A 57,671-nucleotide genomic window follows, 5' to 3' on the forward strand; every position below is an offset into this window, starting at 1 on the left:
GCCAGTACAGACATCGTGGCGATGATGATGACGATGACCGCCAGTACAGACATCGCGGCGATGATGATGACGATGACGGCCAGTACAGACATCGCGGCGATGATGATGACGATGACCGCCAGTACAGATATCGCGGCGACGATGATAACGATGACGAAGAGCGAGATTAATTTTGCAAGTTGGAGTTAAAAACAGGTTGTGTATACACAAACTAGGTAGACTGGAAATCGTAAAGATTAGACCAGTCTATGCACAATTCCACATCACTGCCAAAGATTATCCGCGCCCATGTATTCATTTCTGGCCGAGTCCACGGAGTAGGCTATCGCTATTCCACTGTCGATACAGCTAGGCAGTTGGGATTAACCGGTTGGGTGCGGAATCTCCCCGATAATCGAGTAGAGGCAGTCTTTGAAGGGGCGCGAGAGGTCGTAGATGATATGGTTCGCTGGTGTCATTCTGGGCCACCTGCTGCTGTAGTTAAAGATATTGTGGTTGAGTATGAAGAACCGGAAGGGTTGCGGGGATTTGAAGTGAAGCGGGTTGAGTAAATAGTTAGTCATAGACCGCTAGTTTACTGCCTGTGAAAAATTTTGATTACAATGCAGATGTCCACTAGGCGGCGTGCTGTCTATCCACGTAAATCCAGAAGATACTCAATGAGTAATCAATTAAAAGACTACAATCCCAGCGGCGTGGGTGAAATAAATGGCAACCTCTTAGGTTTGCCCTGCGATTATGAGTCTGCAAACTTGATTGTTTTTGGTGTGCCGTGGGAAGTCACTGTTTCTTATGGTGCTGGCACTGCTAATGGCCCACAGCGAATTCTAGATGCTTCGACTCAATTAGATTTGTTCGATTTCGATCACCCTGATGGTTGGAAGCAGGGAATTTTTATGGAAGAAATTCCCCAAGATATTTTAGAGAAAAACACATACTACCGCGCTTTAGCAGCAAAAATTATTGAGCGATTAGCCGAAGGTAAACAACTTTCAGATACACCAGATTTAACATCTGTCCTCACAGAAATTAATCAGGCTAGTCAACGGGTTAATCAATGGCTGTTTGAAAATTGTCAGGCAGCAATTGATAATGGAAAGCGAGTTGCAGTCATAGGTGGAGATCACAGTTCGCCTTTAGGTTATTTTCAAGCATTAGCAGCTAAATATCCAAACTATGGCATTTTGCACATTGATGCCCACGCAGATTTACGCGATGCTTATGAGGGATTTGAGTTTTCCCATGCGTCGATTATGTTTAATGCGATGAAAATACCGCAAATTACTAAGTTAGTGCAGGTAGGTTTGCGTGATATTAGTCATGATGAAGTACAAATGATTGACGAATCTGATAGTCGCATTATTGCTTATTACGATCCCGCTATTAAGCAAAAGCTTTACTCTGGCACAACTTGGATTGATTTATGCCGAGAAATTATTAGTCATTTACCTGAGTATGTTTATATTAGCTTTGATGTAGATGGCTTAGATCCAAAACTATGTCCGAGTACGGGTACTCCTGTTCCAGGTGGGTTGGAATTAGAGCAAACTTTTTGTCTGTTCCGAGAATTGGTCAATAGTGGAAGAAAAATTATTGGCTTTGATATCTGCGAAGTTGGTGATGCGGAGTGGGATGGTAATGTGGGAGCGCGGGTAGTTTACAAGCTGGCAAATTTGATGGATTTATCAAACAGAATTCAGGAGTCAGGAGTCAGAATGGGCTAAACCTTAGCTATCCGCTAACACAATTAATTCTGTACGACACTTCTCTACGTTCGCGTAGCATCTGTCTGCGATACGCTACGCGATCGCCAACGGCATGGCTTCTCTACGAGAGTCCGCGATAGCGCAGCAGTAGCCAGTATTAAAGCGTCGCGTGTGAACAAGAAGTTTTAAAACCCCCACTAAATTAACGTGAGTTCGACAAGCCCTTTTTTGACCTCTCCCCCAACCCCTCTTGGACACCCAGAGGGGAGCCAAAACTCTCCAAGAAATAAATTATCCAATCTTGTGGGGTGGGCATCTTGCCCGCCTTTGACTATGGGCGGGCAAGATGCCCACCCCACAATAAATAGTTGTATATTTTTTTATTTGGAAGTCCCTAATACCAATTCTATTAACGATCGCAACACATCCTTGAGTAAAGACGTGATGAATCGCGCCTGTACAAATGCTCTATTTGTCGCATTTTTTTTGATTGGTATAACGTCTCTGAAAAAGAAGATTTAGTGCTTTTCAATCAGTGGCGGGTCTGTAGCAAGATCCCACAGGGTATTCCCTACTGATTGTTCTGACTTGTGAATTATTCTTCAACCAGAATTTATATAAGGAACAAACAATCAGTACATTAGCGTCTGTCTCTATATCTCTCTGAAAACACAAATACTAAACTAATTCCAAGTGCTGAAGTTCTGGAATTATATACTTTATTGTCTACTTAGTGGCTGGATACTATTTTTAGTTATATTTTACTAGGAAAATCATGCTGAAAAACTACTTTAACACCAATCAAGGGCGAATTTTCACTGCTTTGATTTTGACTGGATTTTTGTCTGTTGCTAGCGGTTTAACACTTGTAAAAGGTGCTACGGGGGCTTCTCTTAATTTATCGCTAGAAACAAGCAATGAAGTTCTCAAAGACAATATTAAACCAAACCGTTTGCCACGTCCAGTAGCTAATGCGGTACTGCGCGATTTAGCCCGCAGGCAGGGAATTTTTACTAGACAACTGCAAATTATTGACTACAATCAACAGACTTGGCGCAATGGTTGCTTGGAACTGCCTCAAGCTGATGAATTCTGTACCCAAGCCTTAGTTCCTGGTTGGCGGGTTGTGGTATCTAATGGCAAACAAAACTGGGTTTATCATACCAATAATAATGGGCGATCGCTACGTTTAGCTTCGGCAAATACTCCCTCAGAAAATCTGCCAAATAAATTACCCACATCTGTAAAAAATGTGGTTTTACAAGCCGTATCCAAACGTTTGCAACAGCCAATTTCTCAGTTAACCATTATTGAGGCTCAACAGCAAACTTGGAGAGATAGCTGTTTAGAATTAGCTAATCCTGATGAATTCTGTACCCAAGCTTTGGTATCAGGCTGGCGGGTGGTTGTCGGCGGAGTCGGTCAAACCTTGGTTTATCATACTAATCAAACAGGTTCCGCACTCAGGCTGAATCAAAAGGCTAACGAAACTACACTGGGGCCTGTGCAAATTCCAGCTAGTGAGTTACCACCACCGTTAGATCGAGATATAGTATTTCGCCAAATCTCCAGTGGGGGTTTTGCTGGCAGAACCTATGAGACTGTTTTACTCAAAGATGGGCGACTGATTCGCGTGCGGATTGGTGATGCTAATGATTCTGAACGTAGTGTTCGCCGCGTTTCTGTGCAACAGGTACAACAATTTGTGCGATCGCTAGAACGTTCTCAGTTTAGTAAATTTCGGAATTTGAGTTACCCAGCCCCCAGTGGTGCTGCTGATTACATCACCTACACCCTCACCAGCCAAGAAGGTACGGTTCAGTACAACGATATTTCTCAAAATAACCTGCCAAAGAATTTACAGACAGCAGTCAAAGCCTGGAATCAAATTGTCGCCAGCGCACAATCATAAACTTCATTGATGGAATTGAAGAATAAGAGAGTGGCGGGAACCTAGCTACAGAGTCGCCACTCTCTTATAAAGTGATGGGTTTAAAATTTCATAGATACTGGCGATCGCGCTATCTTGAAAAATCAATTTTCAAGATAGCGAAACTAATGAAAGGTGTTTACGGCAATATTTGGTTGAAATACTTATTTAATTCGCCGTTTTGTAAAATACCACATAGGATTAAAATTAAACATGAAGTCTACTGTTAACAAGCAGCTACTCGAACAGCAATATTATATTAAATTGTCAATCCCCCAAAAGAAGTAACTTAAAAATATTAATCAAGCTTATTTAGTTTAAATTGGGTAAGCAAGTTTTTAGTAAGGACTAAAGTGCTTATTATAAAATCTCTTGCACTAGCTTAGACATTCGACTAGTACAGCACGACGGAAATCTAGCTACTATCTCAATTAACTAGATAAGTTGCTCTGAACAACTTATTAAAGGTAGGCAAATTTCCGCCACAGCGAACTAGTATTTTTTGCTCAAATATACTCGATTAAGGTGAAAAAATAGCACGCTTAATCAAGTAATATAAACTTAGTAAAAAAATATTTTGGAAAAACAGGCTTGTATATTAATCAAACATTAATTACATGGAACAAGTCATTACTTCAATGCCAGATGCTTTGTTAGTAACCAGTAATTCAGGAAAAATAAAAAAAGTAAATCATGCTGCTCAACAATTATTTGGTTTTCAGGAAGAAGAATTAATAAATCAACCAATATCATTAATTATTGATGAGGATCAATTTTTAATTAAAGCTATTTGTCAACATTTTTATTTAAAGCATAATGCCCAAAATATAGAAGTGGTTTGTCGAACCAAAACTAGAGAGAAACTATTGATTGCTTTTTCTTGCTCAGTGATTCCCAAAAAAACAGAAGGGCTAGAAGATATTGTCTATATTGGTCGGGATATTACTGCTTGGCAACGCCGAGAACAGCGTACAAGTGCCCAGTATTCTATTACTCGCATATTATCAGAATCACAAAGCATAAAACAGGGAATTCCCCAAATTTTGCAGTCGATTTGTCAAAACTTGGGATGGGATTTAGGCGAACTTTGGACACCAAGCCAATATATTGGCACTTCCCTACAAGGAGATAGTCTTAATGCAGTACTAAGGTGTGTAGAAATTTGGTCAAGTCGATTAGTTTCTGTCCGAGAGTTTAAAGCAATCACTTGGCAAACTACTTATATACCTGGTGTTGGCTTACCTGGTCGAATTTGGATCAGACGTTTACCTTTGTGGATTAAAGATATCACAGTAGATGGAGATCAAAGGCGATCGCTACCGGCTGCGGAGGCTGGATTGCACGCAGCTTTTGGCTTCCCCATTTTAGACGATAGTGAAATCTTAGGAGTGATGGTTTTCTTTAGTCGGGAGTTACTACCAAAAGATAAAGACCTATTGCAAATGATGGGTTCTATTGGTAGCCAAATTGCCCAATTTATCAAACGCAAACAAGCAGAAAATGCTCTTGTAGAAAGTGAAGAGCGATATCGAGATTTATTTGAAAATGCTAATGACTTGATTCAATGTGTCAATCCATTTGGTCGGTTTTTATATGTCAATCGTGCATGGCGAGAAACTTTGGGATATAGTGAAGCTGAAATTGCGAATATGAGTATTTTCGATATTATACATCCAGAGTTTAAACAAAGCTGTTTGCAAAGATTTTATCGCGTACTATCAGGAGAAAACCTTGGGCAAGTAACAGCTATATTCGTTACTAAAGACGGCCAAACAATCTTTTTAGAAGGTAATATTAATTGTAAATTTGTTGAAGGTCATCCAGTTGCGATTCGCGGCATTTTTCGCAATATAAGCCAGCGAGTAGCAGCAGAAGAAGCACTTCGTTATCAGCAGAAAGAAACCGAACGTTTATTGCTGAATATTTTGCCAGTCGCAATTTCTAGAGAAGTGAAAGAACAACCAGCTAAAATTGCCGAAGATTTTGCTGATGTCACAGTTTTATTTGCAGATATCATTGGCTTCACCGAAATTGCTACTTTTATGAGTGCAATTCAACTGCTGAACCTACTCAACCCAATTTTCTCAGTTTTCGATCGCCTCACCGAACGATATAGTTTAGAGAGAATCAGAACCATTAACGATGCTTATGTGGTGGTTGGTGGCTTACCTACACGCCGCCAAGATCGTGCTGAAGCGATCGCTTTGATGGCACTGGATATGCAAACTGCGATCGCTCTATTTAATACTGAGAATAACCAAAATTTCAGCATCCGTATCGGCATCGATAGCGGTTCGGTAGTCGGGGAAGTCATCGATCTGAATAAGTTTACTTATGAATATAAAGACACGGTAAACATCGCTCGCTCTATGGAATCGCAAGGTGTTGCTGGTAAAATCCAAGTTACAGAAAATACTTATAAGTGCTTGTGTGATGAATTTGTATTTGAAAAACGAGGCGAAATTGAAGTTAAAGGTAAAGGGAAGATGACAACTTATTTGTTGATTGGACGGAAGGGATGAGGGCATTGGGCATTGGGCATTGGGCATTGGGCATTGGGTATTGGGCATGGGGCATGGGGCATGGGGAAGAGACAAGGTAGACAAGAAAAAAGGAAAAGACTTGTTCAATAATTCCCCCTTGTCCCCTTGTCCCCTTGTCCCCTTGTCCCCTTGTCCTCTTGTCCCCTTGTCTCCCCTGCTCCCTGCCTATTCCCTTAATGAGTATTCGGAATCAGCCGTCCACAGGGATAAGTTGCTGTTGGCTGTGAAGCACTTTCAGCAACTGCTGCTGGAATCCGATCTGATGGTTGGGTTTTGGCTGCTAGATAATCTTTTTGCAGTTTATCTAAAATGGCTTCTCGCCTGTCGTATATACGCTTCAGGGGACGAGGCTGGCATTTGTTTAACACATACGCACTCACCAGTGGTAGAGCGATCGTGCTATCGGTATAACAAACGATTGTGTTAGGTAACTCATCCGGGTCAATTTTACCCCAGCTGACAGCTTCCGATGGGGTCGCCCCAGATAAACCGCCTGTATCTGGACGTGCATCGGTAAACTGCACAAAATAATCGTGTCCTCGTTCTTCCAACCCCAAAACTTCGTGAAGTTGCGGTTGAGTTTGTAGCAAAAAGTTTTTAGGACTACCGCCACCAAGAATTACAGCCGCACTTTTACCTCCTGATTCACGGGCATTATATGCGATCGCTGCTGTCTCATTCACGTCAATTGATGGATCGATTACCAACTGCGAACCTTCCAATGCTAAAGCCGCCACGTTCATCCCAATTGAGCTATCTCCAGGAGAAGACGTATAAATCGGTACACCGTATTCATAAGCTGTAGCTAGCAAGCAGGAATGCTGCACACCCAATTGCTTTTCTACTTCTCGGACATATTTACCTAGTAAATGGTGAAACTCAGCCGTTCCCATCCGCTTTTGAAACGCTTCTCCTTGGAGAATCTTGCGGATGAACGCATCAGTTTCTAGCAGCACATCGTAACCAAAAATAATGTCATAAATGCGGATCGTGCCTTCTTGACGAAGTTTCACATCATCCAAAAACGGATTACCAGCAAAGAGTTCAAAACCCAATCCGTAGTGCATATCGTGGTAAAGATTTGCACCAGTGCTAATCATCCAGTCAATAAAGCCGTTGCGAATTAAAGGTGCAAGCGCTGAAACCCCAAATCCTGCTGGCGTCATCGCACCGGAAAGGCTAACTCCCACCGTGACACCTTCCGTTAGGACATCGCGACTCAGTAGTTGGCAGATTTCCCGCAACCGCGCTGAGTTGTAAGCGGTGAAGTATCGATCGATCAAATCCACTACACTGATATCATTTGATATCGGTGTAGGTGCAATTTTTTGACCCAGCTGTTTAGACATTTTGGCACTCCCGAACAGTAAACACGCCGAATCTAATAGTATCTAGCTTTCACCCAAAGTGACAGCAATACTTTTTTACCACTAGCTTGAAAAAATAAGTGAGCAGTAGGAGAAGAAAACTTTTTCAACCCTTTTGGGATTTTCTTATGATTAGCTGTCTTGAAACCTTATAAGTATTTCACAGGCATATTAGTCACATTGCTGCAAAATCGCACCATAGCTTTACTAGCACTGGGTTGTAATCCAGTGTGTGCGATCGCTTTTTCGGTTTTGGAATAGTGATGCCTTAATGGACATTAGTTGCAAAAATTAACAATTAGTATTTTTTCTTTAATAACTATCTTAAATCTTTTAACTATCTGCTTAACTGTCTTAACTGTCTTTTAATTCTTCAATTTTTGATTTAACTATTTGTTTAACGGTCTTAACTGTCTTAAGTGTCTTCTAATTATTCAATTTTTAATTTAACTATTTGCTTACAGCTTCAATGTACGGCTTGCTTTTTATTTACAACTATGAAAAGTTATGAGAACACCACAATCTAGTAATTAAAATTTATTTGCCAACAACTCCAAATATTAGTCCTATAGTTCGTTACTTAGATTATGAGCATCTTAATAATATTATCGCCTTGAAACGAGCCACCACAAGCAAACCAAATGTGGGGATCTAGCTGGATGGTGATGATACTTGCGAACTGCAACAATGCTCAGATCGTCCACGAAATAAAGATAGCAAGAAGACTCCAGAGGAGGTTTAGCGCAGATCATGCAACCCTTTGAACTGCCAGAATTTTACACGCCTTGGCCCGCACGGCTGAACCCAAACCTGGAAGCGGCACGAGTCCATTCCAAAGCGTGGGCCTACGAGATGGGGATACTTGGCTCAGAAGAAGAAGCACAAAGCTCGGTTATTTGGGATGAACATACATTCGATGCCCACGACTACGCCTTGCTTTGCTCTTATACCCATCCAGATGCGCCGGGAGCGGAGCTTGACTTAGTAACCGACTGGTATGTTTGGGTATTCTTCTTCGACGATCACTTCCTAGAAATCTATAAGCGCACCCAAGACATGGCTGGGGCAAAGCAGTATCTTGACCGACTGCCAGCGTTTATGCCAGTGCATCCCACTGATACCCCTTCCGTTCCGACCAACCCAGTAGAGCGCGGCTTGGCTGATTTGTGGTCTCGCACCGCCTTTACTAAATCTGTGGACTGGCGACTTCGATTCTTTGAGAGTACCAAGAACCTCCTAGAAGAGTCTTTGTGGGAACTCGCCAATATCAACCAAGATCGAGTCGCCAACCCTATCGAATACGTCGAAATGCGCCGCAAAGTTGGTGGCGCTCCGTGGTCAGCGGATCTCGTCGAACACGCCGTGTTTATAGAGATTCCGGCCGAAATCGCCTCGACTCGGCCAATGCGTATCCTCAAAGATACGTTTGCCGATGGAGTGCATCTTCGCAACGACTTATTTTCCTACCAAAGAGAAGTGGAGGATGAAGGTGAGAACGCTAACTGCGTGCTGGTCTTGGAGCGCTTTTTAAATGTCAGTACTCAGGAGGCAGCTAACCTCACTAACAAACTGTTGACCTCGCGGTTATACCAGTTTGATAACACTGCTGTCACCGAGTTGCCCCCCCTGTTTGAGGAGTACGGACTAGATCCAGTGGCTCGTGTGAACGTTCTCCTTTACATCAAAGGACTCCAGGACTGGCAATCGGGCGGTCACGAGTGGCACATGCGATCGAGCCGTTACATGAATAAGGGAGGAGACAATTCTCCAACATCTACGATTCTGGGAGGCCCCACAGGTCTAGGCACATCGGCTGCGCGTATTCAATCGCTATACGCCGCCTTGGGTTTGGGAAGGTTCAAGAGCTTTACTCACATTCCATACCAGGCTGTGGGACCGGTGACACTGCCGAAGTTTTACATGCCCTTCACTACAAGCTTGAATCCCCATCTGAATGCTGCGCGGAAGCATTCCAAGGAATGGGCGCGCCAGATGGGGATGCTGGAATCACTACCTGGGATTCCTGATGCCGTCATCTGGGATGACCACAAGTTTGATGTTGCCGACGTAGCCCTTTGCGGTGCGTTGATCCATCCGAATGGATCTGGTCCTGAGCTGAATCTGAGCGCGTGCTGGCTTGTTTGGGGAACCTATGCCGACGATTACTTCCCGGCACTCTACGGAAACAACCGCAACATGGCTGGTGCGAAAGTGTTCAATGCCCGACTGTCAGCGTTTATGCCTCTGGATGACTCCACTCCAACCGAGATTCCGACCAATCCGGTCGAAGCCGGCTTGGCAGATATTTGGTCTCGCACCGCTGGCCCCATGTCCGTAAACGCGCGGACTCAGTTTCGCCGCGCAATCCAGGATATGACTGACAGCTGGGTGTGGGAACTCGCCAACCAGATCCAAAATCGGATTCCCGACCCGATAGATTATATTGAGATGCGTCGTAAGACCTTTGGCTCGGATCTGACCATGAGTCTGTCCCGACTAGCTCAGGGCAACGAGATCCCGCAGGAGATTTACCGCACCCGAACAATGCGATCGCTCGATAATTCCGCCGCCGACTTCGCCTGTTTTACCAACGATATCTTCTCCTATCAAAAAGAAATCGAATTCGAGGGTGAAATCCATAACTGTGTGCTGGTCGTTCAGAATTTCCTCAACTGCGGTAAACCACAGGCCGTTGAAGTTGTCAACAACCTGATGACTTCTAGGGCGCTACAGTTTCAACACATCGTCGCCACCGAACTGCCAGTTCTTTTCGATGATTTCGACCTGGATGCAAGTACCCGCAAAAAACTGCTCGGATACGTCAAGAAACTAGAGCAGTGGATGTGCGGCGTACTCAAATGGCATATAACGGTAGACCGCTATAAAGAATTTGAATTGCGTAGTACGTTAGCAGGGCGGCTACTTAGCGGGCCCAGAGGGCTGGGTACTTCAGCTAGGCGTATTGGCTCGTCGATCGGTCAGGGGAGTCTCAAGTCATTACTCGGTCAATGAAGTTAGGTTTTCTTGTCGGTGAGTTAATTCAAGGTCAGTATGCGATCGCGTGAGATCAATTTTTTTAGTAACTAAAAAGTGGAGGATTAAGTTGTGACGTATTCTAACGACCCCAATTTGAATGTAGAAGATCAGCAGCCCCATTTAACTTTAAGTACAGCAGCGGCGCGGAATTTGGCGACAACAGCCAAATCTGCACCGCAAACCCAGGAAATTACATCGCGGTGGTTATTGAAGTTATTGCCGTGGGTGCAGACAAAAGGTGGGGCCTATCGGGTTAACCGTCGGCTGAGTTATTCCGTGGGTGATGGACGGGTGACTTTCACCAACACTGGAGCTGCGGTGCAGGTGATTCCCCTGGAACTTACTGAGTTGCCGTTGCTGCGAGGGTTTAACAACCTTGATGTATTGATCGGGTTAGCAAACCAGTTTGTTCAGCAGGAGTACGCTCCAGATGATGTAATCGTTGAACTGGGCCAGCCTGCCGATCGTGTCATTCTAATTGCTCGTGGTAAAGTCAACAAGATTGGTGTTGGCAAGTATGGCGAGCAGATCGTGTTCGATGTGTTAGCTGACGGCGACCATTTCGGCGATGAAACTGTGGTGCAGTCGGAGGATACTTGGCAGTACACCCTCAAGGCGATTACCAGAACCATAGTTTTATCGCTGCCTCAAGCGGTGTTTGAGAGGGCGATCGCTCAGTCTGAGGCGTTGCGAACTCATGTTGAACAGTTCCGCGTTCGCCTGAGCCAGCCACAGACTCCCCAAGGTGAAGCCGCCATTGAACTGGCAGCCGATCATCCCCAAGAAGCTGAGTTGCCGGGAACCTTCGCCGATTACGAACTCAAACCTAGAGAATATGAGTTGAGCATTGCTCAAACGGTCTTGCGAGTAAGTACGCGGGTAGCCGATCTGTACAACGAACCGTACAACCAGACAGAAGAACAACTGCGGCTGACTATTGAGGCATTGCGGGAACGTCAAGAACACGAGCTGCTCAACAACCGCGAATTCGGGTTGCTGCACAACGCCGACCTCAAACAGCGTATCTACAGCAGTAGCGGCGCACCTACTCCCGATGACCTTGACGAGCTGTTAGCGACAGTATGGAAGGAGCCGGGATTCTTCCTAGCTCACCCCCGCACGATCGCTGCCTTCGGTCGTGAGGCCAACCGCCTGGGTCTCTATCCACAAAGCGTAGATGTGAATGGCGTTCAGGTCACATCTTGGCGCGGCGTACCCATCTTTCCTTCCAGCAAGATCCCCATCACCAATAACCGCACCAGTTCTATCCTTTTACTCCGCACTGGTGTAGAAAAACAAGGGGTAATCGGCTTACATCAAACTGGTATCCCCGATGAATACCAACCCAGCTTGTCTGTTCGATTTATGGGCATCAGCGAAAAGGCAATCATCTCCTACCTCGTCACCGCCTACTACTCCGCAGCCGTCCTCACTCCTGACGCACTTGGCATCCTCGAAGATGTTGAAATTGGGCGCTAAATACCAGCAGTGGTGAGTGTTGAGTGGTGAGTGCTGAGTGGTGAGTGCTGAGTGAGTAAAATTAGGGCTGACTAGACCTCTTGCATAAATCAAAAATAAGAAAGAACCCCACCCCGCCAAAGCTACGCTTTGTCTCCCCTCCCCGCTTGCGGGGAGGGGTTGGGGGTGGGGTGTTAGGGACTTTTGCAAGAGGTCTACTGTTGATACTCCGCAAGAAAGTAGGCGGTCTTTTAACTCAGCACTTGGAACTCAGCACTGAATGGCACTTTTATTAATAACTAAGAGGATGGGGTGATGACGGATTTTATTGAATCAAATTTAAATGTTGAGAGTGGACAACCTCAACTGAGTTTGAGTAAAGATGCTGCGCGTAATTTGTCCACGACCACCAAATCTGCACCACAGACGCAGGAAATTACCTCACGATGGTTGTTGAAGATGTTGCCGTGGGTGCAAACGAAGGGTGGGACTTATCGAGTTAACCGTCGGTTGACCTATACGGTGGGTGATGGACGGTTAAGTTTCTCTAACACCGGAGCCGAAGTGCAGGTGATTCCCCAGGAACTTGGTGAGTTGCCCTTGCTGCGAGGATTTGACGACACCGAGGTGCTGAGGGCGTTGGCAAGTCGGTTTGTTCAGCAGGAGTTCGCGCCTGGTGATATCATTGTCCAGTCAGGTCAGCCAGCCAATCAGCTTTTTTTGATCGCACATGGCAAGGTAAACAAGATTGGTATTGGCAAGTATGACGAGCAGCCTCTATTGGATATGCTAGCTGACGGTGATTATTTTGGCGATCTGTTGGAGTCAGAAAGCAATTGGAAGTTTACGGTCAAAGCTGTGACCCGATGCACCGTATTGGCGCTACCACAACAGGCATTTCGAGAACAGCTCAACCAGTCGCAGGCGTTGCAGGCTCAGGTTGAGCAGTTTCGGACTCGCGCAGAACTTCCACAAAACAAGTATGGGGAAGCTGCGATCGCGTTGTCAACTGGTCATAGTCAAGAGACGACGTTACCAGGAACATTTGTTGACTACGAACTCTCACCCCGCGAATATCAGTTAAGCATTGCTCAGACTGTGTTGCGAGTAAGTACTCGCGTTGCGGATCTGTACAATCAACCATACAACCAAACGGAAGAACAATTGCGGCTGACGATTGAGGCATTGCGGGAACGTCAAGAATACGAGTTGATCAACAACCGCGAATTTGGATTGTTGCACAACGCCGACCTCAAACAGCGCATCTACACCCGCAGCGGCCCCCCCACTCCCGATGACCTGGATGAACTGGTCACTCGTCGGCGGAAGCCGAGGTTCTTCTTGGCTCATCCCCGCACTATTGCAGCCTTCGGTCGCCAGTGCAACCGTCGAGGCATCTATCCAGACACCATAGACATGGATGGGAGCAAAATAATCACGTGGCGCAATGTACCGATTCTGCCCTGTAACAAGATCCCGATTACTAAGAATCAAACCAGTTCTATCCTTATACTCCGCACTGGTGAGAAAGATCAGGGCGTGATTGGCTTACATCAAACTGGTATCCCGGATGAATACCAACCTAGTTTGTCCGTCCGATTCATGGGCATCAGCGAAAAGGCCATTATCTCCTACCTTGTTACAGCCTACTACTCCGCAGCTGTTCTCATCCCCGACGCACTTGGCATCCTTGAAGATGTGGAAATCGGTTTGTAACTTTTTTGAGTGGAATATGAGTCAATTTTGGTAGTGTCAAAATAAGAGTTAATACGAAACTCATAACTCACCACTCAAGACTGATGCAAGATAGGCAAGAACAAATTTCGCAAGTGGTAGTGACTGCTGGACAGATGCGCGATATTGAAAAGCGGATCTTTGCAGCGGGAATGCCTGTAGTTGCTTTGATGGAAAAGGTAGCGGGATTAATTGCTCGTCGCATTCCAGAAATTCCTGCAAACACCCCTTTGTTAAGGGGATCTCGTGTGGGAATTCTTGTCGGCCCCGGTCATAATGGTGGCGATGCTTTAGTCGTAGCTCGTGAATTATACTTTCGCGGGTATGAGGTTTGGATTTATTCTCCTTTTTCTAAGCTTAAAGAATTAACTTCGCAGCACTTGCAATATGCCCAGAGTTTGGGCATTCCAATTTATCAAACAATTGAGCAATTGCCAGATTCGGATTTGTTGATTGATGGCTTGTTTGGATTTGGTTTAGAAAGAAACCTGACCGATCCCATCGCCTCTGCAATTAATCAGCTAAATGAATTATCTATACCGATTTATAGTATCGATTTACCTTCAGGTTTACACACCGACACAGGTGAAGTCTTGGGAACTGCCATTCGCGCCACTCACACATTTTGCTTAGGTTTATGGAAACTCGCTTTCTTCCAAGATCGGGCGTTGGAATATCTCGGTAAAGCTGAGTTAATCGATTTTGATATTCCTTTAGCTGATGTGGAAGCTGTTCTCAAAGATGCACCTAAAATTAAACGTATTACACGAGCAAAGGCACTTGCTACTTTACCTTTACTCCGTCCAGCAGTTACTCACAAATATAAGGAAGGACATTTACTGCTGATTTGCGGTTCGCAGCGCTATGCAGGTGGGGCGATTTTAACTGGTTTGGGTGCTAGGGCTAGTGGTGTCGGGATGCTTTCGATTGCCGTACCCGAATCCTTGAAATCTCTTTTGGTGTCACACTTGCCAGAAGCACTAATTGTCGGTTGTCCAGAGACGGAAAGTGGAGCCATCGCCCACCTACAATTACCACAAAACACCGATCTGAGTTCCTTTAATGCGATCGCTTGTGGCCCCGGTTTAACACGAGATGCTACGCCCATTGTCCAAGAAGCGATCGATAGCGATCGCCCTTTGCTTCTCGATGCCGATGGTTTAAATATCTTGGCACAAATGGGAGCGATCGCCACATTAAAAAAACGCCAAGCAGTAACCGTACTCACACCCCACACTGGCGAATTTGAACGATTGTTTCCTGATGTCGCCGATGCCAAACATGACAAAGTGAAAGCAGTACAGGAAGCTGCCGCCGAAAGTGGGGCGATAGTATTGTTAAAAGGGGCAAGAACTGCGATCGCCAACCCTCAAGGTGCTGTTTGGATTGTTCCTGAAAGCACACCCGCCTTAGCCCGTGGCGGTAGCGGCGACGTGTTAACTGGTCTACTGGGTGGATTGTTGGCGCAAACAGCAATGAAGCAGATTCCCATAGAAGATATTGTCGCAACTGCTGCATGGTGGCATTCCCAAGCAGGTATAATAGCTGCCCAAGAGCGTAGCGAATTGGGTGTAGATGCGTTTACATTGACACAATATTTGCTAAAAACTCTAACTTAGTCAAATTCCTCGTTCCCAGTCTCCGATTGGGAACGAGGAATTGGGATCAGGCATCGATCATCAAATACCAACGCTGTAGCGCCAACTGGTGAATTTCGCGCCAGGGAATATTATGTTTTCGGGCTAAGTCTGCACAATCTTCATATTCTGGCTGCACATTTGCAATAACTTTTTCTGGCGATTGCCCTTTCCATGCTACTTTGACACGCACTTTGCCATATTCCGTTTCCACTTGTTGAATTTCCCGTTGTAAAATGGCGCGTTGCTGAGTTGTGCGCCGAATGCCTAAAGTTGTAGTTTCGCGGAAGATGACAGCTTCACAACTGAGTAAATTTTCTGGATGACAAATCACAGTTAGCAAAATTCCCAGACGCGACTTTTTCATACCGATCGCTTGGGTAAAAACATCCAGCGCACCAGCAGCAAACAACGCCTCAAACGCATAGCCAATCGCTTGTGGATTCAAATCATCAATTTGGGTTTCTAATACCGAGATGGTTTCCAAATTTGAGCTAGTTTCTTCAGAATCACTGAAATTTGACTGCAAACTTGCGCTTTCACCCAACCAGAGGCGTAAAATATTGGGAATGGGTAAATTGATGGTTCCTGCTCCCAATCCTATCTGCTTGATAGCGATCGCAGGTGGTGAACCAAAATCTCTTGCCAAAGTAGTGGCGATCGCGGCTCCTGTTGGTGTTACTAATTCTCTGTCAATGCCATTACTATAAACTGGACAACCCCGCATTTCCCACAGCTTTAATACCGCTGGTACTGGTACTGCCATCTGACCATGTGCAGCCCGAACAGTGCCGCCACCAGTCGGAAACGCCGAGCAGTAAAGTAGGGGCAATCCTTCATCATTGCTCGCAATCCCCAACCAATCCAACCCCAGGCAAGTACCCACAATATCTACGATCGCATCTATAGCACCAACCTCATGAAAATGAACTTTTTCAGGTGAAATGCCATGCACCGCCCCTTCTGCCACCGCTAGCTGCCGAAATACCGCCAAACTCCAAGCTTCTGCCCGTGATGGCAACTGAGCTTTGAGAATCATCTGCTCTATTTCTGGCAAGTGGCGTGTGTGATGGTGACTGTGTTCGCCATCGTGGTGATGGTGGTGATGGCGATCGTGTACTAAATCCACATAGACTTTAGTTGCCGGTTGACCATTCCGTTGGACAAGTTCTGCCCTTAACTGATATTCCTGTTCAATACCCAACCCATTAAGTTTTTCAATTAAATACTCCACAGGAACACCCAAACTTACCAAAGCACCCAGGCACATATCACCAGAAATTCCTGTCGGACATTGAAGATAAGCGATTTTATTCATAGTCATTAGTTATTAGTCATTGGTCATTAGTCATTAGTCATTAGTCAAGAATAATTTTTTATTCTCCCCAATCCCCAGTCCCCAGTCCCCAATCCCCAATCCCCAATCCCCAATCCCCAATCCCCAGTCCCCAGTCCCCAATCCCCAATCCCCGTCCTATGGCAAAAATTTTCCCAGTTCATCCGGATAATCCTCAAATTCGCCGAATAGAGGAAATAAAGTCGGCGCTCTCTAGTGGCGCAGTCATGCTTTACCCTACTGATACAGTCTATGCGATCGGTTGTGATTTGAATGCTAAGTCGGCGGTAGAACGAGTGCGGCAAATTAAACAGCTAGCAAACGATAAACCATTGACATTTTTATGTCCCTCGCTTTCAAATGTGGCAACTTATGCCTTCGTAAGTGACACAGCTTATCGGATTATGAAACGCCTGATTCCAGGGCCATACACGTTTTTGCTCCCAGCTACGAAGTTAGTACCGCGATTGGTGCAAAGCCCCAAGCGGAAAACTACTGGAATTAGAGTACCAAACCATACTGTGTGTTTGGAGTTGCTGGCAGCCTTGGGCAATCCGATTATTTCAACTTCAGCACATCTGCCACCAGATGAAGCAGATAATGGCATGATTCGGATAGATCCTGAAACGATTCAGTCGCGGGTAGAGCTATTCGATCGTTTGGATAAGTTGGTAGACATAATTGTAGACACTGGCGAGGAACCTACATTTGAAGTATCTACCATCCTAGATATGACCGGAGACGAAGCAGCAATTATACGGAGGGGTTTAGGTTGGGAAGCAGCAGCAGCATGGGTATAAGAATTCCACTTCACAGGCGCACCTCTTTGTTTCGGAAATTGTGATAAAAATAACTCCAGTTTTCAAATTGTCATATTTAAAAGCGATGTTTAGGATGGGCTGTTCGGTGAGGCAGTGGATATAAGAGGATGGTGGCAAAACTTGCCACAGTAAGGTATTTGACAACTTTCAGAAAATGGCGGGTACTCGTGTGCCAGCGTTGAGATGGTGGCTTGTGAACAAAACCGACACATTGCCAGAACTGTAACTCTTTCGTATTTCCTATAGTTTTGATATATGAGCTTTAGATGTGAGCATTATATACGGCAAGTCTTGATGGATGAATGCCTAAAGATTCACAAGCCTTGGACGGTCTTGATTGCTGTGTCTGCGTTGTAATTACGGTGCAATACTACTGGAAAAGTCATGAAAGCTAACGTCGTCAATCTACCAAACTCTACACCCATTTTTGAGAACCACGTTTCAAATGAAGAATTTTCAGATAGCAGCAGCGATCGCTTGATTCAATTGCTGTCTGAGGAAATGCAAGCGCAAGTGAAAGCAACACCCAAGTGTGTAGAAGCTTTAGCAAAGCGCATAGCCGTAGAAGTAGAACGCATTTGCGATAAAAGCTCCCGCATTCAAACATCTGGGGAAATCAAGTCTTGGCAGATGACGTTGGGAAGGCATCGGATGCAAAAATGCTTACGTTACTACCAACTAGGTTCCAAACAAGGGCGGGTGGAATTACATAGCAATTTGGGTGCTATGGTTTACCGTCATGTAACTATATCTGGTTCGGAGTTGGGCTTTGATGCTCGTTACAGCCTGATTGAAGATTTTTTACAAGCATTTTATATCGAAGCAATCAAAGCTTTCCGTAGAGAAAATGAACTACCAGAGAATCACACGCCGCGTACTCAGCTGCAATTAGCTGAATACATGGCTTTTACAGAACAGTATGCCAAACGCCGGATCAATTTACCTGGTGGTGCAAATCAGCAATTGATTATCTTGCGGGCCCAAGGTTTTGCTCGTCGTCAGCCCCAAGAAACCACCGTGGATATTGAAATGGCGGTAGAGTCTGCTAAGGGTGAAGAAGCAGAATCTTACCAGCGTAACTCGGCGGTGCAGCAGCTGCGATCGCAAATGATTGCCCAAACTAATTTCGATCCATCTGAAGAATCAGAACGCGATCGCGTCATCACTGAATTGATGAAATACCTGGAGTCTCAAGGTCAATCTGATTGTATGAACTACCTCAGCTTGAAACTTCAAGACCTTTCAGCCCCAGAAATCGACCAAATTCTTGGTTTAACCAGCCGTCAGCGCGATTATCTCCAACAGCGCTTTAAATACCATGTAGAAAAGTTTGCCAAACAACACCATTGGCAATTAGTACATCAATGGTTAGGCGCGGGTTTAGAGCAAAAACTGGGTTTATCTTCCCAGCAGTGGGAAATCTTTGTAAATCAACTCACAGAACAGCAACAGCAAATATTAGAGTTAAAAACTGCACGGGAAAACGACATTGCGATCGCCAAAGCCATCAAATGCACCCCAAAACAGCTACAAAAGCGCTGGACTCAACTTTTAGAAATAGCATGGTCTATCCGCAACGGTCATACTGAAGCACAAACAGGTTGAAGCCAAAGTGAAATAACTAAAAACCATTATCAAAGCTTATGACTGGGACAAGGAGCGCGAATTTAGCTTATACACCAAGGACAAAATTTCATTAATTCGTAGCGAATTCTTTGCGTACCTCTGCGCTTCCCTCTGCACCCCTCTGCGTTTAAATTTCACCCCTCAATTCGCCGCAATCTTCCACAAATAACTCTTATCTGAATTTATCTAAATTACTAACTCCTTCCTCATCCAAATTATTAATACATTTGTATTTATTTAGTACAAAAATACCAATATTTTCCGATTTTTCACCCATTAATCCAACCTTGTTTACATCAAAATCAAAAATTCATATTAAGCAACTGAACCTTTTTTCGTACTTCTGTGAAATCCTATAATAAGCAGGACTTTTGGCAGAGGGATTGAAGATGGCTCTGACTCAAGGCGGACGGGCAAATAAGTCTGGGAATATTTTAGAAGCAAATGTAGAAGCAATCTTGCATGGGCATAATTATTTCCAAGTAGGGAACTATGTCCAAAAAGAATTTATACTAAATGCTACTTTATTGCCAAAGCGTTATGGCAAAGAAGTCTATATTGGAACTGGAATTTATCATACCTATCTGAAGGTTGATTTTTATGTTGTCGGCTCATCTGCAATGCCATCTGGTTTAATTTTTGAGTGCAAATGGCAAGAAAGCCCCGGTTCAGTTGATGAAAAGTTTCCTTACTTGAACATGAATATTCAGCACTATTACCCAGCACCAACTATCGTAATTTTAGGCGGTGAAGGTATGCGAGAAGGCGCAAGCCAATGGCTGAAAGCAAGAGTTAATGATAACCATAATTTATTAGCAGTTTATAGCTTAGATAGATTCATTGCTTGGGCAAATAAAAATCTTTAAAAGATGTAATTAATAGTTCGTTAATAACACCTCTCTTTTTTATGTTTGAGTTAATTGAACGTGCTGCTTTAATTTGGTAAGTTTCAAAATTGATATCAGTATAAATTTTTTGAATAAATTCACTATCAGAATTGCATACCATAACTTTGACACCACGACTTGCTAACTCTGCACAAGTATCTCTTAAAAGTTCTTGGTCTTTTTGACTAAAAGAATTTTGACTATAAGCAGTGAAATAGCTAGTATCACTGATAGGATGGTAGGGCGGATCAAAAAATACAAAGTCATCACTGCTAGTCGCATGATTTAGAACTTCTGTAAAATCTGCTTGTTTAATTTCTGCATGGAAAAGTGCTTCGGAAGCAGCTTTTAGTAAAACCTCAGCACAAATATTGGGATTGTCATATCTGCCTAATGGCACATTGAATTTTCCCTGTGAGTTGACTCGATAAAGACCATTAAAACAAGTCTTATTAAGATAAATTAGACGAGCCGCTTTTTCTATATCAGTACCACTAGAGTTGTTTCTGACACTATAATAATAATCTTTATTATGTTGGATTTTATGCTGTTTTAATAGAGAAATTAATTCTTCTACACGGTCTCTAACACAACAATAAGTGTTAATTAACTCGGCATTAATATCAGTTAAAATGGCTGCACTTGGTTGGAGATAGAAAAAAACAGCACCACCACCTAAAAATGGCTCATAGTAATTTTTATAACTCTTCGGAAAATAAGGAATATATTGCTGTATCAACCGACTTTTACCCCCTGCCCACTTCAAAAATGGACGCGGACTAGTCTCCTTCGAGGCTTGAATAACCATTTACTTACAATTTAACTGAAAATAATTATGACTAAATAAAGCCAATATAACCGACAAGCCAAATTTTAGATTAACTGGCTAATTTTCCAGCCGCATATATTACAATTGAGTAGATAAAGCATATCAAAACAAACGTAAGTATATAACAAGGCAGTTTAAATTCAGATGTTTGACGGATTTTGGGATAACGTTTTTCGCTACCCCCGGTACTTAATTACGATCGTCTTAGGCTTGTTTTTGAACACCTTTGCGCCATTAGTGCCATTGTTGAAACGCCCTATCACCTCGATCGCTATCTTGGGTTTATTTGTGAGCAGCCTAGTCTTCCTTACTTTCACCCTACGGGCAATGCTGGGCTTGAGTCCAATCTAGACTAGCGTTATATCGGGGCTGTGCCCCACAGACGGTTGCTTTTGGCGTTGCTCCCGCTAAGTACTGTCTATTCTGTATCTATTTTTGTCGTACAACCTCTGTGATGAGGCGAAATTTTTATGGCTACAAATCGTCGGGTTTCCCGCGTTGCTGAACTGATCAAACGGGAAGTTAGCCAAATGCTGCTTAACGGAATTAAGGATGACCGTGTTGGTACCGGAATGGTCAGTGTGACTGATGTTGATGTTTCCGGCGACCTGCAACACGCCAAAATCTACGTCAGCATCTATGGTACAGATGAAGCTAAGGTAGAAACAATGGCAGGCTTAAAGTCGGCTACAGGTTATGTCCGCAGCGAACTGGGGGCGCGAGTACGGCTACGTCGTACACCAGAGGTGATATTTCTCGAAGATCGCTCTATAGAACGCGGTAATAAAGTATTAGCACTACTAAATCAACTTAACCACGATCGCCCGCCAGAAAATCTGGAAGCAGTAGAAGACAGCACTGTTCAAAATGATGAAGAACTCTCCGAATAAGTAACTAAAACAACAATGTAACTTCAGAACAATTAATCTCAGCAAATCCGCCAAACAGTTTACAGACGTGACTAGATCGCGTCTGTTTTAATGTGAACATAACCTAATTCAGCAAGACACTTCTCTTGTTTTAGGCGAAACAAGGTTTAAACATTCTTCCTTGCTAAAACTCTCTTCCTTGATGGGTGGAATATTCACTAATTCTGAAATTCTGACTCCTGTTTATGTGTATCCTGATTACGAATTAGAGTATTACTCGACCCTGACCCTTTTACAGATGTTTTTCAAAAGAAAATGGGATGGTGTTAGTGCTGAAATTAACTAAGAAATTACAGGCTTACTTAAGAAATTGTTAACAAATGCTATGGTTAAAGGCTTCGTAGTATACTTCATCCGTTATATTTTGTAACACTTTATACCTAATTAACTGACAAATATTATTGTGTTGTTTACCTTAGATCAATACCCGCAGTTATAGATCCAGCTTTTAAGGTGATTATTTGATATGTAAGCGATGGCGATATAAACCCTTCCCACCCACCAAATCTTGCCTAAATACAGTAATGGCAAGACTTTCAGACTTGTGGCATCAAAGTCATACAGTTACATAAGCAGGTTAAGTTAACTACTTGGAATTTTTTTTGTAAAGCGGATTTTCGAGTAATGTCAGGATTCGTTGACTTTCTTAACATTTCTTGAGATAATTTCAGGAGATGTAGCGTCAAAATAAAAATAGTTCCGTATAGCAAACTACAAAATCTTAGCCACAAGTCTAATTTCTGTAATGTTTGTTCCTAATTTTTAACGGGAACACTATCGTAAGTGTTAATTTGTGAGTAAAAACCATGAGTGTGAATACGGTGCCTTCTATCAATTACTACTCTCTAGATGTGATTCAAGACGAAGCACGCCGACTGGTGCAAAAGGGAATGGTTAGCCGACAACAGCCAATATATAGCCTCTGCCAATACATTCCAGCGAGAGAGTGGGTTTGCGTTGAATGTGAATTAGAGAAATGTGACTTTTTGTTACGCGATCGCATTGGCGACCTAATTGGTCGCGAACAGTGGGACAACGACTAATCAATGTTTGATGTTGGGTTTGGGATTGGGAGTTTGTTTTTGATGTGTAGATTTCACCATCAACGATTCAACCCTCAATCTAGGGGAATAATCTCTAGTTTTTTGATGAGCATTACTCTATATAGAATCTTGCGTTATTGATTAATACAGAAGCATTTGAGTCTGAATTTATACAACTTTTCAAGTTAAAGAAGGCATCAAAACCATTTGTTCTGTACATTTGGTGTCACGGCTTGAGTTTAGTATGTAAATTCTGTGAAGTTCCTACATCGATCCGATAGAAGTGTAGGAACTTCACTTTTGACTCGCAATTTATGGCATCGCTTCCCTCAAGTAAGTGATAAGCTGCTTGCTGTTCAAAACCAAAATCCGTCTAGAAAAGTTTGCTAAGTCGGGCTAACCGACACCAGTTGCGACAACAAAGGGAACTTCGCCAGCAACTGGCTCAACTTTCACAAAATCCAAAATTTTTATAGTATTTTTTCTGAAAAAATCTCGAAAAGAACAGAAAAATTGGATGAACTATTATCCTACTTGCTCTAAATATTGATTAATGTCTTCAATGATGCGAGTAAGTTCAGCCTCAGTAGTCAAGCGAATGTTGACATTGCGGACAGTCAGCAAAACTTTGGCTGCAAAGGGTGTTGGCCAGATATTAGGATTACAAAAAACTTCTAAAAATACTTCACCCGTATAACGATATTCCAGGGGAGGCTGGGGAGTGACTCTACCACCGCCAGGAGTGGGTTTAGCGGCGATCGCTTTTAGGCGTTCCATCAGTTGATCCGTCGCTGTTTTTAATTCTCGTGCTGCTTGGGGTGAAAAACTGAAGGAGACTGAACCCTCAATCAAGTTCAATGTTAGAGGAATTGAAGACATATTTTTTTGATTAAAACTTCTTGATAAGTACTTATATTACCGGAATAAGGGGTTTGAATCCCACTCTGATAGTTTGCGGTGTCTTCTTCAAAGACCATTATTACCGTTGCGGGTAATTCGTTAGTCTGTCAAGACAAGTATTCTGTCCTGGGTAAATAAGTTTGTAGTAAGTTAGCGCGGTCTTCTCCCTTTGGGAGAGGCTAGCGCCAAGGGGGTTTCCCCCATGAGCGACTAACGAACCCGTTCGCGCATCGTCTTTGTTAGGATGAAGTGCTTACTACGTAACAGGCTTTCATTGGCTTGCAATCACAGTATTACCTGGTCGTTTTGTTACCGCCGAATTAGGCTGTGAAGCCACCATCAATGTTCAGACTCGCACCAGTAACGAAACCGGCTTCTGCACTGGCAAGATAGGAAACCATGTCGGCTACTTCTTCACTCCGACCATAGCGCTGGAGGGCAGTCATACTTCTCATAGTGTCGGCAAAGGAACCCTCCGCTGGGTTCATGTCGGTATCCACCGGGCCGGGTTGGATATTGTTTACTGTGATGCCACGAGGGCCGAGATCGCGGGCCAGACCGCGCGTAAAACTTGCGATCGCACCCTTGGTCAAAGCATAGACGGAACCACCAGCAAATGGCATGATGTCACTGTTGACGCTGCCAATCATAATAATCCGTCCGCCCTCGCCAATATGGCGGACAGCCTCTTGAGTTGCCACAAACACGCCCTTAATATTAACCGCGATGATTCGGTCAAAATCATCTAATGAGAACTCGTCGATAGTAGCCAAAGTGGCGATCCCCGCATTGTTCACGAGGATATCGAGACGACCAAAAGCTTTTACAGTCTCGGTGACAGCATTTTTCACCGCTTCAGCATTGGCACTGTCGGCGCGAATAGCCAAAGCTTGCCCACCTGCTGTTTCGATCGCTTGCACCACCTCATCGGCTTTTTGCGGCGAGCTAGTGTAGGTGAGGGCAACAGCTGCGCCATCCTGTGCAAGACGTTTAGCGATCGCTGCCCCCAAACCGCGTGAGCCACCTGTTACCAATGCCACCTTTCCAGTAAGTTTTTTGTTGCTCATAGTATTCTTTTGTCGTTAAACTTTTGTATCGTCTGGTATAGATATAAAGCATGGGGGTAAGCCTGTCAAGAAATTATTATACTGATGAGTATGAAACAGGAAAAAACCACTGCCGCCATAGGCCGACCCCGCGAGTTCGATACCGATGAAGCGCTCAATCGTGCAATGTATGTGTTCTGGCGCAAGGGTTATCTAGGCACATCCCTCTCGGATCTGACCGAGGCTATGGGCATTAATCGTCCTAGCCTTTACGCCGCCTTTGGGAACAAAGAATCTCTATTTCGCAAAGTGCTGGCTCGCTATGCCGACGGGCCATCAGCTTATCTTCGTGAGGCTCTCAAAGAGCCAACTGCGCGCCAGGTCGCCGAGCGGATGATGCACGGGGTCGTTGACTTGGGAACCAATCCGCACAATCCACCCGGATGTCTCTGGGTTCATGGCACGCTTTCATGCGGAGATCCAGCCGATCCGATTCGGCAGGAATTGTCTGCACGCCGAAAATCGAGTGAAGCTTCTGTGCGTAAGCGTTTCGAGCAGGCGATTTCGGAGGGGGACTTGTCGGCTGATTGCGATCCAGCGGCTCTCGCCCGCTTTGTCGTGACGGTCAATTGTGGAATATCAGTTCTGGCAGCAACCGGAGCTACCCGAACGGAACTCCTGCGGGTTGTGGAGACAGCGTTGCAAGCGTGGCCGCAGTAAAGATAGTGCCTATTTGGTATCACATGGGCAAACTGTCAGATTTCGCTCCTCAAATTTTGACAATTTTCTGAAAAAACTATGAGCTTCCTTATCTTTATCAAATAGTAAATAACACTCATTAAGCCGATCGGTTATTTAGAGGAAATACAGACTACTGATGGTTTTTATAATGCTCGCAAACCTTATAAGTAGCGATCGCTCATAAACAAAGAAAAAGAAAACTCATTTTTAGTCTAGAATCTTTGTCAAACATAACATCGTTTCAAATCGAGCAGATAGAAAAATGAGAGAGTATACAGATAAATAAACTAACAGACTTAAATAGATAATTGTTTATTTATTTTTAATCAAAGGTAAATTTTAGTTAATGTCTTAATGAGAAAATTTCCATCTAAGTACGATCGGGTTTACACTCAAACAAACTTATAACTCTCAAATAACCAATTCACTTTTAGATGAGGAACATGAGGCAGATAAGGCAAATAACAAATAAAAACCGACAAATGACTGCATTTTTGTGTTAATTCTTATAAGAAGCAACCAAATCTGCGACGATCGCAACTAGTTCTCCGGGATCGACTGGTTTAGGCACATGAGTTTGAAAACCCGCTTCCAAAGCACGGCTACGATACTCGCTATCACCATAAGCAGTTAAAGCGATCGCGGGAATTTTTCCATAAATATCAGGCTTTAGTGCTCGGATCTTGCGGATCAGGGTATAGCCATCTTCATCAGGCATTGCAATATCACAAATCAAGACATCTGGTTGCAACTCAGGTAATACTTTCAATGCTACCGCTGCCGATGCAACTGCCATAATGGTGGCTCCATCAGCTTCCAACACAGTAGTAATGTAAAAGCGGCTATCATCATCATCATCAACTACGAGGATGTTTAAGCCAGCAAGGGGAAGAGCAGGTTCCATAACATCTCCATTAATGTTGATCGAATGAAATGTATTTCCAATGAGCTGCTTATTTTTTCTCTATCACCATACCATTGGTAATTTTACTGCGATCGCGCCTATTTTCCTAGAATATAACTCAATTTGTCTAGTCACCATTTAATTGATACTTAATTATTCACTGGTATTTATAATTATTGACCGGATAAAATTATGTTATTGTTTAAATTCCTTTACATTAAAAAATTAACTTTAACTATTCGTTAAAGTTTAAAAATAATCTTGCTAACTACTGACTACTTTATTACTAACAGGTTTGGATTCAATACTCTTCGGATAAACCCAATAATCTCTTTTTTGGTCTGGGGAAAGGTTAAAGGGCAAAGGGGGAAAGGGAAAGGTAAATTCAAACCCTTTCTTTTTCTCCTTTTACCCTTACCCGAAAAGTATTAGGTTTGGATTTTGATGGAGCTTGAAAAAAGTCAAAAAAATAGACAATGCCGAATCTTAAAACTAGTCAGGTCGGCATTATCATTTTTAAATCAATACAGGTCAAATCAGCTCAAAACCTAGATGTAGAGACGCAATTTCTCGCATCTTTAAAGACCAACTCAAAGCTTGATTACTCCCATTCAATAGTTCCAGGTGGCTTAGAGGTGATGTCATAAACCACGCGATTCACCCCTTTTACCTCATTCACAATTCGAGTAGAAATCACTTCCAAGACATCATAAGGCACTCTTGCCCAATCAGCAGTCATGCCATCTTCACTGGTAACAATCCGCAAAACAATGGGATAAGCGTAAGTACGTTGATCTCCCATAACGCCAACACTACGAATTGGCAGCAATACAGCAAATGCTTGCCAGAAATCATGATACATACCGCGTTGGTTAATTTCTTGCCGCACAATCAAATCAGCATCGCGCAAAATATTTAACCGCTCAGATGTAACTTCCCCCAGAATCCGAATTGCTAAACCAGGCCCAGGAAAAGGTTGTCGTTGAACAATTTCTTCTGGTAAACCAATGGAACGCCCAAGTTTGCGGACTTCATCTTTAAATAGTTTCCGCAGTGGTTCCACCAATTTAAATCTTAGGTCTTTGGGCAAACCGCCAACATTGTGATGACTCTTAATTTTCACCGCTACCCGCTCACCAGTTTGCGGATCGACGTTGGTGTCCGCAGATTCAATCACATCTGGATAAAGAGTTCCTTGAGCTAGATAGTCAAAGTGACCAAGGCGCTTGGATGTTTCCTCAAATACACTGATAAATTCGTGTCCGATGCGGCGGCGTTTTTCTTCAGGATCTGTGATTCCGGCAACTTTAGCCAAAAAGCGATCGCGGGCATTAACATATTCAACAGGAATGTGAAACTGTTCTTGAAACAGCTTTACCAATCGCTCTGGCTCATATTTTCGCATAAAGCCTTGATCGATAAACACGCAAGTCAGTTGCTCGCCAATCGCTTTGTATAGCAAGAAAGCTAGGGTAGAAGAATCCACTCCACCAGACAGCGCCAATAGTACCCGTTTTTCACCAACTCTGGCGCGAATTTCTCGAATTGCTTCTTCGACAAAAGCAGCTGTTGTCCAAGTGGGTTCGCAATCGCAGATATGGTAGACAAAATTACGGATTAATGCTATACCACCAACAGAATGCACCACCTCTGGATGGAACTGAACGCCGTAAAGTTTCTTTTCGTGATCGGCGATCGCAGCACAGGGAGTATTTTCTGTATGTGCTAGCAATTCAAACCCTGATGGCATTTGGATAACTGAGTCTCCATGACTCATCCACATAGTAGTGCCATCTTCAACATTAGTAAGCAAATCTGTGGGATCGTCAATATATAATGAGGCTTTGCCGTATTCACCTCGATCGGCCTTTGCCACTTCCCCACCAAGTTGGTTTACCATCAACTGCATCCCATAGCAAACACCCAAAATGGGTATTCCCAAATTCCAAATTTCTGGGTCACAATGGGGAGCGTTATCACCATAAACTGAACTTGGCCCACCTGAGAGAATTATTCCCTTGGGATTAAGTTGGCGCAAATGTTCAGAAGTAGTGCGATAGGATAAGACTTCCGAGTATACTTGAGTTTCGCGGATGCGACGGGCAATCAACTCAGAATATTGAGAGCCAAAATCCAAAATTACAATCAATTGGCGATCGAGCCGCCCAAAAGTTTCCAATGTTTGGGGCGCTTGTTCTGTTGGTAGAGTCACCGCTGTATTCATGACGGGAGTGTTATATCTGTTAAGGATAAATAAATGCTTTGTGGTTTATGGTGATGCTATTATCCAGCCTGGATAGGCTGATAATGGTATAGAAAGCCTTGACAAACGCTAGTTTACGTGCATTTGTCAAACCCCGGAGTTGGAGATGGTATTAAAACGATAAATCTACCCTAGAGTGGTTACTTAAAGGATTATTTTTTTGGATTGTTTACGATTATTCATAATAAATTAACATAATTTTCCCATCAACAGACCAGCAGTTTTACTCTTCACGATAATTTTGCGATCGCGATCGAAGAGAATAGAGCCACAGACTGTTACTTTTTTGCCGCTTTCGCTATGGCTTTGAATGTATTCTTGAGAACGAACATCGATAGTTTCGGCGATCGCACTGTAAACTTTATTTACCCAATCACTACCAGTTGCAGCATCTAGGGATTTTAGGTATGTTAGTGCAGCTTCAGCAGTTGCACTATTAAATACAGCTTGGATATCAGGTGATTTTAAACCTGCGATCGCACAGTGCGCTGACAAAATTTCTCGCCGTCCATCAGCCAAGTAATGATGGGTATGAAAAATCCCGCCAGCCAGCTTCATCAGCTTACCGTGATAGCCAAATAATAAGATTTCTTTTACACCCAGCACATCAGCTTCTACTAACATTGGGCCAAGCCAGTTAGCAGTTTTGACTAATTGTTCGGGATTAATCCCTAGTTTCCGCGCCAAATCTAGGCCATTCTCCCCGATACAGAATACTAAAGTTTCAAAACGACTGGCTTTATTTTGTAATTCCGCTCGAAAAACGGCAAGCTGATCTGGTGTACTTAAGGGTTGAGAAATACCAGTTGTGCCTAAAAGCGAAAGTCCTTCAACCACACCAAAAGCAGAATTTGAAGTACGAACAGCAAGCGATCGCCCTTCGGGTAAAATAATCGTCACCGTGATTTTTTCCCCCGGTGCTAGTATCCGTTGCAAATTCTCTTGCAACAGCTTTTGAGCATAGGCATAAATAGCCGGCTTGTCATCAGCGTTTAATTGCCTACCAATACCTTCTCCACCTTTAATAATTACTGCATCATCACCCTGTTCGCGCCATTCCACCAGCGCCCAAATCGGTGTATCTTTAGTCAAATCGAGATTATCACCAGGATCGCTGCGAGCGATCGCTAAAGCTGTATTCTCAGACAGTCCTGCTACCTGTTCAATGGGGATTTCTGCGATTTGAGCGGGTTCAATCAAATCTACAGAGGCAAAAGTTAGGGATTTGCGATCGTGTAACCAGTGTAAAGCTGCAATAGCAGCAGCGCAGGCAAAGACGGGAAGTGTGTATCCAGAACGGGACATTTTTTAAATTTAAAAATAAAAATAATTCTTCAAAAATAAAGACAGTTTCAGATGGCAATTGAGACATCAGTTGTAGCTTACTTCCTTTAGGGTAAAGTTCCCTCTTTACCTCCCTCAATACGGTCGGCGTGCAATGGGCAATTTAGACCGTGTTTACTTTGCTGAGTTCGACGCGACCGCCTTCAAATACTTGCACCATTAGCTGATAACCCTCCATCAGGGACATCCCGACGAGTGGTTCTGAATCAGCCTCATCGACCGGGATTGTCAGAATATCTTCATCCCAAACTAAAACTGCTTCATAGACATTGAAAACGCATTCACTCCCATCTCCAAGAATGGCTCGTCCTCGCCTCTTCCATCTCAGATTCAACTGAGCAATCAAATCTGGAGGCAGTGAAAGCCAACCGTTAAAGCCTGTGTCCACAATCGCATCTTGTGTGTAAATTTTGCCATCGGAACCACAAACTGAAAGTGAAATAATCGGTTCAAAATCCGCGTTAACGATTCCGGCGATCATACGGCTTTTTTCACGCGTCCGCCGAATCGACGAACATGGCGAGAACCAATGCGGACAATCCAGATTTGAGCGTCTGGGTGACGGGCTTCGAGGCGATCGCAAGCAGCTATTTCACTAGCATCTACTTCAAAAGCTCCGGTTTCGATGTCAATCGCCACAATCTTGCCATGATTATCTGCTTCAACCTGTGAGCGCACCTGAGATTCATAAATCTCATCGCCACGTCGAGCGAATTCTTCTTTGCCGTAGCAGGGTTGGCGAACTGTCATAGAAATAGCCTCGTGTTCACGCCTCTAATTTTTCTATTTTAGGCTGTCAACCATCTTATCAAACTGGGCGATCGCTCTATCACAGTCGTCCAGAATCCTACTCACTGAGCAAACTGTTAGCCTGCAATGGATACACATGGCGTAAGCTTCGCCAAGCCGGAAATGGTTGATCGTCAATCATTGCTTCTGGCTTTGGGAGATAACCAGCGAAGCAATCCTCTAGTCCAAACTCCTTTGCTGAAGCACGAGCATAATCACTGCCTCCACTGCTCCAGCAGTACAGTACTGCTCCTTGCGCCTTTAACTGTAGAACTACTTCAATAACGCTGGGTATTGGAATTCGTTTCGTTCCAACCGATCGAACAAGAGTGTCATCAACATCAACAAAAATTACCACAGTTGAGTTTTCCGTGCTAAAGCTTGATTCTACTTAAATTTAATCGCCTAATCGAAGAATAATTATAACTGACCAATTCGGCATGATATCCAGAAAGAATAATAATGCTCCCAGTGCGATCGGTTCTTCAAAATTAAAGACAGTTTCAAATAGCTTGCTTTGTTCAAGATAACGGCTAAGATGATCGGCAGCAGATATTCTTTGCATCCACACCAACGGCTTTTGGCTGCTTTACCAGGGTAGATACTGAACTTGACCTTCTAGTTCTCCCTCTTGGCTACACTCTACAAGTACAAGAATATCTTCAATGACTCGCCCGAGCGGTGCATCTAGGCTGACTTCGATAACTCCCGGCATCGTCTGACTTTGCCTAACTCGATCGTATGCATAGCGAGTAATTGTAGAAACGTCATGGGTAAGCAGAATACGTCTTTCTTGGGCTGCCCAATCTAGGATAGTTGGATCATCTTTGCCTGATAACCCAACGTCTTGTACACGAACGATGTCGATTTTCGGGCTACGGCGGAATAATCCTCTAACAACTGTATTATCGAAATTTTCATCAGCAAGGAATTTTAACATGCTTCCTGTGCTGCTTTGCGGGCAAGCAAGCGATCGCGTAAGCCTTGTGGGTCAAAATTCGCTTGATTTATTGCCCGAATCTCTTGTGATTGCTGCTGTCGCTGTTGCAAGTAGGCTTCTACTTCCGGTTGATGATTGAGGTAGAAGGCGATCGTAGCGTAAACGTCAGCCAAATTTAGCGACGGATAGCGATAAACAATTTCCTCTGCTGTTGCGCCTTGCTTAAAGACAGCAACCACAGTGTCCAATGTAACACGGGTTTTACTGACAATAACTACCCCATCCTCATTCGATTTTAGAGGAGCAACTTCAGGCATAATTGATAGTGTCATGAACGTCTTGCAATTCCATAAATTAATCAAAATAGCTGATTTCGATGTAGACGGCTTCGCTCATATTTTCAACCTACGCTAACACCAAAATGCTTTCTACTTCGCTATCTCCAAACTGGCTGATTATACCAAAGTTATCTCGCAGGATTTGGACAACTTTAGAAGTTGGGCTGTTGCCAATACGGAGATAAATAAATTTAGGTGGATGACCATATAGAAGACTGCGCTGATGAAAATCAGAATCTTTGGAAGCAATTACAAAATCGTGTACTTTAGCGTACTCCCAGATAACCACATCGTCTGTGTTGATTAACCCTAAAGTTTTAACGTGTACTGAATCAGGATACAAATCTACAATCCGTGAAATAATTCGAGCAGACAAATTTTCGTCTAGAAGCAGTTTCACAGGGATACCACAAATAACTTCTTCTCACGATCAGCAGCAAAAGCTAGACACGCTTTAATGTCTTCGGAAGTTAATTCCGAAAAATCCTCTAGGATTTCTGCTTCAGTCATTCCACCAGCAAGATATTCCAAAATATCATAAACAGTGATTCGCATTCCCCGGATACAGGGTTTACCACTGCGTTTTCCAGGTTCGATCGTAATAATGTCGTGATAATTCATAAAAAAGTACATAACCTTTCTTTGGCTTTCACAGATCACTCTTGGTCCGTCGGCTCCAACGCAGTATTAGTCTGCTGAAAGAACATCGTTAAACTGCCCATACAAATACCCGATACACTAATCCATTACTGAGAATATATAGCGAACCTCCTCTGCCTACAACACTTTCCGCAATAATTGTTTGTCCTGCCTCATCTGTAAACTTGAGTTGTTTGAGTAGTTTGACCTTGCCATTGTTGTTCAGAGAAAACAAATCATACGTATCTCGATCGCTATATCCTCCACGAAATAAGGCTCGATTACCAGAAACAGCAAAACCATCACTGCCCGAAATAGGCATATTCCACACTGACTGAATTTTATTATGATGTAAATGAACGAGTGGAAATTCTGTGTAATAGTACAACCAGACATCTGTATCAGATTCCACATTTAATGCATAACAATCACAAATGGAATCTAAGCCATCCGTTGGCTGAAAATCGTATATTTTATTTCCCGTTGAATCCCATGCAACAAGCCCAGACGATCCAATTGGCTCATCCCAACCAAAATTCCCGAAAACTCCTTCATCAAAAAAACTAGTCCAAATGGTTCCGTTTGAAGTTGCTTGAACAGATTGGATGCCATCGCCAAGCAGGATTTCTCGACTAAATTTTCCACCAAGGCTATAAATACGACCGTTTCTTTCAAAATCATTCGGACTTTTGTAATGAGAACGGGCACATACAAGCAGTATCTCTTTTGCAGGAAGAGGTTGAATATCGTGAATGTTAAATTGTTCTTCTGCAATATCGATGTCGAGTGTTAGCCTATCTTCTTGAAAGGCAATTATGCGGTAACGCTGCGGAGTATCTGGAGTCGTTTTTGCAAAGCTTGCCCATCCTGGCTGTTCAGTCCGGTAATCGAGTGGTTTAACAGCAAGCACGACATAGACCATTTCATCGAAACCAACATTGAATGCAACAATGTTTCCGTCGGTTACAACGGAATTCAATTCAGCAATAGGTGATAGCGGAAGCATTTTTTGCAACTGGCGATGGTCACTGAACTAAAATAATGACAGAATTGAGTAAGTCTTTCGGCAAAATTAAGAATTACGAATTAGTAATTAGTCAAACATCTACTTCTGATAATAGAGCTTCCATCGCTTCCCAAGAAATTCCTTGTTGAATATAACGGGGTGCTTCAGGATTGTAAGGACTGGCTACTCGGTCAATATTGAGGATGTTTGCCCCATCTGGTAGGACTGGTACATCTGCATCAAATGCTGTAGGGCGCATCAAAGAACTGGAAAAGCCTTTGAAAATAGCAATTGTATCTTGCTCATCGGCAATTTCCACCGTTACAATTAGGACTTCTTGAGGGCGTTTAGCGGTGTATTGTTCCAGTCGCTTACCAATGGAATTCATGTTTTTAAGAGTAGGTTAAGTGGCACAGCGATAGTTACTGTGGTGTGGCTGAACGTCCCTGTTTGCCCAGCTTAATCAGAACAAAATAGCTCAAGTAAAGCACATAAATTACTAAACTAGTTATGCCAAGAAAACCTAAAAACTCAGCCTTGCTGTTAGCATGAAAATATTCTTTGAATAGTAACGGAGCCTCAAACCAGACACGACAATAGGGAGTCTTCAGCATATTGCCAGAAAAAGCACAACCCAAAAAAGGTATAAATGCTAATGCGCCCAAAAAGCAATAAACAGTTGTCGCCCAGCGCCAAGAAGTAAAAATCAATTTCAAAGAACCACTGGTTTGATACTCAATTTCATCGTTGATATCCACCCAAAACCACAGCGATATCGGGATCAAAATCTGAGCTATTAACCCAGAGATAAAGCTAACTGGATACTGGGCAATCATTAAGTAAACCGTGATTGCCACCAAGCTTGATACTCGCCAGTATATAGCCAATAAGCGTTGTATGCCTTCTGCTTTTTGTACAAATGCCCAAATCAGCAGAATTAGCGGAATAATTACCAAGAATAATACTGCCAGTCGGTAATCAATCCAGACGAAAGGTCGAAACCAAATATCATAGTCCATATTTTTTCTCAAACAATAGATAAAAAGAAGTCAGGAGTATGAATAAATTAAGTGCGATTTTATACCACTACCTGAATGTAGACTGCTAAATAAGGCAGGGGTATTAAACCCTTTTATTCAGGAGTCAGTCGGACTCCAATTCATCCTGAATTCTTCTTGATAATAGTTTATTGAATCTCGTATGACTAGAAGTCACGAGTATTACAAAAAATTTATAGGGGCGTACATCTGTACGCCCCTAGTGCCAATTAATTGGTTGTTTAATTTATGAAAATCGCAACTTATCCCTTTGGAAGAAGCCTATTGATTCAAAGAAGGAATTTATTTTTTGTTTCCGCGACTAAAATCCGTAGCTCCAAATAAAACGCTTGCGAGTGGAGGACATTGGTGAGTTTCCACGTCCTCTACTCTGGGCGTCTTCTTTAGTCAATGCTGGTTGTTTGCTAACCAAGCAACATAAAATCCAGTTACCTCAATTTCTAGTCGTCGTAAACGCGGCATTCAATGGCATCTGGGTTGTCATCACAATACTGTTCTAGAGAATTTTTTGGCTTGCTTTGGCGCTTGTGGGAAGCTTCGGCTTGTAATTCTTCTACTGCATCCCAAGCAGCAGCACACTCTGGTGAGTTGCTACCGTTAATATCACAGACAGTACGCGCTTGTTCCACTTCTTGTTGGATTTGCTCTTGGATGTCGCTTTTTGCTGTTTCTTGGATGTTGGTCATTGCTTTAGTCTCGTTATGTGTTGTTAATACTAGTATAGAAAATGGCAGTTTTTCGCTTGATTAATAACCATTCTAACCATTTAGCCGATGGTAAGTTAGTTTTTTAGCCATTGATTTATAACCAATACAGCAAGCTACTCTATCTATAATGCATTTATCTTTATTTTTTAAGATTTTGTGGAATTAGTAGCATAGATAAATAATCATACAATATATTTAGATGCCTATATTAGGGAATGACAACTCTAGCTTCTTGGGATGGAGGAGACAAAGGGCTGGCATCAATATCTTGTAAGATGCAATTCTTCCCAAAATAAAAAGTCAAAATCTACTAGCCTAAAATAGAGAAAGAAGCTCAAAATTCATGGCAGACCAAATGCAGTGGGCAAATGCCCTATCAACCCGTCATTCTCTGGAAGCCGCTGTTACAGATGTGGTGGAACGAGCTGTTTCATCGTTAACAGCACCTGCGGATTTAGGACTGGTATTCATTTCGTCTGCTTTTACGAGTGAGTATTCCCGACTGTTACCCTTGTTAGCTGAGAAACTTTCTGTGCCTGTGCTAATTGGCTGTAGTGGTGGTGGTGTAATTGGGACGACAGTTAGCGGAGAAACCCAAGAATTAGAAGCTGAACCAGCTATTAGCTTGACTTTAGCACACCTTCCAGGGGTGAAGATTCAAGTTTTTCATGTTGTTGCTGAAGAATTACCTGATTTAGATAGTTCTCCAGATGCTTGGGTTGATTTGATCGGTGTACCACCATCACCGACACCGCAGTTCATCTTGCTGTCTAGTTCTTTCGCCTCTGGAATCAATGATTTGTTGCAGGGGCTGGATTTTGCTTATCCAGGATCGACGATCGTCGGGGGACAGGCTAGTGGTGGAGGTATGGGTGGTCGTGTTGCCCTTTTTTGTAACGATACTAACGGTGAGGAACAGCAAAACTTGTATCGTGAGGGCACTGTTGGTATAGCTTTGACTGGCAATATTGTTTTGGAAACGATTGTCGCCCAAGGATGCCGACCGATTGGCAAGCCATTGCAAGTTACAAAAGCCGATCGCAATATCATTCTAGAGTTAGATGAGCAAGTGCCTCTAGTGGTGTTGCGAGATTTGATTGCTAGTCTCAGCGAACAAGAACGGATTTTAGCACAGCATTCTCTGTTTGTTGGTGTGGCAATGGATGAATTTAAGCTGACTTTGCAGCAAGGAGACTTTTTAATACGTGGTATTCTTGGGGTCGATCCAAATGCTGGGGCGATCGCAATTGGCGATCGCGTTCGTCCTGGTCAAAGGCTGCAATTCCATCTACGCGATGCCCAAGCCTCTGCTGAAGACCTCGAATTACTCCTCCAAAGTTATCAACATCAACGAGAATCTGAACCCTCGGCTGTAGCTGCTTTGATGTTTTCTTGTCTGGGACGAGGTGAAGGACTCTATGGTAAACCTAACTTCGATTCTGAATTATTTCAGCGCTACCTTAACGATATTCCTATAGGTGGCTTTTTCTGTGGCGGTGAAATCGGCCCTGTTGGTGGCAGAACCTTTTTACACGCCTACACCTCAGCATTTGGAATTTGTCGCCAAAATCAGTAATGAGTTTGTCGTTTGTCATTTGTCATTGGGCGTTGGTTATTAATTATTCCCTTCTACCTTGCGTCAGCCCTAATAATTATGTGTTCAACCGGACTTGATATAACTCCTCACTCCTAATTCGGCAATTTGAGATTTTGGCCGCACCTTTGGTATGCTGACAGTGCAATGCCGGATTTTGGATTGCCTTTCTTTGTAAAAATCTAAAATCTAAAATCCAAAATTGAATGACTTCTAACTCTTATTCAGTACAAGTGTGCTGTTATTATCAATCATCGTCAAATTTTCAGCAGTGGCTATGCCTGGATGGGGTTGTAATGCACTATATGTCTGAATGTAGCGCCGCACTTCTGGGGGAAAATGAGGGTAATCTAACACCGCATCCCCATCGGCAATAGTTGCCCAGAAGTCGCGCAAACCAGGAGCTAATTCTTTTGCTTGTGATAATGGTAAGTTTAATGGAGAGTGAGTTAGTAGCTTAATTAGAAAAGGGAAAGAGCGATCGCCCATCCACTGCCTTGATAACTGTTGCAAGTTAGGGAACTCAGGCACTGACTCTACGCGATGGGATAAAATCTGCAACGATTCTTTACCTTGGTTATCCCGATGAAACTCTAACACTCGATAAGGGTGAGGATAGCTAACTAAAGAACCAGTGGTAATATCATATACCCCATCTGAGTAAGCAATGTCCTGAACGTGCAAATGCCCTGTAAATACTAACTTGACTCCGTAGCGCCTCAACAGCTGCAATAGTTCTGTTGAATTGGACAACATATAGCGATTTGCCAGTGGATGGTTCGATTGATTGGGCAGATGTTCCACTACATTATGATGCACCATCACCAAAACTAAGTCATCACCAGATGCCGCTAGCACTTCTTCTAACCACCGTAGCTGTTTGGCATCCAAACACCCCACTTGCTCTCCCCGGTCGTTAAAGGAGTTAGAATTTAGTCCAATCAGCTTAACTCCAGGCAATAACTGACGAATGTAGTAAATCTGCTGCGGATCTTCGTAGCCAAACTTTGTGTAATAGTAGGGAAAATCTGCAAAAGCAATCGATTGCCGATCGGCCAACAGCACAGGAACGTCATGATTACCAGGAACAACATAGACGGGAAAAGGTAGCTGGGCTAAACATTGTTGTAACCAGGCGTGGTTTTCTGGTTCGCCGTGCTGGGTTAAATCTCCTGGCAACAACAAGAAATCTAAATCGAGTTGTGTTAAATGTTCTAGTACACTTTTAAATGCTGAGATACTTACTTCCACCAGATGAAATCGGCTGGGATGATCCCAGATTGTGTGAGGAAGTGCCAGGTGTAAGTCGCTGACTACCGCAAAGCGAAAATTGAGACTCATTGATTTATGAAAATGTTAAAAGCAGGGGTTAAAATAAGCCTTTTCCCAAAAGTATAACGCTTGCTTTGTTTCCCTGCGTAGAAGTGCGTATATTTAATATTTATATACATTAAATATTGATTACACACTATGGTTACGATTAACTTAAGGGCTAATGATAACCATTAATCTCCAAAAATTATCAGAAATTTGATTGCTCAAAATTATTAATTAACCCTCGAATAACTGGGTGATGATTTCTATCTGCACCTAAACAAACAATTAATGGGTAATAATTCAATAGTGTTAGCGGCACGAAATGCGATCGCATAGCTCATTGTAGACATCGCTTTGTTTTCTGCTACTCCCCTTTTCGATAAAATAACTGAGCAGATCGGTAAAGAACAGGTTCAGAATCATGGCTCAAGCTAGTATTGGGATTATAGGTGGTAGCGGTCTTTACAAAATGGATGCGCTCAAAGATATCGAAGAAGTGCGAGTCGAGACTCCTTTTGGTTCACCATCTGATGCTTTGATTCTAGGGACTTTGGATGGTACACGGGTAGCCTTTTTAGCGCGTCATGGCCGCAATCACACGCTTTTACCCTCTGAATTACCGTTTCGCGCTAATATCTATGCAATGAAGCAATTGGGTGTGAAATATTTAATTTCAGCTAGTGCTGTGGGTTCCTTGAAGTCAGAGGCAAAACCACTGGATATGGTGGTGCCAGATCAGTTTATCGACAGGACAAAAAATCGGATTTCAACGTTTTTTGGTGAGGGAATTGTAGCTCACATTGCCTTTGGCGATCCGATTTGTCAGAATTTGGCAACTGTGTTGGCAGATGCGATCGCATCTCTCAATTTACCAGAAGTTACTCTCCATCGCGGTGGCACTTATGTATGCATGGAAGGGCCAGCTTTTTCTACTAAGGCAGAATCGAATCTTTACCGCAGCTGGGGTGCAACAATCATTGGGATGACGAATTTACCAGAGGCGAAGTTGGCAAGGGAAGCGGAAATTGCTTATGCAACCTTAGCGCTGGTGACAGATTACGATTGTTGGCATCCAGACCATGACAATGTGACAGTGGAGATGGTGATTGGCAATTTGCTGCGGAATGCTGTAAATGCTCAAAAGGTGATTCAAGAAACTGTGCGGCGCTTGAGTGAAAATCCACCCCCGAGTGAGGCGCATTCGGCGTTGCAATATGCAATTTTGACTCAATTGGATAAAGCACCACCAGCGACAAAGGAAAAGTTAGGGTTATTGTTGCAGAAGTATTTGTAGTATTGCTGATGAATGAGCGATGTTTATGACGGGCTACGCTTACGCAGTTTCTTAATACAGTTTTGCGTAAAAGCGTAGCGTTTTTAATGCAAGCGGACGCATTAACAAGGCGGCCACCGCATTAACAATGCAAGCCAACGCATTAACAAGGCGGCCACCGCATTAACAATGCAGGGTATTGCCTTTCATTAATTCGCTAGGAATTAATGAAATGCTGTATTTAGATTAAAACAAGAGCGATCGCTACGAAGAGCTATTCGGTGAGGTAACATCATCATGAAATTATAGAGGCGATCGTTCATTACTAAAATCTAATCAAAAGACCTCTCCCTGGTTTTACTACGCAAAACCGTCCCTCTCCGACTCGGAGAGGGACAGACTTGAACTTTAGTTCAAGGCAGGGAGAGGTTCATCGAACTCACGCGATCTTAAATCCTGTCCACATAAAACTAAAATAAAGCCTGCATAAGCGGGCTTTATTTTAGTAACCCCAGACTTTAATCTGTAGGCGCTTTTATATTTTTACAAGAGATTCAATGACTAAGCTGTTACGCATTTAAGTTGTATATTAAAGGAGCGATCCTTGTCATTAGTTATTTGTTTTCAAATGACAGATGACCAATTGACTTAGGACAGTCTTAACGTCAAAATGTACAATTTAGAAGCGCATCAGCTTAATTTCAATCGACTGTGTTCTTAACTGCTTTGCCTGCATCTTCAGCTGTGCGCTTAACATTTTTACCAGCATCCTCAGCTCCACGCTGAACATTTGTCGTCACGTCTTCAGCAGCATTCTGGGTATTACCCTTGATATTTTCAATTCCTCGCTGAGTTCCCTTAACAAGACCTTTGCCAAGTTCTTCAGCTGAACTACCTATATCTTCACCCAGGTTCTTAACTCTTCCACCAAGAGATGTCCCTTGTTTGTAATTTTCACCATATTGCTCTGGGCTGTCAATTCCCTTCCGATCGATATTCTTTTGAGCATTTTTTACTAGGGCCTTAGCTCTGTCATTAGCTGCCTTTTCATCTTGCGCTCTGGGATCTACATCACTAAAGTTATTCATTCCACCGGTGGGAGAATTCAGAGGATAATCTTTAGTGGCATCGTATCGTTCAATATTAGGTGCTTGAGCACCAGGTTGTGGTGGCTGTGTTGCTATTCCTGGAGCACCACAAGCCTGTGCCATAAATAGAAAGATTCCTGCTAAAAAAACAGTTACAACTTTCAAGGGACGAATATTTTTCAGCCAATTCATTGCTTTTCTCATACTTCTAAGTCCTTGCATTTTTGTGACTAAGTTAAACTTCAACCAAGATGGCATTTGGAATTAATTTTACATCCAAAGCATTCAGAAAAAACAAGATTTTTATCTGTTTACTGCTGGATTGGGTTGTAATTCAGGTCTTGCTTTAGCTTCATCTGCCTTGTTATTCAAAAAGCCGGAAGCTTCTTCAACAGCTTCTTTTACAGTCTCAAGCCGATCTTTAACCCGCTCTCCTACATTTGATTCATTCTGAATCAAACCGCCGGGTTCAGGCTGGCGGAAGTCTTTATCTGTAATCAATGGCAGTTCTGCTTCTTTCTGGATTCGACCTGCTGGTGTCTCGCCACCAGGATAAAGGATCTCAGATTCTGTATTTGTAGCAATCAACAATTGCGAACTTGGTTGTAAGCTAGCTTGGTCACGTCCCTGATTGGCTTTTGGGTTTGCTATTTTCGGATCGGTAGACATTCTATAGTTGCTATACTTGTCTCCACCATTCTTATAAGGGTTGTTTGCTCCACCGGCTTGTACAGCAGGATTTTGTGGATTTGCACCTTGAGCATTTGCCCCACTACAAGCAGTGCTAACTATCAACAATAGTCCAGCTAAAAAGATAGTTAATATCTGGCGCAATCTTATTTGTTTCAAGAATACTCTCACTGCGTTCACTTAGTCCTCCTTACCAAAATATTAATAAACTAAGAATTTGCTGAATCATTGGATTGGTCAGCAAGTTATTGTGCTTGTTTTGGTTCGCTCACTTTTGATAACCTGTATTCAGCATATGAATAATAAAATGCTCTTTACCTCTAGCGCAGGCTACATTTTAAGGAGTACAAAAATAATATTTTTATCTAACTCTAGAGAGATATAAAATAAAGTAATATACTTTTCGTAAAAAGAACTACATGAAGCTGTCTGATACTTCAAAATATTTGGATATATAGCTGATACACCATAAAACTTAAGGTATTCAGCCCTTGTTGCTCTCAACGTTAAATGACTAAATTCATGAAGCAATTTTTACGCTGGATAATTTTGGGAGGAACGCTGTTTTTTTTAGGGAAAGCTCTGAAGGACAATTGGATTGAGGTAACTGCTATCCGCATTGATGATGTAGGATGGGCAATTATGGCGATCGCAACAGGGGTAACTTTACTAGCTCATACTTGGGCAGGCTGGATCTGGACTTGGATTCTGCAAGAGTTAAATCAACCTGTATCATCTCCCCAATTCATCCAAGTTTACCTAAAAACGAACATAGCTAAGTATTTACCAGGTAATATCTGGCATCACTACGGGCGAATTGTCGCCGCCAAAAATGCCAATATTCCTACAGGTGCAGCCACCTTAAGCGTTTTGCTAGAACCGCTACTCATGCTAGCGGCTGCTTTAATCATCATTGTCTTATGTAGTAGCCAATTTGCAGCAGCTAATACTACCCTTGTTATCCAAATACTACAATTTCTGAGTTTAGCTGTAGTCCTTAGTGCGATTCATCCGTGGTTTTTGAACCCCGTTATTCGTTTTTTGTATAAATTAAAAGCAAAAAAGTCTGCTGCTACAACTCAATCAACTGTTCCCTTCAGTCTTAAAAACTACCCTTTGCGCCCTTTGTTAGGAGAAGTGGGCTTTATGGGACTACGCGCCACTGGGTTTATACTAACTATGTTCGCCTTGGGTTCGTTGAATGCGAATCAAATTCCTTTGTTATTCGGGGCTTTTAGTTGCGCTTGGTTGTTGGGGTTTGTTATACCTGGTGCGCCTGGTGGGTTAGGTGTGTTTGAAGCGACTGCGTATGAACTTTTACGACACCACTTTCCATCTGCTTTAGTATTTAGTGCGATCGCTCTATATCGCCTCATCAGTATTTTAGCTGAAACTGCGGGTGCTGCCTTAGCTTGGTTAGATGAACGCCTTGCGAAATCCTGAATCAGGCAAAACTCATTTTTATCTATCTACTTTCATCTGTGAAAACACACGATAACTATCCAGATTTAATTGCTGATTACTGCTTTGTTCTTCTTTCATCTTAATCAAGTTATATTCTACATTTTCTGCATAAATTGCGAACGTGATATTAAAAATCTCGATAAAATTTATTACCCCTTTGCATTCCTCTTCGGAATAGTTTTCGTAAAAACGAATCAAATGAGCAATCCGGGTTTCTAAATGTCTCCGAGAATTTTTACAAATCAAAATAATCTTTAATAATATAATTACTAGGGTTAGAGCATGACCTTGACCAATTAATAAAATAAATAATTGCGAAGGTTCTTTAGAATTTTCTGTTGTAAAGTAATCAATCACTCGATTACAGGTTCTCAAGAACAATTCTTTAGTGATAATTTCTTGATTATAATTTGTCTTCCATAACGATAAACTATGTGCAAACTGCCGCCGCCAAGTTTCGACTGATTCTTGATTTTCTACAGGAAAAAATAGGTATTTTTCTAGGCTTTTTTTAAATTCTTTCAGAGTTTGATTTTCCGTTTGCTTGATAAAAATATGGGCGATATTATCATGGCTAAATACGCCTTTTTTTAAGACAATTGCTTTTATTAAGCGCAGAGCTTGATCTCCCAAAATACTGGGATTTTTATAGCGTGTTGTGCTTGAGACAGCAGATTGAGAACGAGCAATATACATTGCTAGTTCAAACTTAAATTTGTCTTTAATCTGTTTAGAAAGCCTTCTAGCAGCTTCTTGTTGCTCTTTAGGGTTCTTATTATTAACAGATTGATCGATCAATAAATAGGAAGTGTAGCGATTAGCCCAATGACCTTTAGATGATTCTTCATATTTAGTAGCAAATAATTTCAGCTCCTTGTAATCTTTGCTGTTAGCAAACTTCTCTAACCAGATTTTACAAGTTTTTACTACTGGAGGATTATTGTCTTGGATTTTCAGATTTTCATGAACAAATAAATTAACTAAGTCTTGGATATATTTGTCTTTTCGGTTAGTTTTCCAATTATTAACTATGATGTAGCAACACCGCTTAAGTGTATTGTATAATTCTTCCTCGTTATCATCTAAAAAAACACTATATATTCCAGGTATATAATCGGAATCTTCGCAATCAAGACCGTCTATAAATAAATTTTTTAATTCTCGTAAAACATCTTCTGGTGGCAATTTATTGACAATTCCCATAAAGAAGCTATAAACCTCTTCTTGGGCAGTTTGCACATCTAATTGTCTAGAGTTAGACGTAACACAATGGGAATTTTCCTGACTAATTGATAAACGATTAGCGGTCATTTCAGTTATCAGGACAAAAAGACTTCCTGTTCATATTATTACCAGCTTAACCTTGGCGAACAGGAGCATCAATCTATTCTTCAGAAATTCAGTCATCTTTTTACATAAATTTGATTAACTAGGGCTATAAATAAAGTATTAAAGATAAATTGTTTAATTCTTCATCAAATGGTTCAGTAAAATTACTTATTTATCGCTAGAAAAGATCACACATAAATACATGTATATGGGCGAGTTTATCTATAAATTTAGATATAATCCGCCCATATGTACAGTGACTAATTATTTGTCGTCGTGACAAATTAATGTCATCGATTAAATCCTTACTCAGTATAGGTTATAGCGGTTTAGAAGAATATGGGTTGTAAACAATTGGGACTTCCAAAGAATAAATTATTCCAAGAAAAACAAGAGACAGGTTTTCTCAAGAATGATAACCATTTTTAGGGGGGGGAAGAAAAGGGGTTGCCGAGGGCAACCCCTTTTCTTCCCCTCATCTATGCATGAATAATCTATACACTTGTCGTCTGCTTTGAAGTTAAACAGTGTAAATAAGGGATGTTTTCTAGCTAAATAAATGCTGTTATTAAAATCAAATAACTTTTGTTTTACTACAACAAATATCAATAAACCAATTACCTAAATTTGGGAAAACTTCATGAGTAGAATCGGTTAGCCGCTCAATCTGCTTTTCAATTTGAGCCATAGCTTTTTTTGTAAGCTTTACCCCATTATCATAAGTTTTGTGTACTAGCTTAACTACTGGATGAAAACCTTTCCATTTCATAGTACTAGCAAACTTTAAAGCCGTCTCCACTTCATCTAAAATGCTGCCATTCCAATGATTCTCTAGTATTGCCCATGTCCTTTCTATTGGATTATATTTACTATGATAGGGCGGATAGTAAGCTAAACGTATATTTACTTGATGTTTTTGGGCAAATTCTACTATACGTTTCATAAATTGGGTACGCCGTGAACTGTTCTGTGGCCCATTATCTTGATTGAGAAGTAGGGTTTGAATATCGGAAAAACGATGCTTTTGTTCTAACCAAAAATCTTCTAAAATATCAACAATAAAATCGCTTGTAACTTTCGACTCTGTAAAGTACAAAAATAGCTCATCAAGCTCTGGAAGAAAGATACCATAAGGAGTTACAGTTGTTTTTGGATTATAATCATGGTCATCAGCTTTCGCTCCATCCCGGCTTTTACCCCCTCGATCAAATGAGCCAATCTTAACGCGAGCTTTTCCGTCCATACTTAGACGTAAAACACTCTTATCTTCCGAAGCATCAATATTAACTATGTCTAGTTGCTCAAAGATTGCATCAGTTTGTGGGATTTTTTTTGAGGCTGAACTTTCTTTACCCTTCTGAGCTTGTAACCTAAATTATTCAATTTGACTCGAATTGTTTCTGATGTATGTAAATTTTCATCGCTATAACCATATTTTTCGATTAATTGCTTTCTGACTTCGGCAGCACTGAGTCTGGTATATAGTCTTTGACTTTTAAAACTAGGGTCAATTTGACTTTGTAAATCTACTATATTTTTTATATCTTCTAAAAGATTTGGCAAATGTTCTTCTGCTTTATAACGTCCTTTCGCACTCATATTATCAAAGCAAGTAATACCGCTTTCTAATTCTCTTATTCCTTTTCTAATAGTATCTCGATTCCATCCTAATTTTGATTGTGCAAGCCTTTGCCCTCCTAAACCTAAGCCCTGAACTGTCTGTGCCATAAATTTACGCTTTGCTGCACCTTTTAATTGACATGCAGTTTCAATTAACAACTTTTTGAGAGAATCAGTTAATACTATAGCCACCAGTTACCACACCCAAAAACTCTGTCATTATTCAAATTACTACAAAAGGGGGATGAAGGGGCTGCCGACGGCAGCCCCTTCATCCCCCTTTAAAATGATTATCATTATTGCTGATGGAATAGTTTATTTTCTGGAAGTCCCTTAATGTCTTTTTTTTCGAGTCAATTGATGTCTTTGCAGGGCACGGCACATACAACTCGTACTTACCCATTGATTGTAAGTTTGTCCCCAATACTCGCAGTATTCACTCAAGGCCGCATCTGGATATTCTTCTACCATTTGGGCAAGTTGGGTTTTGTATTTATCCAACTCACTTTTGATACTCCCACCCTGTTTTCCTGGCTCCACATGACCTTTGATTTTCTTTTGTTTGAGCAATTTTTGTACAAAGGCTTTGCTCACATCGAATCGAGAGGCTACAAGTCTTATAGATGTATTTCCTTGCTCATATGCTTTGACTATTTTTTGCCGAAAATCAATGGAGTAAGGTTTCATTTTTAACTTTGATGCACTGGTTTTACTGTACTACACTTACCTGCAATCTGCTGTAATTACAGAGTGTATTATCAGCGACATGAATTTGTCACCGCTAAACTAGCGAGATCTAATTTGTCGCGATGACAGATAATCTGACTCAACGACATTAATCTGTCACCAATGACAAATAATTAGTCACTGTACACCCGCCAAATCGACCAAACCGAAAAATTCAAAAAAGGCTTAGTCCAAAAACTGTTTATTTGAAAAAAGGGAACAAAGAATAAAATAAAGATATTACCTATTAACTAATAGAAAATATGGAGATTTAAGCAATGCTGAACTTGCAAATTACCAAAGAACAAGTATTTAGTTTACTTGAACAATTATCTTGGACAGAACAACAGGAGATTTTGCAATATCTGAGTCAAAAACTCCATAGTCAACCAGTTGATAGTCAATCTAATCCTGATCATGCTTCAGAGCATCCCATTAACCAACTCTCAGGAAAAATTACAGCTTTTCGAGGAGTTAATGCTTTAGCTTGGCAAAAGCAAATTCGGAGTGAGTGGGATGAAACTGGATTATCTCATTGATACTAATATTTTCATCTCATTGTTCAATCAAGAATTAACCCAACCCATACCCAATGGTAACATAGGTTATTCTGTCATCACAAGTATTGAGATTTTATCTTTTAAGGGTTTATCTTCGCAGGAAGATAATTTAATTCGCTCAACTCTAAAAACTCTTATCGAAGTATCTCTAGATACGACTATTGCTGAAAAAACAATTCAATTAAGGCGAAAATATAGCTTAAAGATGCCTGATGCTGTTATTCTTGCGAGTGCCTGAGAGTGTGCAGCAGTGTTGATTACCAATGATAAACAATTGTCTAAAATCAGCGAAGTACAGGTTCTTTCTTTGCCAACGAAAAGTTAGCTAGGGGATAGCGAATAAAATCAAAGTATTACCAATTACCAATCACCCATTACCAAAAAAATGATCGCAGCCAAAGACAAAGCCCCCCACCTCACCCCGGACGAGTATTTTGCCTGGGAAGAACAGCAACTAGAAAAACACGAGTATATCAACGGCGAAGTTTACGCTATGACTGGCGGTAGCGTTAATCATAGCCGTATTGCAATTCGATTTACGACTATGTTTGATACCCATTTAGACGCTAGTAGTTGCATAACAGGTAACTCAGACCTGAGAGTTAATATTGTCGGCACTAATAACTATACCTACCCAGATGCCAGCGTTACCTGCGACGATCGCGATAAAACCACAACCCAATATATTACTTACCCCTGCCTCATTGTCGAAGTCCTCTCCACCAGCACCGAAGCTTACGACAGAGGCGGCAAATTCCGAATGTACCGCCAAAACCCAGCCTTAATCGATTACCTACTAGTCAGTTCCACCAGCATCGAAATCGACCTGTATCACAAAAACGACGCAGGCGACTGGTTGATTATCAACTACAAAGCAGGCGATACAATCGAACTCAAAAGCATTAACCTCAATTTCCCTATTGAACAAGTCTATCGCGGTTTAACCCTCACCCCAGAAACCCCAACAGACATCATTAGGGAATAGTTAGTAGGTAATACTTTTATCCCATTCCCCACTCCCCTATGCCCTAAACCGAAGCTGAACTTGAACAAAAACTGATTGAACGTCTAACAACAGGATTGCGCTACGAACCTGTCACCCTTCGCAATGCCGAAGACCTCAAAGCCAACCTTAAAACCCAACTGGAAAAACATAACCACATCAAACTCAGCGACACAGAGTTTAAAAGCATCCTCAACCACCTCGACAAAGGTAACGTCTTTGACCGAGCTAAACGCCTGCGCGACAAAATGGAACTCAGCCGCGACGATGGCACCACCTTTTACCTAGAATTCCTCAACACCGAACACTGGTGTCAAAATCAATATCAAGTCACCAACCAGATTACCCAGCAAGGCAATTACAAAAATCGCTACGACATAACCTTGCTAATTAACGGCTTGCCCCTCGTCCAAATTGAACTCAAACGCCGAGGGCTAGAACTCAAAGAGGCATTTAACCAAATCAACCGGTACCAACGCCATTCCTACGGCGCAGACAATGGACTGTTTCAATATATCCAAATTTTCGTCATCTCCAACGGTGTCAATACCCGCTACTACGCGAACAACCGCAAACAAGAATTTAAACAAACGTTCTACTGGGCAGACCAAGAAAACAACCTCATAACCCAACTAGAAGACTTCACCGACAGCTTTCTGGAGAAATGCCACATCTCCAAAATGATCTGTAAATACATTGTCCTGCACGAATCCGACAAAGTGCTGATGGTGCTGCGCCCCTATCAATATTACGCAGTAGAAGCCATCATTGAGCGAGTCAAGGATACCGATAAAAATGGCTATATCTGGCACACCACCGGATCAGGCAAAACCCTCACCAGCTTCAAAGCTGCCCAAATTCTCACCCAAATACCCAAAGTGCATAAAGTGCTGTTCGTCGTCGATCGCGCTGACCTTGACTACCAAACCAGTAAAGAATTTAATTATTTCAGTCCTAATTGCGTAGACACCACTGACAACACTAAACAACTGGTAGAACAAATGGCTGGGGATAACCCCCTCATTGTCACCACAATTCAGAAACTCAACCGTGCGATCAAATCCCAACGCCATGAAACCGCAATGGAGAAGCTCAAAGATAAGCGCATTGTGTTTATCTTTGACGAATGCCACCGTTCCCAATTTGGTGAAACCCACAAAAATATCGTCAAATTCTTTACCAAAGCCCAAATGTTCGGCTTTACCGGGACTCCCATCTTTGCCGATAACGCTGCTAGCAACGAACACGGTAAACGCACTACCAAAGACCTATTCCAGGAATGTCTGCATAAATATGTGATCACTAATGCGATCGCCGATGAAAACGTTCTTAAATTTTCCGTCGAGTATTGGGGCAAAATCAAACGCAAAGACGGCACGCTGATCACAGAGCCAAAATTAGACCGAGAATTCTTTGAAAATCCCGACCGAATTTCTCTAATTGTCGATTGGATTATTGCAAACCATAACCGTAAAACTCACGGTAGAAAATTCTCGGCCATGCTCTGCGCCAGCAGCGTAGACACCCTAATTACCTATTACGACACGTTCAAAAACAAACAAAAACAGGGATTACATGATCTACGAGTGATCACAATTTTTACTCCTGGCTATAACGAAGAAGACCAAGACGCAAACGGCTTAATTGGAGAACCCGATTTTAATATCAGCACAGATCCGAGCAGCCGTAGCCATAGCCGCGACAAACTGAATCAATTTATCGCGGACTATAACCAAATGTACCAAACCCAACATTCCGCCAAAGATAGTCAGGCTTTCTATGCCTACTATAAAGATATCGCCAAGCGGATGAAAGACCGCGATCGAGAAAACTTTCAGGATCAGGAACGTGCCGATATTCTGTTAGTCGTCAATATGTTTCTCACAGGTTTTGATGTCAAAAAACTCAATACACTTTACGTTGACAAAAATCTGAAATACCACGGGTTAATTCAAGCATACTCCCGTACTAATCGCATCTTGGGCGAACTTAAATCTCAGGGGAATATTGTTTGCTTTCGCAATCTTAAGGACAATACCGATCAAGCCGTTGCCCTTTTTTCCGATCCCAATGCCAACGAACAAATTTTCATTGAACCCTACGAATACTACATTGAGGAATTTAATAAAGGTTTGCAAGAACTGAGAGCGATCGCCACTATCCCTAACGATGTCAATAAGCTTATTAGTGAAGACGACCAAGTTAAGTTTGTTAAAGCCTTTCGTAATCTGATCCGTTTACAGAATGTAAGTAAATCATTCACTGAATTTAGTTTTTCTGACTTGAATCTGGATGAACAAACCTTTGAAGATTATAAAAGCAAATATCTGGACATCTATGATAGAACGCGATCCAAACCCGATGACGAGAAAGAATCTTTGGTTGAAGAAGTCGATTTTGAACTGGAACTGATCCAGCGAGACATCAAGGATGATGCTACCCAGAAAGATTACCAAAATCAGAAAGCGTCTATCCTTGAGCTAATCGGGAAAGAAGTTCAACTACGCAGCAAGCGGGATCTGCTTGAGAAATTTATCGAAGAGCGGCTACCCACCCTCGAACCCGAAGAAAAAGTCGAAACCGTCTTTCAAGACTTCTGGACTCAAGAACGTGTTGAAGCGATTCAGCAACTCTGCCTAGAGGAAAATCTCAAAGTCGAAGCTGTTAATCAAATGATTGCCGACTATAAATTTTCTGGGAAAGAGCCATTAAGGGAAACTGTGTTGAGTGCTTGCAACGAGAAACCGAAATTATTAGAGCGTAAAAAAATCTTTGCGCGAGTCGTATCAAAATTACTCGACATCATCAACAAATTTGATGACGATCTTGGTGAGCTTGGGGAGGAAGAATAAAACAGTTTTCAAAGCAGGCGATCGTCCCCCAGTGCGTAGCAACAAATAAAGCGATCTTCCTCCTGTTCTCAATCCTAAGTAAAGCGATCGCCAATCGCCCCTCACAAACCACCTGCTTTTGACAATTAGTTGTCTATCGCTATGTCGTTTTGCGATTGCTGTAATCGATGTGCTGTTGCTTCAAGCTTTTGAATCGCTTCATTCAGATCAAGCTCGATTAGTACTTGTATACAGTGTCCACTCGGCTTGCCCTTTCTCCGAGCCGCCTCATCCAGTAATGAATCCCGAACAGATTTAAGCCAATCTAATTCCTCAAATAATTTTTCATTGTTGCCATCGAACTTATATCGTTCTTTTATTGCATGACTAATAGTCATCTGATGTGCAAATTTGAGTCGTAGTAACCCTTCTACAAATTCAGTTATTTTTATGTCTTTCAATATAGGTATTTCAGCATATCTCAGTCCTGGCACGCCCCAGCCATGCGAATTATTTAAGGAAATTATCTCGCGGAATTTCCATTGATCGCTTTGCATGATAGCAAGTAGCTCTCTCCTAAGATTAGGCAAAATCTCAATCCTTGCTGACTCTTGAGCTTTTTCAACGTATGTACAAAAATCTTGAAATTCTTGAACTTTTTCGCCTTGAAACGCAAGCCCCATGTATCCCCCAAACATACTTTCATACGTAGAAACTGAATAAGATGCCAGTTTTGATTGATTATTATTTTTCAGCCAATCAATAAAGAGCTTTGAATTAGTCAAAATTTCTTCTTTAGTTTTTGAATATAACCCGATGTCAGAAAAATAGAGTAGAAGCCCTGTTACATGCTTTAGGATTCCGAGATCGGAAAATTCCGTGTCTCTGTTTAAGTATTGTGTTTCAACTTCATTGAGCAAAATAATAAATTCGTCATCACTAAGATGATGAAAATGCCATAATTTCATCCATTTGGGTGTATTTTCATCTTGAAAATATATACTGCTAGCAAGTGATTGATTGAGTTCTTGTAAATCTAAGATGCCTTTATCAAAAAAAGTATGCCACCATCTTGTGCTAGGAAATGGATCGTACAACCTTAACGAAGGATATTTACTAATTACTTCCTGAAGTGTTTTTCCTTCGCTATCATTCTGCCCTGTATCTGAATTAGTGAACCTAGGTCTAATCTCCATTCTCATATTTGCAGATTCTTGTAGCAAACTGCCGATATCTTTAGGCAGCATTTTACCACTTCTAATTTCAATTGAAAAAGGCACAAGGAACCTTAAAATTTCTTGAAGGAGTTCCGGCTTATTTTTCGCTTTTTCTGGTAGTACATGAAAAATCTTTTCAAAATTGAAAACAACTTGCTTCAAAGTTCTTAGATTTTTGCATTGTGCTTGCTGGTATAAGTCTTGGATTAATTCAGTATTGTCAGACAATAGATTGCTAGCATCTTGATTTTTTACCCCTTGTAGAAAGTTTTCGAGTGCCTTGTCAAATTCTAGGGAAATTGCAAGAGGTTGACCAATTAGTTTTTCTTTGAACACTTTGAAATCGTCTTTATTTAGCCTTTCCTCGTCGGCAACAATAATTACTTTTAATTCCTTGTGTTCTACAAAACTGTTGATATATCCCAGTATGTTGACGAGATTTATGCTACATCGCTCTAAATCATCAAATATCAAAATACTTTGTTCAAGATTTGTAAAAAGCTCAGTAAGCTTTATACTTGGAGTTGTAAGATTTAATGTTGCATCATTATTTAAATCTAGTTTTAAACTATTCTTTAAAACTTGTGTAATAAGATTTCTTCCTATCGCCACTGGCTTGGATGCTAGAAAAGGAATTTGTTGTTGCAAGAAAGCTTCTTCTATTTCAGAAAATGAAGTCACTCCATTAAGGCTGACATACAAGCATTTCCGCTTTTTCTCCCTTAAGCTTTCGCAGTACCTTTTGATGAACCATGTCTTACCAGATCCCCACTCTCCTTTAAGTAAAACCGCAAATCCAGGCGGATCAGGTAAATTACAGTAATAATCTAAATACTCTGTGACATGGCTGTTATCTGACGGGTTATGCTGTGTGATGTTGCTTACAAAATTACTAAAGTTAATGCTTTCTCGTCGTTCATCTTGGCAGCGATCGCCTGACAATAAAAAACACGCTCTTAAAATACGTGCTTTTTTCTAGTATCAGTCGGATGATTCTATCCCATATTTTCAGTAACGGAAAGCAATCGCACTCCCTGAAGCTAAACACAAAGAAATTTCCCTAGCAGCAAAATACTCCTGAAACGTTAGGTGAAAAAGGGAATAATACCGATGTAACCGGAATTGATATCAATCTTTATTTATACCAAACTTCTATAATTTTAATTCCAGACTAAAATTACCGAACAATATCTTGCCCAATTCCTTTTGAGTCTCATCGGGTTGAACTGCCAATTATTTATCAGTTAGAACATGATGGAGATGTTCTAGAATTCTACGATCAACCACCGCAAATTAAACTTGACTATCAAGCAAGTAACGGATGTAGATTAGGCGTTTTACACACCCCAGATTTCTTTGTCATCCGAACCAATTCGGCTGGTTGGGAAGAATGTAAAACTGAGCAGGATTTGAAAAAACTAGCAGAGAAAAACCCCAATCGTTACTTTTACTCTCAAGAAGATAATCAATGGCATTGTCCGCCAGGAGAAGACTATGCTAACCAGTTTGGGCTTTATTACCGCATTCGCTCAGATCGTGAAATCAATTGGGTTCTGCAACGTAATCTGCAATTTTTAGAAGATTATTATCGCTCAGAATCTCTAGTAGTGGAAGAAGCGATCGCTCAATCATTACTTGCAGTTGTGTCATCTCAACCAGGAATCACTTTAGCAGAATTACTCAATCGGTCAACAGGAGCTAAATCTGACGATATCTACACCTTAATTATTCAAGAGCAAATCTATATTGATTTAAATGCTACACCACTAGCTGAACCAGAAAGATGTCTAATCTTCCGTGACGAACAAACTGCTAGTGCTTATAGATTAATGGTTGAGCAACCAAGTGTAAGTCTTCCGGCTATCTCTCCTGTAGTCAATATTGTTACTGGAGCAACTGTTAGTTGGGACGGCAAAGGTTTAAATATCATCCATGTTGGAGAAACAGAGGTTATACTTGGCGCAGAAAATAGTCAGTTAATTGAACTCAAAAAAGCTATATTTGAGAATCTGGTTCGCCAAGGAAAAATCACAAGTCTCCAAACACCAGAAAAAACAGCTATTAGCACAGAATCTTGGCAGCGATTTTATCAAGCTAGTCCTGAAGACCAAGCAGAAGCTCTTGAACGCTACAAAACTATCGAACCTTACTTAAACGGACATCCTCCAGAAAACGAAACAATACCAGCCCGTACCATCCGTCACTGGAAAGCTAAATATTTAACTGCACTTCAAAAATACGGTTGCGGCTACATTGGGCTTTTGTCCCATCGCAGTGTCAAAGGTAATCGTCAGCGCAAGCTGCCCGAAGACACCTTAGCAATTATGGAGAAGTTTATTTTAGAAGACTATGAAACTCTTAAACAGAAAAGAATGTGGGAGGTTCACGCGGCTTTAGTTCGAGCTTGCGAAGAATCTGGTGTAATTGCTCCCAGCTATAAAGCATTTACCAAAGAAGTACAACGCCGGACTGGTTACGAACAGACTAAAAAACGCCAAGGTCGTCGTGCCGCTTATCAGCATGAATCCTTCTATTGGGAGCTTGCTATAACAACCCCAAGACACGGCGATCGCGCTTTTGAAATTGGGCATATAGATCATACTGAGTTAGATGTAGAGCTAGTTTGCTCTGATACAGGTCGCAATCTTGGCAGACCTTGGGCAACATTTCTCGTAGATGCTTATTCACGGCGATTGCTGGCAGTTTACCTAACGTTTGACTCACCCTCATATCGTTCTTGCTTAATGGTGCTAAGAATTTGTGTCAAGCGTCACGGCAGGCTTCCCCAAATTGTAGTGGTAGATAACGGTGCAGAGTTTCACAGCGTTTACTTTGAAACACTACTAGCTACTTTTGAATGTACAAAAAAGCAAAGACCCCCAGCCAAAGCTCGTTTTGGTTCGGTTTGCGAACGTCTATTTGGAACTTCCAATACTCAATTTGTCCATAACTTACTTGGTAATACACAAATAACTCGTAATGTCCGCCAAGTCACCAAGTCAGTTAACCCTAAAAATCAAGCCGTATGGACACTTGGTTTACTTTATGAATACCTTTGTGCTTGGGCTTACGAAGTTTACGATAATAGACGAACATCCGGCACTTTTCCAGAGTCCGAGGGATGCGTTTGCTGCGGGCATGGCAATTGGTGGCAGTCGGGTTCACCGCATGATTTCTTACGATGAAAACTTCCAGATTCTTACCCTACCTACAACCTCAGAGGGAAAAGCAAAAGTTCAAGTTGGACGTGGTGTAAAAATTAACTCAATCTACTACTGGTCTAATAGTTTCCGCGATCCCCAAATTGAAAATATCGATGAAGCGATCGTCCCAGAAACACTTGTAGTGTATGAGCAGTTTTAATTATGACAAGACTTAATGGATTTCCTCTTGAACTCCTCACACGATCTGCGACAGAAAGGCTTGCTTACTTTGAAAATTACACCGTAGCGCATCCTCGACTTAAAGAAGTTTATGAAATTCTCATGCGAACAATTGCTGAACCCGCAGGAGCATCATTTATCTTTGTTTATGGCCCTAGCGGTATCGGTAAAACAACTTTGCGACTGCGCGTTGAGCAAAAATTAACAGAACTAGCATTACCTAAACTGGAAAGCGATCGCGCTCATGTTCCTGTTGTTGGTATTGAAGCTATAGCCCCAGAATCGAGATACTTCAACTGGAAAGAATACTACACACGCGCCTTAATTACCTTGGAAGAACCATTAATCGATCACAAGTTTGATTACGGTGTGCGTGGTATCTCTCGCGATAATTTTGGCAAAATTAATGTTGAGTCGAAAGTCGTTGCGCCTGCTCTACGCAGAGCCTTAGAAAATGCTCTCATCCACCGTCATCCAGAGGTGTCCCTACTGTTATGAGGAGTGGTGTTCCTCGAAAGACAAAGTAATTTACGAACCTTTAATTTGGTTTTTTGAGGCAGTTACACTTTGTCATTGGCACAATCAGTCTTTATACCAACAATGTCCTCATTGCAAACGAGAGCTTCCTCCTCTGGCTTCTTATTCCAGACCAGGTTATTGCCCTTATTGCTTAAAATGGCTTGGCGTTACTGCTAATTACCCGTCTTCTGATAAAACCCCACCGAGCAAGGAAGAGATTATTTGGCAAACATGGGTTATCAAGACTGTTGGAGAATTACTTGCTAATACCCCTCACCTACCAAAACCTTTGAAAAGGGAAATAGTTGCTCAAGCGTTCTGTAGGTACGTAAACCAATTTACTGAAGGAAACACAGCTGCTTTTGCGCGTATGCTTGAAATTCCTAAAAACAAGGTTTGGATGTGGCAGATGGGAAAAGTCTTGCCAGAACTGAATGTGATTTTGAAAATCTGTTTTACTCTTCAGGTATCTGTGCTAGATTTTTTGACTCAAGAGACTCTTAAGGAGACTTCTAGTAAATTTCCTGCTACGCCTCAAAACCAAGTGAGAGATAGCAGTACAAAAAAGCTTGAAGTAAAGTTTGATAGCGATCGCACTCAAAAATTACTTGAAAATGTGCTTCAAACGAATGAACAACCACTACCTATGACAGCAGTAGCGAAACGCCTTGGGTATCCTAAGCGAGTTCTCTACAGGCATTTTCCAGAGCTATGCCGAGCGATTTCAGCCGAGTACGTTAAGTATATGAAAGAATCTCGCCTCAAACGAATCGACCAGTGTTGCGAGGAGGTAAAACTAGCTGTTAGGCAAGTTTACACTGAAGGTATTTATCCTAGTGAAGCAGCTATTTCAAAGCTATTGGCTAAACCAGGATGTTTTCGCGATAAAAAAGTTCGCGCTGCTTTAAGGGCAGCGCGAAGAGAAATCTGTTTGGAACCATAACCTTGCCACCCTTTATTGGAAGCATAAGCTTGCCGTTACGGCAAAGTTATGGGTAAAGTCACAATTGAAGCCTTTAGGTATTTTAAATTTTTAGTGGGGGTGGAGGGACTTGAACCCACACGACCTTTTACGGTCAACGGATTTTCATTCTCCCGCAGTTTTCACTGCACCTGATGACAGTAGCCTGCTCAGATTTTGAGAATTGGACTCTCCCTTTACCCTCGACTTAACGTTAGGGTAGCTCCCGTCGGGTCTCTGCACCTTCCGAACAGTTCATGAGTTAGGAGTTAGCAGTTATGAGTTTAAATTTACTCACCACTTAACACGGGCTAAACGCCTCGCTACCGCTAACATGACTCAGGACTTTTTTCGGCTTGGCTCAGGATTGCCATGTCTGTCACCAGATTTAGGTTTCCCTGAGTTTGAGAGCTTCCACTTGAAGGATTTCTCTTTCAAGGCTCAATTATTTAAGTCCGTAGCGTCTACCATTCCGCCACACCCCCAAAGGTGTTTGGCAACTAGTGTAACTAGTTATTTTTTAGAGGTAGCAAATACCT

At 42.1% G+C, this 57,671-nt stretch carries 53 protein-coding genes and 1 pseudogene; 26 read left to right on the forward strand and 28 right to left on the reverse strand.

Annotated elements, in window-relative coordinates; translation table 11 throughout:
- Positions 1–210: pseudogene (locus RM049_RS24635) on the reverse strand (hypothetical protein); the annotation flags it as partial.
- A 38-nt stretch (positions 211–248) separates the two neighbouring features.
- Here RM049_RS24635 and RM049_RS24640 point away from each other — a divergent pair.
- The 4 genes from RM049_RS24640 to RM049_RS24655 all read left to right on the forward strand — a co-directional run bounded on the left by RM049_RS24640 (position 249) and on the right by RM049_RS24655 (position 6,158).
- Entirely contained in the window at positions 249–551 is a 303-nt protein-coding gene (locus tag RM049_RS24640) for an acylphosphatase (protein WP_322674686.1), read from the forward strand.
- Between the two features lie 108 nt (positions 552–659).
- Positions 660–1,724: an agmatinase SpeB gene (speB, locus tag RM049_RS24645; protein WP_322706029.1), complete on the forward strand. Its 1,065-nt coding sequence runs from the start codon at positions 660–662 to the stop codon at positions 1,722–1,724.
- 757 nt (positions 1,725–2,481) lie between these two features.
- Complete coding sequence (locus RM049_RS24650) at positions 2,482–3,618, forward strand: hypothetical protein (protein WP_322706030.1); 1,137 nt, start codon at positions 2,482–2,484, stop codon at positions 3,616–3,618.
- A gap of 635 nt (positions 3,619–4,253) precedes the next feature.
- Positions 4,254–6,158, forward strand: a complete 1,905-nt coding sequence (locus RM049_RS24655; protein WP_322706031.1) for an adenylate/guanylate cyclase domain-containing protein — start codon at positions 4,254–4,256, stop codon at positions 6,156–6,158.
- Positions 6,159–6,352: 194 nt separating this feature from the next.
- Here the strand turns inward: RM049_RS24655 and RM049_RS24660 are convergent, their stop codons facing one another.
- Positions 6,353–7,528 carry a homospermidine biosynthesis protein gene (locus RM049_RS24660; RefSeq protein ID WP_322706032.1) on the reverse strand — a complete coding sequence of 392 codons (1,176 nt, stop codon included), beginning with the start codon at positions 7,526–7,528 and terminating at the stop codon, positions 6,353–6,355.
- A 768-nt stretch (positions 7,529–8,296) separates the two neighbouring features.
- Here RM049_RS24660 and RM049_RS24665 point away from each other — a divergent pair.
- The 4 genes from RM049_RS24665 to RM049_RS24680 all read left to right on the forward strand — a co-directional run bounded on the left by RM049_RS24665 (position 8,297) and on the right by RM049_RS24680 (position 15,393).
- Entirely contained in the window at positions 8,297–10,558 is a 2,262-nt protein-coding gene (locus RM049_RS24665; RefSeq protein WP_322706033.1) for a family 2 encapsulin nanocompartment cargo protein terpene cyclase, read from the forward strand.
- Between the two features lie 93 nt (positions 10,559–10,651).
- The gene (locus RM049_RS24670) at positions 10,652–12,061 is read left to right on the forward strand and encodes a family 2B encapsulin nanocompartment shell protein (protein WP_322706034.1); all 1,410 of its coding nucleotides are present in this window, start codon (positions 10,652–10,654) and stop codon (positions 12,059–12,061) included.
- A 294-nt stretch (positions 12,062–12,355) separates the two neighbouring features.
- On the forward strand, positions 12,356–13,756 hold the full coding sequence (locus tag RM049_RS24675) for a family 2B encapsulin nanocompartment shell protein (RefSeq protein ID WP_322706035.1): 1,401 nt from the start codon (positions 12,356–12,358) through the stop codon (positions 13,754–13,756).
- Between the two features lie 83 nt (positions 13,757–13,839).
- Positions 13,840–15,393 carry an NAD(P)H-hydrate dehydratase gene (locus RM049_RS24680; RefSeq protein WP_322706036.1) on the forward strand — a complete coding sequence of 518 codons (1,554 nt, stop codon included), beginning with the start codon at positions 13,840–13,842 and terminating at the stop codon, positions 15,391–15,393.
- A gap of 46 nt (positions 15,394–15,439) precedes the next feature.
- Here the strand turns inward: RM049_RS24680 and larC are convergent, their stop codons facing one another.
- Positions 15,440–16,729, reverse strand: a complete 1,290-nt coding sequence (gene larC / locus RM049_RS24685) for a nickel pincer cofactor biosynthesis protein LarC (RefSeq protein WP_322706072.1) — start codon at positions 16,727–16,729, stop codon at positions 15,440–15,442.
- Between the two features lie 158 nt (positions 16,730–16,887).
- Here larC and RM049_RS24690 point away from each other — a divergent pair, with 158 nt between their 5' ends.
- From RM049_RS24690 to RM049_RS24700, 3 genes are all read left to right on the forward strand, one after another.
- On the forward strand, positions 16,888–17,547 hold the full coding sequence (locus RM049_RS24690) for an L-threonylcarbamoyladenylate synthase (RefSeq protein WP_322673399.1): 660 nt from the start codon (positions 16,888–16,890) through the stop codon (positions 17,545–17,547).
- 405 nt (positions 17,548–17,952) lie between these two features.
- Positions 17,953–19,173 carry a HetZ-related protein gene (locus RM049_RS24695; protein ID WP_322706037.1) on the forward strand — a complete coding sequence of 407 codons (1,221 nt, stop codon included), beginning with the start codon at positions 17,953–17,955 and terminating at the stop codon, positions 19,171–19,173.
- A gap of 410 nt (positions 19,174–19,583) precedes the next feature.
- Positions 19,584–20,060, forward strand: coding sequence for a PD-(D/E)XK nuclease superfamily protein (locus RM049_RS24700; protein WP_322706038.1), 477 nt, complete (start codon positions 19,584–19,586; stop codon positions 20,058–20,060).
- Here RM049_RS24700 and RM049_RS24705 read toward each other — a convergent pair.
- Entirely contained in the window at positions 20,032–20,889 is an 858-nt protein-coding gene (locus RM049_RS24705; protein WP_322706039.1) for a DNA adenine methylase, read from the reverse strand. The two genes, RM049_RS24700 and RM049_RS24705, sit on opposite strands and share 29 nt — an antisense overlap.
- A 165-nt stretch (positions 20,890–21,054) precedes the next feature.
- Between RM049_RS24705 and RM049_RS24710 the strand changes: the two genes are divergently transcribed.
- From RM049_RS24710 to RM049_RS24720, 3 genes are all read left to right on the forward strand, one after another.
- Positions 21,055–21,261: a DUF751 family protein gene (locus RM049_RS24710; RefSeq protein ID WP_322673395.1), complete on the forward strand. Its 207-nt coding sequence runs from the start codon at positions 21,055–21,057 to the stop codon at positions 21,259–21,261.
- Positions 21,262–21,380: 119 nt separating this feature from the next.
- Positions 21,381–21,800, forward strand: a complete 420-nt coding sequence (gene rbfA / locus RM049_RS24715; RefSeq protein WP_322706040.1) for a 30S ribosome-binding factor RbfA — start codon at positions 21,381–21,383, stop codon at positions 21,798–21,800.
- An 845-nt stretch (positions 21,801–22,645) separates the two neighbouring features.
- Entirely contained in the window at positions 22,646–22,882 is a 237-nt protein-coding gene (locus tag RM049_RS24720; RefSeq protein WP_094347157.1) for a DUF4327 family protein, read from the forward strand.
- Between the two features lie 525 nt (positions 22,883–23,407).
- Here the strand turns inward: RM049_RS24720 and RM049_RS24725 are convergent.
- On the reverse strand, positions 23,408–23,761 hold the full coding sequence (locus RM049_RS24725; RefSeq protein WP_194046709.1) for a hypothetical protein: 354 nt from the start codon (positions 23,759–23,761) through the stop codon (positions 23,408–23,410).
- A gap of 341 nt (positions 23,762–24,102) precedes the next feature.
- On the reverse strand, positions 24,103–24,849 hold the full coding sequence (locus RM049_RS24730; protein ID WP_322673393.1) for a 3-oxoacyl-ACP reductase family protein: 747 nt from the start codon (positions 24,847–24,849) through the stop codon (positions 24,103–24,105).
- Positions 24,850–24,939: 90 nt separating this feature from the next.
- On the opposite strand from RM049_RS24730, the gene RM049_RS24735 reads away from it, so the two are divergent.
- A complete protein-coding gene (locus RM049_RS24735; RefSeq protein ID WP_322706041.1) occupies positions 24,940–25,548 on the forward strand; it encodes a TetR/AcrR family transcriptional regulator in 609 nt (202 codons plus the stop codon).
- Between the two features lie 520 nt (positions 25,549–26,068).
- Here RM049_RS24735 and RM049_RS24740 read toward each other — a convergent pair.
- From RM049_RS24740 to RM049_RS24810, 15 genes are all read right to left on the reverse strand, one after another.
- On the reverse strand, positions 26,069–26,473 hold the full coding sequence (locus RM049_RS24740; RefSeq protein WP_322682317.1) for a response regulator: 405 nt from the start codon (positions 26,471–26,473) through the stop codon (positions 26,069–26,071).
- A gap of 601 nt (positions 26,474–27,074) precedes the next feature.
- Entirely contained in the window at positions 27,075–28,697 is a 1,623-nt protein-coding gene (gene guaA / locus RM049_RS24745; RefSeq protein ID WP_322706042.1) for a glutamine-hydrolyzing GMP synthase, read from the reverse strand.
- 228 nt (positions 28,698–28,925) lie between these two features.
- The gene (cbiD, locus tag RM049_RS24750) at positions 28,926–30,041 is read right to left on the reverse strand and encodes a cobalt-precorrin-5B (C(1))-methyltransferase CbiD (RefSeq protein ID WP_322706043.1); all 1,116 of its coding nucleotides are present in this window, start codon (positions 30,039–30,041) and stop codon (positions 28,926–28,928) included.
- Between the two features lie 142 nt (positions 30,042–30,183).
- Positions 30,184–30,561, reverse strand: coding sequence for a clan AA aspartic protease (locus RM049_RS24755; RefSeq protein WP_322682314.1), 378 nt, complete (start codon positions 30,559–30,561; stop codon positions 30,184–30,186).
- Positions 30,558–30,830 (reverse strand): hypothetical protein, encoded by a 273-nt coding sequence (locus RM049_RS24760; RefSeq protein ID WP_322682313.1) that lies wholly within the window; start codon positions 30,828–30,830, stop codon positions 30,558–30,560. Before RM049_RS24760 ends, RM049_RS24755 begins: the two co-directional genes overlap by 4 nt.
- A 97-nt stretch (positions 30,831–30,927) precedes the next feature.
- Positions 30,928–31,227 carry a DUF705 domain-containing protein gene (locus RM049_RS24765; protein ID WP_322706044.1) on the reverse strand — a complete coding sequence of 100 codons (300 nt, stop codon included), beginning with the start codon at positions 31,225–31,227 and terminating at the stop codon, positions 30,928–30,930.
- A 39-nt stretch (positions 31,228–31,266) separates the two neighbouring features.
- On the reverse strand, positions 31,267–31,434 hold the full coding sequence (locus tag RM049_RS24770) for a hypothetical protein (protein ID WP_322706045.1): 168 nt from the start codon (positions 31,432–31,434) through the stop codon (positions 31,267–31,269).
- A gap of 24 nt (positions 31,435–31,458) precedes the next feature.
- Positions 31,459–31,809 (reverse strand): DUF5615 family PIN-like protein, encoded by a 351-nt coding sequence (locus tag RM049_RS24775; protein WP_322706046.1) that lies wholly within the window; start codon positions 31,807–31,809, stop codon positions 31,459–31,461.
- Entirely contained in the window at positions 31,803–32,141 is a 339-nt protein-coding gene (locus tag RM049_RS24780; protein WP_322706047.1) for a DUF433 domain-containing protein, read from the reverse strand. The genes RM049_RS24775 and RM049_RS24780 overlap by 7 nt, the downstream gene beginning before the upstream one ends.
- A 73-nt stretch (positions 32,142–32,214) precedes the next feature.
- The gene (locus RM049_RS24785) at positions 32,215–32,547 is read right to left on the reverse strand and encodes a DUF5615 family PIN-like protein (protein ID WP_322706048.1); all 333 of its coding nucleotides are present in this window, start codon (positions 32,545–32,547) and stop codon (positions 32,215–32,217) included.
- A complete protein-coding gene (locus RM049_RS24790; protein ID WP_292867582.1) occupies positions 32,544–32,768 on the reverse strand; it encodes a DUF433 domain-containing protein in 225 nt (74 codons plus the stop codon). The genes RM049_RS24785 and RM049_RS24790 overlap by 4 nt, the downstream gene beginning before the upstream one ends.
- An 88-nt stretch (positions 32,769–32,856) precedes the next feature.
- Positions 32,857–33,792 (reverse strand): hypothetical protein, encoded by a 936-nt coding sequence (locus tag RM049_RS24795; protein ID WP_322682307.1) that lies wholly within the window; start codon positions 33,790–33,792, stop codon positions 32,857–32,859.
- A 91-nt stretch (positions 33,793–33,883) separates the two neighbouring features.
- Positions 33,884–34,180, reverse strand: coding sequence for a hypothetical protein (locus RM049_RS24800; RefSeq protein ID WP_322682306.1), 297 nt, complete (start codon positions 34,178–34,180; stop codon positions 33,884–33,886).
- A 34-nt stretch (positions 34,181–34,214) separates the two neighbouring features.
- A complete protein-coding gene (locus tag RM049_RS24805; RefSeq protein WP_322673383.1) occupies positions 34,215–34,811 on the reverse strand; it encodes a DUF3177 family protein in 597 nt (198 codons plus the stop codon).
- Between the two features lie 479 nt (positions 34,812–35,290).
- Positions 35,291–35,536 carry a Calvin cycle protein CP12 gene (locus RM049_RS24810; protein WP_322673382.1) on the reverse strand — a complete coding sequence of 82 codons (246 nt, stop codon included), beginning with the start codon at positions 35,534–35,536 and terminating at the stop codon, positions 35,291–35,293.
- A 364-nt stretch (positions 35,537–35,900) separates the two neighbouring features.
- On the opposite strand from RM049_RS24810, the gene RM049_RS24815 reads away from it, so the two are divergent.
- Positions 35,901–37,133, forward strand: coding sequence for an FIST signal transduction protein (locus RM049_RS24815; RefSeq protein ID WP_322706049.1), 1,233 nt, complete (start codon positions 35,901–35,903; stop codon positions 37,131–37,133).
- Positions 37,134–37,364: 231 nt separating this feature from the next.
- Here the strand turns inward: RM049_RS24815 and RM049_RS24820 are convergent, their stop codons facing one another.
- Positions 37,365–38,492: a metallophosphoesterase family protein gene (locus RM049_RS24820; protein WP_322701682.1), complete on the reverse strand. Its 1,128-nt coding sequence runs from the start codon at positions 38,490–38,492 to the stop codon at positions 37,365–37,367.
- 397 nt (positions 38,493–38,889) lie between these two features.
- Between RM049_RS24820 and RM049_RS24825 the strand changes: the two genes are divergently transcribed.
- Positions 38,890–39,762, forward strand: a complete 873-nt coding sequence (locus RM049_RS24825; RefSeq protein WP_322682303.1) for an S-methyl-5'-thioadenosine phosphorylase — start codon at positions 38,890–38,892, stop codon at positions 39,760–39,762.
- A 680-nt stretch (positions 39,763–40,442) separates the two neighbouring features.
- On the opposite strand, the gene RM049_RS24830 is transcribed toward RM049_RS24825, so the two are convergent.
- The gene (locus RM049_RS24830; RefSeq protein WP_322706050.1) at positions 40,443–41,033 is read right to left on the reverse strand and encodes a hypothetical protein; all 591 of its coding nucleotides are present in this window, start codon (positions 41,031–41,033) and stop codon (positions 40,443–40,445) included.
- A 99-nt stretch (positions 41,034–41,132) separates the two neighbouring features.
- A complete protein-coding gene (locus RM049_RS24835) occupies positions 41,133–41,699 on the reverse strand; it encodes a DUF6658 family protein (protein ID WP_322689126.1) in 567 nt (188 codons plus the stop codon).
- A 342-nt stretch (positions 41,700–42,041) separates the two neighbouring features.
- Between RM049_RS24835 and RM049_RS24840 the strand changes: the two genes are divergently transcribed.
- Positions 42,042–42,962, forward strand: a complete 921-nt coding sequence (locus RM049_RS24840) for a lysylphosphatidylglycerol synthase domain-containing protein (protein WP_322706051.1) — start codon at positions 42,042–42,044, stop codon at positions 42,960–42,962.
- Positions 42,963–42,980: 18 nt separating this feature from the next.
- On the opposite strand, the gene RM049_RS24845 is transcribed toward RM049_RS24840, so the two are convergent.
- The 3 genes from RM049_RS24845 to RM049_RS24855 form a co-directional block, all read right to left on the reverse strand.
- Positions 42,981–44,294, reverse strand: a complete 1,314-nt coding sequence (locus tag RM049_RS24845) for a hypothetical protein (protein ID WP_322706052.1) — start codon at positions 44,292–44,294, stop codon at positions 42,981–42,983.
- 592 nt (positions 44,295–44,886) lie between these two features.
- Positions 44,887–46,118, reverse strand: a protein-coding gene (locus tag RM049_RS24850; protein ID WP_322706073.1) for an ISAzo13 family transposase whose coding sequence is annotated in 2 segments (ribosomal slippage) — positions 44,887–45,638 and positions 45,638–46,118 — 1,233 coding nt in all. Because the reading frame shifts where the segments join, the coding sequence is not laid out codon by codon here.
- Positions 46,119–46,265: 147 nt separating this feature from the next.
- Complete coding sequence (locus RM049_RS24855) at positions 46,266–46,619, reverse strand: transposase (protein WP_322706053.1); 354 nt, start codon at positions 46,617–46,619, stop codon at positions 46,266–46,268.
- A 317-nt stretch (positions 46,620–46,936) separates the two neighbouring features.
- On the opposite strand from RM049_RS24855, the gene RM049_RS24860 reads away from it, so the two are divergent.
- The 4 genes from RM049_RS24860 to RM049_RS24875 all read left to right on the forward strand — a co-directional run bounded on the left by RM049_RS24860 (position 46,937) and on the right by RM049_RS24875 (position 51,073).
- Entirely contained in the window at positions 46,937–47,197 is a 261-nt protein-coding gene (locus tag RM049_RS24860) for a hypothetical protein (protein WP_322706054.1), read from the forward strand.
- Complete coding sequence (locus RM049_RS24865) at positions 47,175–47,456, forward strand: PIN domain-containing protein (RefSeq protein ID WP_322706055.1); 282 nt, start codon at positions 47,175–47,177, stop codon at positions 47,454–47,456. Before RM049_RS24860 ends, RM049_RS24865 begins: the two co-directional genes overlap by 23 nt.
- A 147-nt stretch (positions 47,457–47,603) precedes the next feature.
- Positions 47,604–48,203 (forward strand): Uma2 family endonuclease, encoded by a 600-nt coding sequence (locus tag RM049_RS24870; RefSeq protein WP_322706056.1) that lies wholly within the window; start codon positions 47,604–47,606, stop codon positions 48,201–48,203.
- 95 nt (positions 48,204–48,298) lie between these two features.
- Positions 48,299–51,073 (forward strand): type I restriction endonuclease subunit R, encoded by a 2,775-nt coding sequence (locus RM049_RS24875; RefSeq protein WP_322706057.1) that lies wholly within the window; start codon positions 48,299–48,301, stop codon positions 51,071–51,073.
- A gap of 125 nt (positions 51,074–51,198) precedes the next feature.
- On the opposite strand, the gene RM049_RS24880 is transcribed toward RM049_RS24875, so the two are convergent.
- A complete protein-coding gene (locus tag RM049_RS24880) occupies positions 51,199–53,211 on the reverse strand; it encodes a P-loop NTPase fold protein (RefSeq protein ID WP_322706058.1) in 2,013 nt (670 codons plus the stop codon).
- A 293-nt stretch (positions 53,212–53,504) separates the two neighbouring features.
- On the opposite strand from RM049_RS24880, the gene RM049_RS24885 reads away from it, so the two are divergent.
- Genes RM049_RS24885 through RM049_RS24900 form a run of 4 tightly spaced genes read left to right on the forward strand, consistent with a single transcriptional unit; the run spans position 53,505 to position 57,114 of the window.
- Complete coding sequence (locus RM049_RS24885; RefSeq protein ID WP_322706074.1) at positions 53,505–55,454, forward strand: TnsA endonuclease N-terminal domain-containing protein; 1,950 nt, start codon at positions 53,505–53,507, stop codon at positions 55,452–55,454.
- The gene (locus RM049_RS24890) at positions 55,438–55,632 is read left to right on the forward strand and encodes a hypothetical protein (protein WP_322706059.1); all 195 of its coding nucleotides are present in this window, start codon (positions 55,438–55,440) and stop codon (positions 55,630–55,632) included. Before RM049_RS24885 ends, RM049_RS24890 begins: the two co-directional genes overlap by 17 nt.
- Before the next feature lie 2 nt (positions 55,633–55,634).
- A complete protein-coding gene (locus RM049_RS24895; protein ID WP_322706060.1) occupies positions 55,635–56,150 on the forward strand; it encodes an AAA family ATPase in 516 nt (171 codons plus the stop codon).
- On the forward strand, positions 56,107–57,114 hold the full coding sequence (locus tag RM049_RS24900) for a hypothetical protein (RefSeq protein ID WP_322706061.1): 1,008 nt from the start codon (positions 56,107–56,109) through the stop codon (positions 57,112–57,114). Before RM049_RS24895 ends, RM049_RS24900 begins: the two co-directional genes overlap by 44 nt.
- Positions 57,115–57,671: the final 557 nt, after the last annotated feature.

The organism is Nostoc sp. DedQUE04 (genome assembly GCF_034530995.1).
Lineage (GTDB): Bacteria > Cyanobacteriota > Cyanobacteriia > Cyanobacteriales > Nostocaceae > Nostoc.

Bases quoted from the DNA above. Each gene is read 5' to 3' on its own strand.
- RM049_RS24640 (WP_322674686.1), top strand. From the start codon at position 249: ATGCACAATTCCACATCACTGCCAAAGATTATCCGCGCCCATGTATTC.
- speB (WP_322706029.1), top strand. From the start codon at position 660: ATGAGTAATCAATTAAAAGACTACAATCCCAGCGGCGTGGGTGAAATA.
- RM049_RS24650 (WP_322706030.1), top strand. From the start codon at position 2,482: ATGCTGAAAAACTACTTTAACACCAATCAAGGGCGAATTTTCACTGCT.
- RM049_RS24655 (WP_322706031.1), top strand. From the start codon at position 4,254: ATGGAACAAGTCATTACTTCAATGCCAGATGCTTTGTTAGTAACCAGT.
- RM049_RS24660 (WP_322706032.1), bottom strand. From the start codon at position 7,528: ATGTCTAAACAGCTGGGTCAAAAAATTGCACCTACACCGATATCAAAT.
- RM049_RS24665 (WP_322706033.1), top strand. From the start codon at position 8,297: ATGCAACCCTTTGAACTGCCAGAATTTTACACGCCTTGGCCCGCACGG.
- RM049_RS24675 (WP_322706035.1), top strand. From the start codon at position 12,356: ATGACGGATTTTATTGAATCAAATTTAAATGTTGAGAGTGGACAACCT.
- RM049_RS24680 (WP_322706036.1), top strand. From the start codon at position 13,840: ATGCAAGATAGGCAAGAACAAATTTCGCAAGTGGTAGTGACTGCTGGA.
- larC (WP_322706072.1), bottom strand. From the start codon at position 16,729: ATGAATAAAATCGCTTATCTTCAATGTCCGACAGGAATTTCTGGTGAT.
- RM049_RS24690 (WP_322673399.1), top strand. From the start codon at position 16,888: ATGGCAAAAATTTTCCCAGTTCATCCGGATAATCCTCAAATTCGCCGA.
- RM049_RS24695 (WP_322706037.1), top strand. From the start codon at position 17,953: ATGAAAGCTAACGTCGTCAATCTACCAAACTCTACACCCATTTTTGAG.
- RM049_RS24700 (WP_322706038.1), top strand. From the start codon at position 19,584: ATGGCTCTGACTCAAGGCGGACGGGCAAATAAGTCTGGGAATATTTTA.
- RM049_RS24705 (WP_322706039.1), bottom strand. From the start codon at position 20,889: ATGGTTATTCAAGCCTCGAAGGAGACTAGTCCGCGTCCATTTTTGAAG.
- RM049_RS24710 (WP_322673395.1), top strand. From the start codon at position 21,055: ATGTTTGACGGATTTTGGGATAACGTTTTTCGCTACCCCCGGTACTTA.
- rbfA (WP_322706040.1), top strand. From the start codon at position 21,381: ATGGCTACAAATCGTCGGGTTTCCCGCGTTGCTGAACTGATCAAACGG.
- RM049_RS24720 (WP_094347157.1), top strand. From the start codon at position 22,646: ATGAGTGTGAATACGGTGCCTTCTATCAATTACTACTCTCTAGATGTG.
- RM049_RS24725 (WP_194046709.1), bottom strand. From the start codon at position 23,761: ATGTCTTCAATTCCTCTAACATTGAACTTGATTGAGGGTTCAGTCTCC.
- RM049_RS24730 (WP_322673393.1), bottom strand. From the start codon at position 24,849: ATGAGCAACAAAAAACTTACTGGAAAGGTGGCATTGGTAACAGGTGGC.
- RM049_RS24735 (WP_322706041.1), top strand. From the start codon at position 24,940: ATGAAACAGGAAAAAACCACTGCCGCCATAGGCCGACCCCGCGAGTTC.
- RM049_RS24740 (WP_322682317.1), bottom strand. From the start codon at position 26,473: ATGGAACCTGCTCTTCCCCTTGCTGGCTTAAACATCCTCGTAGTTGAT.
- guaA (WP_322706042.1), bottom strand. From the start codon at position 28,697: ATGAATACAGCGGTGACTCTACCAACAGAACAAGCGCCCCAAACATTG.
- cbiD (WP_322706043.1), bottom strand. From the start codon at position 30,041: ATGTCCCGTTCTGGATACACACTTCCCGTCTTTGCCTGCGCTGCTGCT.
- RM049_RS24755 (WP_322682314.1), bottom strand. From the start codon at position 30,561: ATGATCGCCGGAATCGTTAACGCGGATTTTGAACCGATTATTTCACTT.
- RM049_RS24760 (WP_322682313.1), bottom strand. From the start codon at position 30,830: ATGACAGTTCGCCAACCCTGCTACGGCAAAGAAGAATTCGCTCGACGT.
- RM049_RS24770 (WP_322706045.1), bottom strand. From the start codon at position 31,434: ATGCAAAGAATATCTGCTGCCGATCATCTTAGCCGTTATCTTGAACAA.
- RM049_RS24775 (WP_322706046.1), bottom strand. From the start codon at position 31,809: ATGTTAAAATTCCTTGCTGATGAAAATTTCGATAATACAGTTGTTAGA.
- RM049_RS24780 (WP_322706047.1), bottom strand. From the start codon at position 32,141: ATGACACTATCAATTATGCCTGAAGTTGCTCCTCTAAAATCGAATGAG.
- RM049_RS24790 (WP_292867582.1), bottom strand. From the start codon at position 32,768: ATGAATTATCACGACATTATTACGATCGAACCTGGAAAACGCAGTGGT.
- RM049_RS24795 (WP_322682307.1), bottom strand. From the start codon at position 33,792: ATGCTTCCGCTATCACCTATTGCTGAATTGAATTCCGTTGTAACCGAC.
- RM049_RS24800 (WP_322682306.1), bottom strand. From the start codon at position 34,180: ATGAATTCCATTGGTAAGCGACTGGAACAATACACCGCTAAACGCCCT.
- RM049_RS24805 (WP_322673383.1), bottom strand. From the start codon at position 34,811: ATGGACTATGATATTTGGTTTCGACCTTTCGTCTGGATTGATTACCGA.
- RM049_RS24810 (WP_322673382.1), bottom strand. From the start codon at position 35,536: ATGACCAACATCCAAGAAACAGCAAAAAGCGACATCCAAGAGCAAATC.
- RM049_RS24815 (WP_322706049.1), top strand. From the start codon at position 35,901: ATGGCAGACCAAATGCAGTGGGCAAATGCCCTATCAACCCGTCATTCT.
- RM049_RS24820 (WP_322701682.1), bottom strand. From the start codon at position 38,492: ATGAGTCTCAATTTTCGCTTTGCGGTAGTCAGCGACTTACACCTGGCA.
- RM049_RS24825 (WP_322682303.1), top strand. From the start codon at position 38,890: ATGGCTCAAGCTAGTATTGGGATTATAGGTGGTAGCGGTCTTTACAAA.
- RM049_RS24830 (WP_322706050.1), bottom strand. From the start codon at position 41,033: ATGAGAAAAGCAATGAATTGGCTGAAAAATATTCGTCCCTTGAAAGTT.
- RM049_RS24840 (WP_322706051.1), top strand. From the start codon at position 42,042: ATGAAGCAATTTTTACGCTGGATAATTTTGGGAGGAACGCTGTTTTTT.
- RM049_RS24845 (WP_322706052.1), bottom strand. From the start codon at position 44,294: ATGACCGCTAATCGTTTATCAATTAGTCAGGAAAATTCCCATTGTGTT.
- RM049_RS24855 (WP_322706053.1), bottom strand. From the start codon at position 46,619: ATGAAACCTTACTCCATTGATTTTCGGCAAAAAATAGTCAAAGCATAT.
- RM049_RS24860 (WP_322706054.1), top strand. From the start codon at position 46,937: ATGCTGAACTTGCAAATTACCAAAGAACAAGTATTTAGTTTACTTGAA.
- RM049_RS24865 (WP_322706055.1), top strand. From the start codon at position 47,175: ATGAAACTGGATTATCTCATTGATACTAATATTTTCATCTCATTGTTC.
- RM049_RS24870 (WP_322706056.1), top strand. From the start codon at position 47,604: ATGATCGCAGCCAAAGACAAAGCCCCCCACCTCACCCCGGACGAGTAT.
- RM049_RS24890 (WP_322706059.1), top strand. From the start codon at position 55,438: ATGATTTCTTACGATGAAAACTTCCAGATTCTTACCCTACCTACAACC.
- RM049_RS24895 (WP_322706060.1), top strand. From the start codon at position 55,635: ATGACAAGACTTAATGGATTTCCTCTTGAACTCCTCACACGATCTGCG.
- RM049_RS24900 (WP_322706061.1), top strand. From the start codon at position 56,107: ATGCTCTCATCCACCGTCATCCAGAGGTGTCCCTACTGTTATGAGGAG.